This window comes from Actinoplanes solisilvae, from assembly GCF_003999975.1.
GTDB classification, from domain to species: domain Bacteria; phylum Actinomycetota; class Actinomycetes; order Mycobacteriales; family Micromonosporaceae; genus Actinoplanes; species Actinoplanes solisilvae.
In genome coordinates, this window is the sequence record NZ_RJAC01000008.1 from 172,067 (window position 1) to 229,619 (window position 57,553).

Consider the following 57,553-nt stretch of genomic DNA (forward strand, 5'->3'; position numbering starts at 1 on the left):
GTGGCCGACCGATGAGAACGGCCATTGGTCGACCGGAACGGAACGCGGCAGCGTACGGCCGATCGTCGGCACACCCAGCGCGCGAACGAGCCCGAAGACCAGATCGTCGGCCGTCACGTCAGCCATCAGAGCCGCCTCGATCGCCCGCGCGTCCCCGGGCAGCCCGGCCGCGCCGCACCAGTGGACCAGCTCGGCCACCACCTCGCCGAGCGGCCGGTTAGTCGGGCCAGGTCTGCGGGTCCGCTCGTGCTCGTCACAACATGGACTCTCGTAGTCGTTGACGATCGTCGGCCCTCCGACCTCATCCCCTGCAGCCGTGCCGAGCACCGCGTAGTCGCTGTCGTGGACGGCTGCCGCGAAGACCGGCCGTCCCGTCGACTTCGCGAGCCGGCGGCACGGCTCCCCCAGCTCTGGTGGTTCGCTCCAGCCGAGACCGATCTCCACCATCTGCCAGCCGTCCCCGAGCGGCCGAAGATATCGGTGCCGGGGCCCGAAATCGTTGATGCCGTCCTCGTGGGCGAGCAATCCCGCCGACCAGCCCACAACGACGAGCCCGGTGTATCCCAATTCACTGACCGGGCGTGAGCCGAACGGCGACCCAGGAAACCGGCGGCATCGTCAGGCGCACCGTGTTGCCGGTGAGGTCGAGGGATTCGATCGGGCGCGGGACCACGCGGTCGGGGTCGTCGAGAGTGTTGACGGCGTTCAGGTCGGGATCGGTGAGGAGCCAGGATTCGGCCACCCGGAATGGGGTGTCGAAGGCCGCCAGCGAGAAAGACAGCGGCATCGCGTCGGCCTGGTGGCGGTTCACGGCGAAGACGGTCAGGGAACCAGAGACGGGGTCATGGGTGGCTACGGCGTCGAGCGCCGGAACCTCGCCGAAGCGCTTGGTTTCGTACGTGGGGGCATTGACCTCGATGTTGAGGACGGAACCGCGGGCCAATCGGGCGGTGAGGGCGAACGGGTGGAATGTGGTCTGGCGCCAGGCGAGGCCGGACGGTTCGGCTCGGATGGGGGCGATGACGTTGACGAGTTGAGCCTGGCAGGCCGCCGTGACCCGGTCGCTGTGGCGGAGCAGGGAAATGAGGAGGCTGCCGACCACCACGGCGTCGGCGACGTTGTAGGTGTCCTCGATGAGGCGAGGCGCGGTCTCCCATTCGGCGGGGGTGGCGCGGTTCTGGAAACGGCTCAGGTACCAGACGTTCCATTCGTCGAAGGAGATGTTGATGCGTTTCGGGGATTTGAGGCGGGCGCCGATGCTGTCGGCGGTCGCGGTGACGCCGGCGACGAAGTGGTCCATGTCGACGGCGGAGGCCAGAAAGCTGCCGAGGTCGCCGTCCACCGGTTCGTAGTAGGCGTGGGCCGAGATGTAGTCGACCTGGTCGTAGGCGAGTTCGAGAACGGTGGCCTCCCACGCGCCGAAGGTCGGCATCGACGAGCTGGAACTGCCGCAGGCGACGAGTTCGAGTCCGGGTTCGGCGGAACGTAACGCCCGCGCGGTTTCGGCCGCGAGACGACCGTACTCGTGGGCTGTCTTGTGGCCGGTCTGCCACGGCCCGTCCATCTCGTTGCCGAGGCAGAACATCCGGATCCCGTACGGTTTCTCGACCCCGTTGGCGTGGCGCAGTGAAGCCAGGCGGGTGCGGTCGGGGTGGTTCAGGTATTCGTGGGCGTCGAGCGCTTCCTGCACGCCGCGGGTGCCGAGGTTGAGGGCGTACATGACCTCGACGTCGGCTTTCGCGGCCCAGCGCATGAATTCGTCGACGCCGACCTCGTTGGTCTCCAGGCTGTGCCAGGCCAGGTCGCGGCGAACGGGGCGTTCCTCGACGGGGCCGATCCCGTCCTCCCAGCGATACCCGGAGACGAAATTGCCGCCCGGATAACGCACGAGAGTCACCCCCATTTCCCGTACGAGGGCCAGCACGTCCTCGCGGAAGCCGTGCTCGTCGGCCGCGGGGTGCGACGGTTCGTAGAGGCCGCCGTAAACGCACCGTCCCATGTGCTCGACGAACGAGCCGAAGGTGCGCCGGGAAACCGGGGCGACGACGCGGGACGGGTCGAGGTGCAGCGAGGCGGTCACTTCAGGCTCCCAACCGCCAGCCCGCCCTGCCAGTATTTCTGCAAGGTCAGGAAGGCGACGATCAGCGGGACGATGGAGACGAGCAAGCCCACGATAATCAGGTTCCAGAGCGACTGCCCGCCGGCGTTGTTGGCGCTGGCGAGCTGGGTCCAGAGACCGATGCCGGGCGTCCGGGGCGATCCACACGCTGTTGACCCGGGGGCTGCGGGTGCCCGAGGACGTGGCGGTCATCGGCTACGACGACATCGAGGACGGGCGTTACGGCCGCCCGACGATCAGCACCATCTCCCCCGACAAGGGAATGATCGCCCGTACGGCGGTGGAACGCCTCGTCCTGCGCATGGCGACCCCTGACTCCGTCCCGGGCGTCGAGCTGCGCGCCGCCCACCGGCTCATCGCCCGGGAGAGCACCCTCGGGAGGACTTGGAAGCTCACGCGGGCCGGCGCTTCACCGCGCCCAGGAGCAGGGGCCACATCGAGCTGTGCTCGGGGTAGACGCGGGCGGCAGTGTCAATTTCGGACAGCCACGTGTCGCGTTGGGCCTCGGTGAGCAGGCCGCGGGCGATGGCCAGCGGGGCGATGCTGCGGAACGTGGCGGTCAGCATCGCGGCCGAGTCGGCCATCGTGCCCAGACGGCCGGTGACGTCGGTGCCGTCGGGGGCGCCGATGCCGGCCTCGGCGAACAGCGTGGGCAGGCGGAAGCCGAGCCGCACGTCGCGCCCGGCGGCCGCGTACGCGCCCAGGAAGACGCGTCGCCACTCGTCGACCACCGCCAGAGGCGGGTTGGAGTCGACCGCTCGCATGTCGTAGTCCTGCACGACGAGGACGCCGCCCGGCGCCACCCATCGCCACATGCGGCGCAGCACCGCGGCCGGGTCGGCGACGTGCAGCAGGATCAGGCGGCCGTAAACGAGGTCGAACCCGCCGGCCGGGACCGCGTCGTCGTCGCTCTCCACGTTGGCGGCCACGAACGTACCCCCGCATCCGGCGGCTGCCTTCTCCCCCAGGTCCTCGTCGAGGTCGATCCCGGTGGCCCGGCCGCCGCGGGTCACCATCAGGTCCATCACGGCTCCGGTCCCGCAGCCGACGTCGAGACACCGGTCGCCGGGCGACAGGCCGGCCCGATCGAGAAGGCGCGCGGTGTCGGGGGCCCACACCTCCGCCTGCCGCCGCAGCCGCTCGTACTCCTCCACGGTCCGTCCCATCACGTAGTCGCTCATGGCTTTCCCTCCGGTTCGCTGTGACATTCGGCCCGGCCGACCTGTGGATTCCTCATGTGTCGGGCATGTGTTTTGACACTGGTCCGAGGCGGTCGGCGGGAGCATCGTGGAGGCCATACCGAGATTTGCCTTGGAGGTGCCAGATGAACGAGCCCTGCGGACGCGAGGCCGAGCTGGCCCTCCTCGCCGGGGAGATCGCCGCGGCCGTGGGCGGCGCCGGTCGGTTGCTGGTGATCGAGGGAGAGGCCGGCGTCGGCAAGACCACGCTGGCCGACGCGGCCCTCAAGCAAGCAGGGTCGAGGGTGTTGCGAGCTCGCAGCAGCCCGCTCGATCAAGACTTCCCGTTCGGGGCGGCCCGCCAGGCGTTCGCCCCGCTGCAGGCCACGCCCGACTGGTCTGAGCTGTGCCGGGGGCCCGCCGCGCTGGCCGACCGCGTGCTGACCAGCGGCGACCCCCCGTCCGCGAGCCATCCCGACGCGATGTACGCCGCGACCCACGGGCTTTTCTGCCTGACCGTCGCGGTGGCGGCCCGCGCCCCGACCGTCCTGTTCGTCGACGACGTGCACTGGACCGATCTCGCCTCCCAGCGCTGGCTCGCCGGGGTGGCCCGGCGCGTCGACGAGCTGCCACTGGCCGTCGTCCTCACCGTCCGCAGCGGCGAGCACGTCCTCGACGAATTGTTCAGCGGCACCGTGGTGGCTCTCGGCCCACTCGACCGGTCGAGCTGCGCGGCTCTGGTCCATGAGCGGTTCCCGGCGGCGCATGCCGAGTTCGTCGCGGCCTGTCACCACGCCAGCGGCGGCAACCCGTTCCTGCTGCACGCACTGCTGACCCATGAAGCCGGCCGTTGCCCGCCTGACGCCCTTACGCCCGCCACCGCCCCATCGGACGGCGGTGCGGCTATCGGCCCCGACGAGGTGGCACGCTGGCTGGCGTCGCGGCTCCGGCGCATGCCGGACGGTTGCGGGGCGCTCGCCACCGGGCTCGCCGTTCTCGGCCCGACGGCCCGGTTGAGCGATGCCGCCGGGCTCGCCGGCGTCGGCTCGGAGCAGGCCGCCGCGTGCGCCGACGCGCTGCGTGGGGCTGCGTTGCTCGCTCCTGATCACTGGGCGCCGGCCAACCCGATGATCGCCACCGCGCTGCTGCAGAATCTGGGCGAGGCCGGGCGCGGCGTGTGGCACGCGCGGGCGGCCGCCCTGCTCGCGGCCCGGGGGGCCGATCCGGAACGCGCAGCGCTGCACCTGCTGCGAACGGAACCGGCCGACCAGCCGGCAGCGGTCACGGCACTGCGGGCGGCGGCCACCCGCGCGACCGGCCGCGGCGCGCCGGAGGTAGCGGTCACCTACCTGCAGCGGGCCATCGAAGAGCCACCGGCGGATCAGGCAACCGACGCCGCCCTTCGGCTCGATCTCGCCCTCGCGCTGGCCGCCGGGCGCCGGCGGGGTGCGACAGCGCTCGCCCACGAGGCCGTCGCCCGCATCGCCGACCCGGCGGCCCGCGCCGAGGCCGCCCTGCGCTGCGGCCGCGCCCTGGCCATCAGCGCCTTCGGGGCGGCGGCGATCGCCGTATGCCGGCTGGCGCTGAGCACGCCCGACGGTGTGCCGGCGACGACCAGGGCCCGGCTCGAGGCCGAGATCGCGGGGGCGGCGGGCATGGACAGCCGCACGATGCCGCTCGCGCGGGAACTGGTGGCCCGGTGCCGGGTGCAGCCGCCGCCGCTGCCGTTGTGGCGGGTCATGCAGGCGCTCAACGACACGTTCGACGGGCGCCCGGCGCGGGAGAACCTGGGCGTGCTGCGGCCGCTGATCGACGACGGGGTGCTGGCGGCCGAGCACGACTCGGTGCTGCCGACCGTTGCCGCGCTCGCCCAGATCGCCAACGGAGACCTGGCCGGTGCTCGGGCGATGAGCGAGGCCGTGGCCCGCGACGCCGAGCCGCGCGGGTGGCTGAGCACGGTCGCGCACGGCCGGTTCCTGCGCTCCCTGGCGGTGCTGCCAATGGGGCTGGTCACCCAGGCGGCCGAGGACGCGCGGGCCGCCGTCGACTTCAAGCTGAGCAGTGACACCCCGCCGGCCGGGCTGCTCTTCGCGCTGTGCCCGCTGCTCGACGCGCTGGTCGAGGGCGATCGTTTCGACGAGGCCGAGGCACTGCTGCGTACGTCTTTCCCCGGGGAGCCGCCGCCGCACGCGTTGAGCACGCCGATGCTGCTGCAGAGCCGGGGACGGCTCCACCAGGCCCGCGAGCGGCCCGCCGAGGCCATCGCCGATCTGCGAGCGGCCGGGCGGTGCTGGGACGAGTTCGGGGTCCGCCATCCAGGCTTCGCGACGTGGCGGGCCGACCTGGTGGCCCCGCTGCTCGCGAGCGGTGACCACGCCGGCGCCGAGGCGTTGGCGGCCGAACATCTCGCGCTGGCCCAGGCCGCCGAGGCGCCGGGGCCGTTGAGCGTCGCGCTGCGGGTGACCGCCCTGGTGTCGGCTCGCGGCGAGCGGGTGCCGCTGCTGGAGCGGGCGGTGAAGACCTGCGCGGGCACGGCCGAGCGGCTCGCCGAGGCGTACGCGATGGTCGCTCTGGGCAGCGCCCTGCGGCGGGCCGGGCATCGGGAGGCGGCTCGGGAGCCGCTGCGGGCGGCCCTGGAACAGGCCGGCACGGGTGGCGCGCGACGGCTGGCCGGACTGGCGACGGCCGAGTTGCACGCGGCCGGGGCGCGGCCGCGGCGGACGGCGACGCACGGGCCCGAGGCTTTGACCGTCGCCGAGCGGCAGGTGGCGGGGCTGGCCGCGGACGGGCTGACCAACCGGGAGATCGCCGTGCGGCTGGTGCTGAGCCGGCGGACCGTGGAGACCCACCTGGCCCACGCGTACGCGAAGCTGCGCATCTCCTCCCGCGGCGAGCTCGGAGCCGCCCTTGGCTGACCAGACGGAGAACGCGGGCTACAGCGGGGTGAGGAGGGCCTCGTTGGCCAGGAACAGCGGGATGGCGCGGGCGGGCTGGGGCACGGCGTAGTGGAAGGCCATGCCCTGCTGGTAGCCGAGTTCGTAGAGCATGGCGGCCTGCGGGGCGCTCTCCACGGCCTTGGCCACGGCGACGATGCCCAGATCGTCGGCGAGGGTGGCGATCGCCCTGGCCACGGCGGCCTGACGCGGGGAGGTGATGATCTGCTCGGTGAGGGAGCCGTGCAGCTTGACGACGCCGATCGGGGCCGACGCCAGGGCTGGGAGAGAGGCCAGCGCGGATCGGATGCGTTCGGCCAGCTCCTCCAGCTCGGGCACCGTATGCCGGGCGCGAGCACCGCGAACTGGTCGGCGCCGAGCCGTCCGACCACGTCACCTTCGGGGGCGACGTCGAGCAGCAGGCCCGCGACGGCGGACAGGATCCGATCGCCCACGGCGTAGCCGAGCACGTCGTTCACGGTCGTCGAAGTCGTCGAGGTCGACGACGAGCACTCCCGGCGGGTTGCCCCCATGGAACCAGGCGGCCGCCTCGTCGAGCCGGTCAACGGACACCGCCCGAGTCGCCACCCCGGTGAGCTGGTCGGTCTCGGTCACCCGAGTCCCCTCTCCACACGCGTGCATTGATCCCATCGGCACCGGCGCGAGGGTGCTGAGCCAACACCGGGGTCGCTCGGCGGCGGCCGGGCCGGCCCGGCATAGGGTGGTCGGTCATGAGGTTCGAAGCGGAGTTAGCCGAGGCCGCGTTCATGTGGGACTACGAGACCCGCATGCCCGATCCGGCCCGCGAAAGGCTCGGGGTCGCGGGCGCGCGCATCGGTGGCGGGGTCGCCCTGGCCATGGTGAACGACCTCACGTCGTACTGGAGCAAGGCTCTCGGTTTCGGGGTGGCCGAGCCGTTCACACCGGCGGTGCTCGACGAGGTGCTCGGTTTCTATCGCGAGCACGGGGTGCGGCAGGCGGTGCTCCAGGTCGTTCCCGAGCTGCTGCCCGACGGGTTCGCCGAGCTGGCCGCAACCCGGGGGCTCGAGCGCGGCAACCCGTGGATCAAGCTGGGCGGCGACCCGGCCGCGGTGACCGCGGGGCACTCCGGGTTGAAGATCGCCCCCGTCGGGGAACAGCAGGCCGAGCAGTGGGCGAACGTCGTCCTGGAAACGTTCGGCATGCCGGCCGGCGACCTGACCACGATGCTCGCCTCGACCGTGGGCCGGGAGGGCTGGCGGCCGTTCGCCGCGTGGGACGGAGACCGTGTCGTCGCGGGCGCGAACCTCTACATCAACGGCGAGACCGCGGCTCTGAACGCCGCCGCCACGCTGCCCACCCACCGCGGCCAGGGTGCGCAGTCGGGGCTGATCGCCGCGCGGGCCGCCGCCGCGGTCGAGGCAGGCTGCCGCCGCATCGTCGCCGAGACGTGGAAGCCCGCCGCCGACGGTCACAATCCGTCGCTGGAGAACCTGCGCCGAGCCGGGCTCGAGCCGCTCTACGAGCGCGACAACTGGGTCTGGAAAGCTTGAAACTCGCGCGCCAGGATCCCCATCTGGATCTCGTCGTGCCACCGGCCGTCACGGAACAGGCATTCGCGCGAGCGGCCCTCTTCGACGAAGCCCGCTTTCGCGTACGCCCGCACGGCGCGATCATTCCCGCCGATGACCCGAAGCTGGATGCGGTGCAGGCCGAGCTGCTCAAACCCGTACCGGAGCATGAGGGTGGTGGCCGCCGTGCCGTGGCCCTGTCCCTGGTGCGGCGGCCCGATGATGATGGCGTAGGTGGCCGTGCGGTTGTGCGCGTCGGCCCCGAACAGCGCGACGTGCCCGAGCAGCGTGCCCTCGGCCCGGTCGGTCACCACGAGCCCGGCGTCGGTTCCGAGGTTGCCGCTCCACAGGCGGAAGGTCTCGGCCACCGCGGCGGCGGGCCGGGGATGAAGCGGCATGGTGCTTTGCAGCGCGGCCACGGCCGGGTCCTGCCACCAGGCCACGAGCTGATCCAGGTCGCCGTCGCGCAGCTCGCGCAGGCGGATGCGGTCGTCCTCGAGCGGGTTCACCCGACCACCTTGCCAGGGTTGAAAAGGTTCAGCGGATCGAGGGTTTGCTTGACGGCGACCTGCATGGCCAGCACCTCGGGCGACAACTCCTGCCGCATGCCCTCCCGTTTGAGCAGCCCGACGCCGTGTTCGCCGGTCACCGTGCCGCCCATCGCGATCGCCGCGCCCAGCATGTCGTCGAACGCCGCCTGAGCCGCGCGTTTCGCGTCGTCGTCGCCGGCCGGGGCCAAAATCAGCGGATGCAGGTTGCCGTCGCCGGCGTGGGCGATGGTCGCGATGGTCACGCCGTGCCGCCCGGCGATCTCCTCGATGGATACGAGCATGTCGGGCACGCGCGAGCGCGGCACGCAGACATCTTCCGTGAGCACCGGCCCGAGCCGTTCGAGGGCCGGATAGGCGAGCCGCCGCGCCGAGAACAGCGCCTCCGCCTCGACCTCGTCGGTCGACTGCTCGGCCCACAGCGCCCCTGCCGCCCGGAACACCTCGGCCACCGCCGTCGCCTCCTCGTCGCCGGCCGCGCCCGGCATGTCGAGCTGCGCGAGCAGCAGCGCCGCCGCGTCGGCTTCCAAGCCCAGGTGCTTCCACTCCTCGACGGCGCGCAGGCAGGTACGGTCGAGCAGTTCCAGCGCGGCGGGCAACAGGCCGGCCTTCGTGATCGCGGCGACCGCCTCGCCGGCCGCGACCACGCTGGCAAAGGCCCCCACCACCGTACGGGGGGCCTCGCGCCGGGCCGGACGCAAACGCAGCGTGACCTCGGTGATCACGCCGAACGTGCCCTCCGACCCGGTGAACAGGCCGGCCAGGTCATAACCGCTGACCCCCTTGGTCGTACGCCGTCCGAGCCGGACGACCGTGCCGTACTCCCCGGCCGGCCCGCCGACCACGGCTTCCAGACCGAGCACGTAGTCGCGGGTGACGCCGTACTTCAGGCAGCACAGACCGCCGGCGTTGGTCGACACGTTGCCGCCGATGGTCGACCAGGGGGCGCTGGCCGGGTCGGGCGGATACCACAGCCCGTGCTCGGCGACCGCGGCCTTGAGGTCGTTGTTGATGACCCCCGGCTGCACGGTCACGGTCATGTTCTCGGCGTCGATCTCGACTACCCGGTTCATGCGCGACAGGTCGAGAATCATCGCGCCGTCGACCGCGTTGGCCCCGCCGGACAGCCCCGTTCCCGCGCCGCGCGGCACGATCGGAATGCCCTGTGCCGCGCAGGCCGCGACCGTTCGGCGTACATCATCGGTGCTTCTGGGACGCACGGCGGCGACGGCCTTGCCGTAGGGAGCCCACTCGGCGTCGTCGTGGCTCAGACTCTCGAGAACATCGGCGTCCTCGATCACGTCGAGGCCGCCGAGCAGGTCTTTCACCGGGGAAACGATCGACATTCCCCGACCCTACGCGCCACGATCGGCCAGCCACTGCTCGAGGCGTCGCCGGGCCACGGTGTCGCTGACGGTCAGCCCACGGTCACGCCAGGGCTGCACGACCTTGGCCGGGTCGGGCAGATAACCGACGATGTCGAGCACGACCCAGTAGCGGTCGGGTTCGCCGCACAGCCCGGCGAAACGAGCGGCGGTCTCGACACCGTGCAGCATGGCCAGGTACGTCGCCGCGTGCGCGACATCCAGCCCGGCCGGCCCCCACGACGTCTCGACCCAGTCGACGACCCCGCTGACCCGCCCCTGCGACCAGAGCACGTTCCCCAGGTGAAAATCCCGATGCAAAAACGTTCCCGCGTACGCCGGTGCAGGCCGGTCGAGCAGGCGGAACGCTCGCTCCCACAGCGCGGGGCGCGTCGACCACGCCGGCACGACGCGCTTGGCGGGGACGGCCCACGACTCGTACGCCCGGGGTCGGCCGGGCCCGGGATCGACGGCGTGAATGTCGGCCAGCAGCCGGGCCAGGGGCTCGACGATGCCTTTGTCGTCAAGACACAGGTCACCCGGTAGCCAGGTCATCAGATGAGCTGGTGTCCCAGTGAGGTCGACAGCGATGCTTCGGGGTGCGGGGATCGGCGTCGGTTCGAGCTGCTGCTGCACCTTCGCTTCCCTGGTCAGCAGACCAGTCGCGTGGCGGCGCCACGGCTCCTTCGTCATCAGCCGCAGCACCGCGCGTTCGCCGTCCTCGCCGGTCAGGCGCAGCATCGTCGACGTCCAGCCGCCGGTCAGAAGCCGTACCTCGGTTATCGGGCGCTGCCAGGCCCGCTCGGCCCAGCGGATCCGGTCTACCGTCATCAGCACAGGGTTCCGTTCGGGGCGGCCATGATCAACCCAGTGATCTACATTGGTCCCACATGACGATTTTCGGGTGTCGAACCTGCGGGGCCGCCTTGACGGTTCCGGTGTCGCGGGTGGCGCTTCCCGTCCACGCGCGTCAGCAGTACGGGAACGGGCCCGGTTCACTCGACCCGGTCCTCGAGCCCGGCACGTTCGCGGTGGATCCGCTTCCTGCCGGCAGGCCGTGGCGCCGATGGGACGAACTCGAAGACGGTGAGGCGCTCGGCTGGTACGCCCCGAGACCCAGCGTCTCCGAAGGACCGGCCGGCCGGGTGCTGCTCGCGCCGGGAGACGTCCGCGGCACCGTCATCGACCCGGCGCTGGTCGGCGAGTTCGGATGCTGCGGCCTGGACGGCGACGAACCCAACATGCGCTGTGTCGCCTGCGGCACGCCGGTGGCCACCCGGATCGACGATTGCGGCCTGTGGCAGGCGGTATGGCTGCACCCGCCGGCGACCCGCGTGCTCGATGACGGTCCCGGCCCGCACCCCGCGCTCGACTGGGCCGATCTGTTCGACCAGCGGCCCGGCATCCCGCCGACCGAGCCGTACGGTGTCTGGAATCCGGTGTGGGCGGCCGCCCTCGCCTCGACCGTGGCCCACTTGCTGGCCGCCTCGGGCGGCGCCGCGATCCTGATCCCGGACAACCGCGTCGCCGAAGTCCTCCAGCCCGTTCTCGACAGTCTCGCCGGCCCGGACGACGGACAGCTTCTCCTAACCCTGGCCGGCCCCGGCCTCCCGGCTGCCGACGGTGACCTCGCCTTCGTCCCGCAGCACCCGCAGACGGGCGAGATCTGGCCGGTGGCCGAATCGGTGAAGCCGATCCCGCTGGCCTGGGACGTCTGGCGACACCTCGCATTCCACCGCGACCCGAAACCGGCCGGACGCTCGGTCCCGCTGCTGCCGGACGCCCTGCCGGCGCTGCTCCCCGGCGGCCGGCTCCGGCCCGACGGCCGCGTCTTCCTCAACGTCCTGGCCCGTCTGCCCGAGGTCAGGCAGTCCTGGCTGCGAGCCGTCTACGACCGAGGCCGGCCCTACAACTACAGCTACTACGTCTTCTGACCGGTCGTCAATGACCTGCCGTGTGCCTGGTGATCGAGGCAGGATGTCCCGATGATCGGGAGACGTGGCCGCCGTGAGTCGCAGACCGTCGTGCACGAGGCGGCTGACCTGACCGGGGACATGGCCGCGGCGATCGAGGCGATCCGGCCCGGCGACGCGCGGCCGATCGACGAGGTGGCCGAAGTGCTGCTGCGGGCCGGCGACTCGCACGATCATGCGGCGGTTCTTCAGGTCTTACGCATGTTTGCCGCGCGGCCGCAGGTGGTGGTGCGATTGGACGAACGCCTCCGCCGGATGTGGTCCAGTGGGCCGTCGGCGGCTGCGGCCGGGCCGGCCGGAACGGTCCTGGCGAGCACGCACCGTGACGGGCACATCCGTGAGCAGGCGGTGGCGGCCGTGCTGGCGGCCCCCGACCCGGCGTGGATGCCGTTCCTTGTCCTGCGGACCGCGGACTGGGTCGCTCCGGTGCGCGAGCGTGCCCGCTACGGGCTCGCGGTGCTCCTCGGCGGCCAGGCGGAAACCTACCTGCCGGCGGTGCTGCCCACGGCGGCCGCCGTCGGCGAGTGGCGGCGGGAGACGACCATCAGCAGCGCGTCGCCAGTCTGGTGGCCGAGGCGGTCGTTGACACTCTTGAAATCGTCCATGTCGAGCAGCACCACGTGGAACCGGGCCCGGGTCGCGATGAGCTCCGCGACGGTCTCCTCGAACAGCGCGCGGTTGCCGACGCCGGTGAGCGGGTCATGGGTGGCCTGATAGGTGAGCTGGTCCTGATATTCGCGCAGCTGGCCGAGGTTCGCGTCGACGGTTCCCAGCAGTCGCCGGTTCTCCCTGAGGGCGTGCACCTGGCGGGTCATCACGAGGACCGTGAGCAGGACGGTGCTGATGCGCACGGCTGTGTCGTCGCCGCCGGCGGTCAGCAGCAGGGCGTCCATCGCGGCCACCGCCATGTACGGGACGACGCTGATGCGCCGGTTCGTGCGCGGCTCGGGCCGGCGTTCACCCCCGCGGAGCTGCTGGTTCGCGGCGAGGGTCATGGCGAGGGCGCCGATCGGGATCGCGACGAAGCTCGACGAGAGGGCCGGGTGGTCGGTGAGGAACGGGGACAGGCCGCCGGCCACCGCGCTGACCAGGCTGCCGGCCGACAGGATGTGCAGGGCCGCCGGTCGAGCGTGCCGGCCCCGGCGAAGGCGACCTTGACGAACACGACGACCGCGAGGAACCCGACCACCACCATCACTAGCAGCGCACCGGCCGAACCCGACTGCGCCATCCAGTCCTGGTGACCGCGAACCGAGAACTGCCAGACGAAAGCGGTGCCGGCGACAAGCACGACGCACGAGTCGAGCCCGAACCGGATCCAGTCGCCGCGACCGCGCTGCCACGACGGCAGCCGCAACAGCGACCACAGGTAGGTCAGTTTCAGCGGCTCCCGTTGAAATCGCCGGCTCAGAGGACCGCCATGATCATGTACCTCTTTCGAGGGACGCGCATTCTCGTCACGCCACTTGACGACTAAAGTTGTGTGTCAGCGACTCCAGGGAGTTCAGCCGTGGCCGACTCGCCCCGGAGAAACCGCACGGATGCCCATCTAGAACCCCGCAACCCTCGAACCTCCCAATTTTCCAGATAAACGCGTAATGCTGCGGCCCTCGCGTGGTCTTCGTTTCTCTCGCAATGACTCATTGAGTCTTGCGGAGACGGAAGGACGCGTCCTCGTGCCCGCATCATTCCTGGAACCGCTCGTCATCGCTGCGTTGATCACAACCCTTGGGTGGGTCATCGGATTCGGTTCCCTACTTGCAATGTTTGTATTAGCGGTGAGGCGAACTCCGGCTAAATTCCGCGCTGCCATTATTCGCGCACTGGCAGAACTCGCGAGAGCGATGTGCCTGTGGACAGCAGCCATGATCTGCATATCGGCGGCCATGGCCATCGGTAGCGTCCTCTTCACATGGCGGCAAGAGCTCGCCGGCGAATCAACGAACACATGGGTATGGATTGAGCGTGCGAGCTGGGTCTTCGGGATCGTCAGCGGCTTGTTGGCCTTGGTGACTTTGCGGCATTTCGCCAACCCGGGCACCGCCGCCGAAAACGTCGAAGACAAATCCGAGCAACCCTTGCTGCCGAGAGTAGCGCGACAAAGGCAAGTAACAGGTTTCGGAGTGCGCGCTCGCGGAGCCATCTCTGAATTGCCAGGGCGCGACGGCGCGGCCGGATCGTCCTCGCCGGAGTCACCTGCATCTCGCGATCGAGATCGATGATCGACCCCTGGGGAGTCCGGGGGCATGAACGAGGCCCGAGATCACGGATCTCGGGCCTCGCTCGAAGGATCTACCAGATGCGGGTGGTGGACTGGCCCGACGCCAGGGTGGTCAGCGGGCCGGCCGGGAAGTCGCCCGAAAGCTTCGGGGTGCCGACCAGGTCGGCCGCCATCACGGCCGGGGTGCCGTCGCGCTCCTCGAACTCGGCGTCGGCGAAACGGACCCGTTCGAGGTCTCGGCCCGAGACCGGGCCCAGGCGCACCGAGTCGAACTCGGCGGGCAGGTCGGTGACCAGGTGGACGGTGTCGCCCTCGTCAGTCACGGCGACCATCCCGGACGGCACGACCAGCGGGTCGACCTCGCCGTCGAACGGGCGGGCGCCCGCCGCGAAGACGTTCGCCCTCGTCCAGACGGCCTGCTCGACGGTCAGGTAGCGCTGGTGGTCGCCTGGGGGCTGCGCCTCGATGCGCGAACGATAGTCGTCGAACGAAACCGGGTAGCCGTCGTACGAAGACGTGCCGGTCAGCGCCGGAGCTTTGCCCTCCGCTTCAGGACCGTACGCGGAAACGGGGTCTCCGCCGACGAAAAGGTTGCCGATCCATCGGTCGTCGCCGGCGCGGATGTACGCGTAACCGGCGACCTGCGTGCTGTGCGGACGGTGGTAGGGCGTGGCCCGGTCCATCACGGCTTCGACGCGGACGGTACCGGCGATGAGGTTGTTGACGAACGCGCCGCCCTGGCTGAACAGCTCGATCGCCGCGGGGGAGGCGAAAACGTTGTGCTCGACCAGATAGGGGCCGTGGCTGACCTCGATGAAGATGTCGCGGCTGTTGTTGTAGAGCACGTTGCGGCTGATCCGCGTGCCCTGCGTCTCCCAGTCGAGCCAGACGCCGAGCGAGCAGTCGTGGATGCGGTTGTGGCGGATCTCGACGTCGATCGCCGCGTGGAGTTTGATGCCGCCGATCTCGTACCCGTAGAACTCGCGCTTCAACGCGATGTTGTAGATGTGGTTGTCCTCGATGGTCGAGAAGACGCAGCCGAGGTGACCCACGATGCCGTTCTGCCCGCAGTCGTAAATCGTGTTGCGGCGGATGACGTGGGAACCGATGTGCTCCTTGTCCCAGCCGATCTGCCGCGCCGAGAAAACAGATTCGAGCTGGTATTGGTAGCCGGGTTTGTCGCCGCGTTCGGTGGCGTAGTTGTGGCCGGTCGACGCCTCCTTGCCGATCGAGATCGCCGAGCACTTCGCGTCGTGGATGACGTTGTCCTCGATGATCCAGCCCTTGGACCAGTTCGGCCCGATGAGTCCGGGCTGGTCGGCGGTCGGCGGCGTCCACGGGCAGGCGGCCTGGGCGAGCTCGAATCCGCGCACGGTGATGTAGTCGAGATGCGGAACGACGGGGTAGAAGACCGACCGGCGTACGTTGATCTCGACCAGCGCGACGTTCGGGTCGGCGTCGTGGAAATTGGCCCAGATGGTCGTGGATTCCTCGCCGACTTCGGCGAACCAGACATAGCGCGTCTGCGACGAATTACGGATCGGCGTGACGGTTCTGGTCCAATTGTCGACGACCTCGGTGCGCAGCGGCGGCTCGTCGAGCTCGGCGCGCGACCCGGCCTCGTAGAAACTGACCCCGTCGAGGTAGACATCGCCCAGGTGTTTGCGCGGCGCGTCCTTGCCGTAGACCACCCAATCACCCCCAACCTCTTCCGCGTACGGGTTGAAGTCGCCGAAAACTACGTTGGGGATCGATGCCTTCCAGACTGTGCCGCCGTCGTTCTCCCAGCCGGTGACACGCTCGGAGCCCTTGATGACGACGTGCTCGCCCTCGGCGGCCTGATAGGTGATGCGGCGGGTGTCGCTGAGGCCGCCGCGGCGGGGCTTGACCCACTCGCGGTACTCCCCCGCGTGCACGACCACGGTGTCGCCGGCCGCGGCCTGGGCGGCGGCGCGATTGATCGTACGGAAGGGCTGGTCAGCGGAGCCGGGGGCGGCGTCGGAGCCGGTGGTCGCCACGTGGAACACAGACGTCATGGGGCGAAGCCTTTCTGTGTCGAGCTGGCGTCAACGTAAAATTACGAAAAGCCGCTGTCAAGAGCTCGAAATGTTTCGAGCCGGTGGGACGGGCGGCCGGGTCGCCGCCGACGCAGTGGACGGAGCTGCCGTGGACTTGCGGATGATCAAATCGGTGGCCAGCTCGATCCGCGGGGAACCGAGCGTCTCCCCCGCGACCAGTCGTAGCAGCCGGCGCACCGCGACGCGGCCCATCTCGGCGAACGGCTGACGAACAGTGGTCAGCGGCGGCGCCGACGACTGCGCGGCGTTGATGTCGTCGAACCCGACCACGCTGACGTCCTCGGGAACGCGCAGCCCCAGCGTGCGGGCCGCCTCGATCGCGCCGAGCGCCTGCGAGTCGTTCGAGGCGAAGAGGGCCGTCGGCCGGGGTTCGCGCCCGAGCAGTCGCAGCGCGGCCGTGAACCCGGTGTCGAACGAGAACGGGCCCGCCGTCATCAACGAAGGGTCGACGGTCAGGCCGGCCTGCGACAACGCCGCGTGATAACCGTGCAGGCGGGCGATCGCGACCATCGCCCCCGGCGGCCCCTCGATGAACCCGATGCGGCGATGCCCCAGCTCGAGCAGGTGCTGGGTGGCCGCCATGCCGCCGTTGAAATTGGTCGCCCCGACGCTGGGCACCTCGGGGTCGGGCAGGTTGATCGGATCGATCGTGACAAGAGGAATCTGCTGCTCAGCGAAGTGCCGCCACTGCTGCGGATTGATCGTCGACGTAACGAGGATCAGCCCTTCACGGCGCGCCGACGCCAGCCGCCGCGCCCAGGCCGCCCCGAGCGGGTCCCGAGGCACCGTGCCGACGACAACGTCAACGTCCTCGGCCGCCGCCGCTTCGAGCGCCCCGTGCAAGATGTCGAGGTTGTTGGGCGTCCGCATGGCATCAAAGACCAGGTCGACTGTGCGTGCCACAGGCTGCGCCCCGCCCAGCCCCCGAGCGACATACCCATGCCGATTGAGCAGCGTCTCGATGCGGGCCCGGGTGTCGGCGGCAACATCGGTACGCCCGTTGACGACCTTCGACACGGTCGGCACCGAAACGCCGGCCTCCCGGGCAACAGCAGCCAGCGTCGCCCGCTGCGACTCACGAACCATCCCTGCATGGTCGCCCCCGAAACCCCGGATCGCAAACTTTCGGCCAGAGCGAGAAGGCTGCTGGGAGCCGGAGCGCAAGGAAAGAGCGGGAGGACGCGGGGACGCAAGACCGACCTGCCGCCTGCAATGAGAACAGCAGGAGGCGCCGCGAACGATTAACTCAACAGGTCCACGGCCGCGGATGCGTGGCTTCCCCGCAAGTTCTCCAATCGGAGGCTTGCTCGTGCGGCAAGCTCCAACGGGCCGACGCCTTCGTCGAGGGCCACATCCACGATGCGATCGACGCCTGCCGCAACAAGAGGTGCGGCGCGAGCTAATGTTGACCGGAGCGCTACAGCGTCAGTGCCGCCTGCGTGAGCCAGCGCGTTGCGTTGGCGATAAAGGGCGCTGAAGGTCATCTCCAGGCATCGCGTCGCGCCTACCACGAACGCGTACGGATCTTCGGCCAGGCCACGCATCCGGCCCAGCCCGTTACGGTCCTCCACACGAGGAAGCGTTAGAGAGTCTCCGGCAGAGATGGCGGTGATAGCTATACGCGCACGCTCCTTATTGGTCCCCGCAGAACGAATATCAGTTGAAAGCTGGTCGGCTGCGGCTCGTTGATGCGCCCATGCCAGGCTTGTCATCTCTGCCCGCACCAGTGCACACCCGACAATAAGTGAGATGCGTTCCGCCGCTGTATGCTTTCCCTGATCTCCAGGGCTGCGGCGTAGATGTCCCGCGCCGTGACAGCGAGAACAAGAGCTCCGTGCTGACGCGTGGGAGAGGCGCCCGGAATATTTTCTGCACGCCAATGCCGCGCCTGGACGGCGGTAAGCCAGCCAGCCGGTATAGGCCGCGGCAGCACTACTTCAGCCGCGAGAGGTATCAGAATCTCGATGGGAGCCACAGGTTGCGACATGCGAGCGGCTAGAACCTCCAGAAGGTCAGCCAGTCGATATATTGTCGTGTCGTGTTTCACGTGGTAGGTCAACCAGCGATGCACAAACTTCTCGCTGCAACCTTCATCCAGCAGATAGGCAACTAATAGCCGAGCGGTTGCCTCTGCCGAAGGCATCGACTGCCCACCAGGCCCTCGAAGCTCATTCGCCCAATTGATCAGATAGCTTTCCCGTATCGCTTGGGTGTATTGATCAAGAAGGCACCAACTACGGCCTGGCCTGACAATCGAGGCCGACTTTGCGGGTAGAACCCTCCCCACTGCGGATCGCCGTGCGGGCGGCCCGCAGCCTGGATCGGTCATTGCACGGCTGCGCAATTGGGCAAGAAGCGTGTCGCGCGCATGATCACTAGCCGACATGGCAGGATCGCCGGCTTCAAGAAGCTCCTGCGCAATCAAAGCCGTCCCTGGTTGCCAGAGCCGCCGCCACCAGGGCGTGGCAGGATGACACATCTCGAGCATGCGCTGTACGACGTGTTCGTCGAACGCTCCGGTGATAGCCACCGTGCTACGGTAGTGACACAAACGGGAGTTCAGTCGGCTGGCCACAGGTCCAGACCCTCTGGCTCCCGTTGTCCTTTGGGGCTGGGCCCCGAGCAGCGGTGGCGGCTCTACCAGGAGCGTTGGCCCCGTCGGCGCGTGGCGAAGCCCAAACAGCCGGCCTTATGTCTCAGCTGGTCCGTCACGCCAAAGACAAAAGCCGACACAAAATCTGGTAAATAGCTTCGCTGTGCGGTTCAGGTCAACGGGCGAGAAATCAGCGTGCGGTGATGGCCAGGATCTCCGACACGACGCGGTCGGCGGCGTCGGGGCGGCCGTGGGCGGTGGCGGCTCGGGCCATGGTGGCTCGGCGGTTGGGGTCGGCCAGGAGCATGCCTACCGAGTCGCGCAGGGCTTCGGGGGTGGCTGACTCGTTGTCGAGCATCATGGCCGCGCCGGCCTCGGACAGGTGGCGGGCCGTGATGCGCTGCTCGCCGCCGGCCGAGTACGGGTAGGGGATCAGCACCATGGCCTTGCCCAGCGCCGTCAGCTCGGCGACCGTGCCCGCGCCGCTGCGGGCGACCACCACGTCGGCCGCCGCGAGCAGGTCGGGCATCTCGTCGTGGATGAAGTCGACGACCCGGAAGCGGTGCGCCAGCTGCGGGTGCAGGTTCGCCGCGACCTGGCTCATCTCGGCGTGGCCGTGGCTGCCGCACTGGTGCACGATCTGGCAGTACGGCAGCAGGTCGTTGAGGGCGCCCGTCACCATGCGGTTGATCTGCTGCGCGCCGGTCGCACCCCCGGTGACCAGCACCAACGGCAGGTTCGGGTCGAGACCGTACGCCGCCAGGCCCTTGGCGCGGTCGCCGGTGAGCACGGCCGGCCGGATCGGGTTGCCGGTGACCACGGCGCGAGAGCGCGCGCGGGCGGGCAGGTGGTTGAGCGACGCCTCGTGGCTGAGCAGGATGCGGGTCGCCACCCGGGCGAGGATCCGGTTGGCCAGGCCGATGCTGAGGGTCTGTTCGTGCAGCAGGTAGGGCACGCGGAAGAGCCACGCGGCCAGCCCGATCGGCACTGACACATAACCGCCCGTGCTCAGCGCCACCGCGGGCTTCGTGCGCGCGACGGTCAGCGCCGCCTGCAGCACCCCGAGCGGGATGCGGAACGCGTCGACCAGGTTGCGCAGCAGATCGCGAGGGTTCGTCGAGCGCCGCAGCTTGCCGGTGATCAGCGCCTTGAACGGAATGCCGTTGCGCACCGCGATCTGCGCTTCGAGACCGTCGGCCACGCCGACCCAGAGCAGCTCGGGTTCGGTGCCCGTCTCGCGCAGCCGCGCCTGCAGGGTGGTGACCGTGGTCAGGGCCGGGTAGGTGTGCCCGCCCGTGCCGCCGCCCGTGACGATCATGCGGAGCTTGTGCAGACGGTTCGCGCTATAGAGGGACATACCAGCCATTCCGAGGGGGGTCTATCGGTGCCCGGGAGTCTAATCAGTCGCCGACGGGTCGACGAGCCGACGGCGGGCCTGAAGGCTGAAGAGCAGCACGAACGACGGCGTGACGAGCACCACTGCCACGGCGCCGACGACCAGCAGCCCGACCAGCGTCGACTGCGGGGCGGCGGCCTCCGAAACGGTGATCGCGGCCGACGGGACCAGCAGCGGATGCTGCGCGACGCCCCACGCCCACACGACAGCGGCGACGCCCACCCAGGCGAGCGGCCGCGCCAACCGCGTACGCCCGGTGGCCAGCCGGACGAGAACCGCCGACCCGCACAGCGCGGCCAGCACGGTCAGCGGCAGGGCGGCCCCGAGCAGCCGTCCGGCCAGTCGCGCGTCCGTGCGGGAGAGCAGCACCAGGCAGACGACCGACACCGCACCGGTGACCGCCGCGGCCCAGACGGCCCGCCGGGCGAACCGCGCGGCCAGGGCGGGCAGGTCCCGGATCTCGGCCTCCCGCACCAGGTAGGTCGCCGCCAGGTAGGCGCCCGCCGCCACGAACAGCACGCCGAACGCCGGCGGCGACGCCCCCACCACGCCGCCGATCACCCAGCCCATGAAGAACGGCGTGAGGATCGACGACGCCGCGAACAGCCCCGAGAGCAGCGCCCGCTCCCCCACCACGGCCTGGAAGGCGAAGGCCACCCCGCGGGCCACGATGCCGAGCAGCGCGAGCCACAGGGCCGGCGCCTCGCTGGTCCAGACGTGCGCCGACGCGGCCGGGAATCCGGTGAAGAACAGGACGAGGCCGAAGACCAGCCACACGTGGTTCGACTCCCAGACCGGGGTGACCGACTCGTCGATCAGTTTGCGGGAGGCGGGGTCGCGGGCGCTGAGCAGGTTCCAGAAGCCCGCCCCGAAGTCAGCGCCGCCGAACGTGACGTAGAGGGTCGCGGTCACCAACAGGGCGCCGTAGACCAGGGTCACCGCCATCGGCGCGCCATCCTTCGCAACACCCAGATCGTCGCCGCGGCCAGCCCGGTGTAGCCGATGACGACGAAGGTCAGGATGCCGGTGACGTCGTCGGTGGTCGCCGCGTCGGAGGTCTTCAGGAGCCCGTAGACGACCCACGGCTGGCGGCCCACCTCGGTGACGATCCAGCCGCACTCCATCGCCACGACCGCGGCCGGTCCCGCCGCCACGGCCGCCCACCAGAACCATTTCGTACGGGGTAACCGGCGCAGCACGACCGCCCAGAGCGGGAGCAGCACGAGGGCCGTGCCGATCAGCACCATCAGGTCGAAGCTGAGGTGCAGCAGGGTCGGCGACGGTGGTCGCAGTTCCACGGGCACCGAGTCGAGGCCCTGCACGACGGTGTCCGGGCTGAAGCCGACCAGGATCGAGTCCAGGTCGGGGATGCGCAGGGCGCCGTAGACCTTGCCGTCCACGTAGACGCCGCCCAGGTACTCGGGCTGGTGCGGGCCGGTCGTGGTGACGTACTCCATGGCCGCGAACTTGACCGGCTGATCCTTCGCGATGGCCCGCGCGGCGACGTCGCCGACCAGGACCTGCACGGGCGCCAGCACGCCGGCGATCGCGAACGGGATGAGGAAGCCGAGCCGGTGGTAGCGGTCGCGGCGGCCGCGCAGCCAACCCGCGGCGTAGACGCTGGCCACGAGAAAGCCCGAGACCATGTACGCCGCCAGGATCATGTGCGGCACCTCGTAGCCGAACGCGCCGTTGAAGAACACGCGCCACGGATCGACCCTCGTCACCACCCCGTCGACCACGGTGAAGCCGCCGGGCTGGTTCATCCAGGCGTTCACGGCGACGACCGAGGCCGCGCCGGCGAGACCGCTGATGATCACCGGGACGCCGGTCCAGATGTGCACGCGCGGCGGGAGCCGGTTCCACCCGTACACGTAGATGGCGGTGAAGACGGCCTCGAGCAGGAAGAAGACGCCCTCGAGACCGAACGGGAGGCCGAGCACCGCGCCGTAGCGCTCCATCAGTCCCGGCCACAGCAGGCTCATCTCGAACGACAGCACGGTGCCGGTGACCGCCCCGACCGCGACCAGCACCGCGAGCACCTGCGACCAGCGGCGGGCCAGCAGCATGGCGGTCCCGTCCTGGCGGCGCAGGCCGATCGCCTCGGCCGCGACCACGATCGTGGGCAGCGCGATCCCGAGGCAGGCCAGGATGATGTGAAATCCCAGCGTGCCACCCATCAGCAGGCGCGCGGGTCCGGCGCCGCCCATGTCCACGCCGTCCAGCCTCACCAGCGGGAACGCGACCCGCAGGAGGAAGATCCGACACTTCGGAGCGGGAGAGAGTGGGTGGTGCTCACATCAGTCGGGCAGGACCCGGTGCAACTCGCCGCGCGAGCCGATGCCGAGCTTGGCGAAGACTCGGCTCAGGTGGTGCTGCACGGTGCGGGCGCTCAGATACAGGCGTACGGCGATCTCGGGGTTGGACAGCCCGTCGCGGGCCAGCCGCGCCACCTGCTCCTCCTGCGCGGTCAGCGGCCCGCTGACCGGCCCACCGGTGGCCAGCAGCTCGCGGCGCGCCCGTTCCGCGAACCCGCCCATCCCGATCTCAACCAGTTTCCCGTACGCGGTCCGAAGCTGTTCCCGTGCGTCGGCCCGCCGCCGTTCCCGCCGCAGCCACTCGCCGTAGAGCAGGTGCGCGCGAGCGAGCTCGACCCCCGTGAGCAGCGAGATCGCCCGCCCGTAGAGCTCCTCGGCCTCGTCGTCCGAAGCGAGCAGGGCCCGCGCCCGCGCCTCGATGCCCATCGCCCACGCCGTGCCCGCCGGCCCGGTGGTCCGCGCGAGCCGTTCGACAGCGCGAAGTCCCAGGTCAGGCTGCCCCGCGCGCACCGCTGCCTCGATCAGTTCGGGCAGCGCCAGATTCGCGAACCCCAGTTCCGGCGGGTACGCCGTGGCGAGCGCGGCGGCGGCGAGGGCGTCCTCGTATCGACCGAGCCCGTTCGCGAACACGGCCGCGGTGTAGTGCGCGAGGCTCAGCCCCATGCCGTACCCGCGGGCGGTGACGTCCCGCGCGACTGTCTCGATCAGCTCACCGGCCCGCTCGTCGCCGCGCCACGCGGCCAGCATCATCGGCCCGAACTCGGGCAGCGCGGCCGAGCTGATCTCGGCGACGGCCGCTTCCGCCGCGGCGAACTCGCCGGCGTGCAGCAGGTACCCCACCTGTTGCAGCAGCAGGATCGGCAGGGCGGACAGGGCGCCGGTGTCGCGGGCCAGCCCGGCCTGCCGCGCGGACTGGTCGCGCCAGGTCTCGTCGTCCCAGATGTCGACGGTGACCCGGGTGGCCGCGACCGCCCAGCGCAGCGTCTCGGCCGGTTCGCCGGTGCCCCACGCGGCGAGGGCGCGGCGCACTAGCGGGACCCCGGCCTCGTACCCGTCGGTGATCAGCGCGACGAGGCCGGCCAGCAGCAGATCGGGCGGGCGCGGGTCGTCGGGTGGCGCGGGCACGGCCCGGGCCACCTCGAGCAGCCCGGCCGGGGTGGCGAGGCGGGCGGCGTGGGTCGCGGCGGCGAGCGCCTCCAAGTAGGTGTCGCGGGCCGCTTCGGGGTCGATCGGGACGAACCGGCGGGCCGCGTCGAGCAGCCGGGCCGGGGCGCCCGCGCTGTTGCCGGAGGCGAGTTCGAGCTGGCCGCGCAGCACCATCATGCGGGCCTGGGTGAGCTCGTCGGCCGGTCCCGCCTCGGCCACGGCCAGCAGCTCGGCGGCCGCGTCCCGCTCGCCCGCCTGCTGTTTGGCCACGGCCGCCGCGAACGCCCGGCTCGCCTGGCGCCGCAGGTCGGGGGTGAGCATCGTGGCCCGTTCCAGCAGGTCGGCCGCGAGCGGTAGGTCGTGGGTCTGCCGGGCTGACGTCTCGAGTTCGGCGGCGAGGTGCTCGTCCGGCTCGGCGTCGGGCTCGGCGCGTGGCCGCGGCGCCGAGGGACGCGGCACGGGCGCGCGGAGAACGGCGGAGGCGCGGGCTTCCAGGGCCCGGTGGAGCTGGCCGCGCGACCGGATGCCGAGCTTCGCGAAGACCTTGGTCAGGTGGTATTGCACGGTGCGGCCGCTGAGGAACAGCCGGGCGCCGATCTCGGGGTTGGAGAGCCCGTCCCGCGCGAGGCCCGCGATCTGGGCCTCCTGCCTGGTCAGCACGCTCACGGGGGTGGGTGCGGGCCGGGTGCGGACGATCTCGCCGGCGGCCCGCAGCGCCCGCCGCGCCCGCCCGGCGAAGGCCTCGACCCCCATCTGTTCGAGCATCCCGCGGGCGGCGCGCAGCGGGACGCGGGCCTCGACCGGCCGTCCCCGCGCCACCAGCCACTCGCCGTGCAGCAGGTGGGTGCGGGCCAGTTCGAGGCGGATCCGGGTACGCCCGAACCGCTCGACGGCCTCCCGGTAGTGGTCCTCCGGCTTCTCCCCCATCAGCGCGTCGGCGCGGGCCGCCAGCCCCAGTGCCCAGTCGGTTCCGGCGGCTCGGGTCGTCTCGCTGAGCCGGCCGTACGCGACCTCGGCCTCTTCGGGCCGCCCGGCGCCGACCGCCGCTTCGATCACCTCGATCAGACCCCGGGCGGTGAAGCCCAGCTCGAAGGCGCCCTCGGTGGCGCGGCGGGCCGCGGCCAGTGCCTCGTCGTAGCGGCCCAGGCCGTTGTTGAGCACCGCGCTCGCGAACTCGGCGGCCGAGACGCCGTACCCTTCGCCGCGTTCACCGGCGGTGCGCAGGGCGTACTCGATGAGGGGTTGCGCCTCGGCCGGGCGCCCTCGCACGGCACTGAGGTGCAGCAGTCCGTACGGGACCAGGCGCGCGCCGGTCACCTCGGTCACGGTGCGCATCTCCTCGGCCAGCTCGGCGGCCGCCGTCAGCTCGCCGCCGAAGACCTTCAGCTGCAGGGCCGCGATCAGGGCCAGCGGCAGGTCGGACAGCGCCCCGGCGTGCCGGGCCAGCTCCAGGTAGCGGCCGGCCACGCGGGCGCAGCGCTCGTCGTCCCAGATGTGGTTGGCCATTCCCCACGCGTGCGAGAGCCAGCGCAGCTCGTGCCGGTCGGGCTCGTAGCCGTCGAGCGCGTCGAGGGCCTCGCGCATCAGCGGCACGGCCGGCGCGTACCCCTTGTTGTAGATCGAAGCCGCGGCGTCCAGCATCAGGTCGAGGACGGTCGGCGGGCCCTCGGGCCGGGGCGCGGCGCCCGCCGCCCGGGCCACCGCGCGCACGTCGCCCTCGGGTGTGGCCAGCCGACCGGCGAACCCGGCCGCGAGCAGCGCGTCCAGATAGGTGTCGCGGGCCGCCTCGGGGTCGACCGGTTCGAGGCCGCGGGCCGCGGCCAGCAGCAGCGGCGGGGTCTCGCTGCCCCGGTTCGTGGCGAAGGCGAGCTGGGCCCGAACCAGGTGCAGCCGGGCCGCGGCGGGGGCGTCCAGCGGGCCGGTCCCGGCCGCGGCCAGCAGGGCGCCGGCCTCGTCAGGCGCGCCGGCCAGCACCTTGTCGCGCGCGGCGGCGATCGAACGGGCCGCCCGGGTCCCGGGGTCGGGGGTGAGCCGCGCCGAGCGTTCCAGGAAGGCAGCCGCCGCGGCCACCCCACCGCGCGCCTCGGCCCGTCGCGCCGAGTGCTCGAGCTCGGCGGCCACCTCTTCGTCGGGGCCGTCGGTGGCCCGCGCCCGGTGCCAGACGCGCCGGTCGGGGTCGGCGACCGGGTCGGTGGCGCGGGCCAGAGCGTCGTGGGCCGCGCGGCGGTCGGCTGCGCTCGCCTCGCGGTAGGCCGCCGAGCGGGCCAGCGGATGCCGGAACCGGACGCGGTCGCCGAACTCGACCAGCCCGGCCGCGGCGGCGGGACGGGCCGCGGCCGCGCCCACGCCGAGCAGGGCGGCGGCCCGCCACACCAGCACCGGGTCGCCGGCCGGGTCGGCCGCGGCGAGCAGCGCGAGGGTGCGGGTGGCGGCGGGCAGGGCCGCGAACCGGCGACGGAAACCCTCCTCGACGCGCCCGGGGATCGCGCCCGGCAGCCCGAACCCGCCCGCTATCTCGGCGGAGCTCAGCGACCGGGGCAGTTCCAGCAGGGCGAGCGGGTTCCCGTGGGCCTCGGCGACGATCTGGTCCCGTACGGTCGGGTCGAGAGGGGCCGTCAGGGCACGGTCGAGCAGGTCGCGGGCGACGTCGTCGGGCAGGCCGGCGAGGGTCAGCCCGGGCGTCGGGTCGCCGGCGTCGCGGGTCGCCAGCACGAGGCCGACCGATTCGGCGTCGAGGCGCCCGGCGACGAAGGCGAGGGTGCGGGCCGAGGCGGCGTCGAGCCACTGCACGTCGTCGATCAGGCAGATCAGCGGCCGTTCGGCGGCGGTTTCGGCGAGCAGGCCCAGCACGGCCAGGCCGACCCGGAACCGGTCGGGCGCGGGCCCCTCGGCCAGGCCGAACGTCACTTCCAGGGCGGTCCGCTGGGCCGGGGGCAGCGCGGCGAGGCCGGGCAGCATCGGCAGGCAGAGCTGGTGCAGGCCACCGAGGACCGAGTCGCGCTCGGCCTCGACGCCGGCCACCTCGACCACCCTGCAGCCGGCCTCGGTCGCGCGGGCGGCGAGATCGGCGAGCAGGGCCGTCTTGCCCGAGCCGGCCTCGCCGCGCAGCATCAGCGTGCGGCTGCGACCCGCCCGCACCTCGGCGAGGAGGTCGGCCAGCGCCGCCAGCTCAGCGTCGCGGCCGAGCAAGGGCACGGTGCGGCCGTCCCGCGAGGCATCTCCGGCGACCGCCACCAGCCGACGCTAAACCGCCCATGACCGGCCACGCCAGGCGCGGAAGGGCACGTGTGCTGGCGACCTGGCCGATGCGGAACGACCTTGGGAAGCCGAGGATGGGGCGGTCCTCGTCGGGGAGGGAGGCCGCGGGGTGATCGCCGACCGCACGCGGGAGCTGGCCGAGCTGGACGCCTTCCTGGCCCGCGCCGCCACCGACGGGGCCGCGTTGTGCCTGGTCGGCGACCCAGGGGCGGGCAAGACGACGCTGCTGGACGCGACCGCCGACCGGGCTCGCGGCCTCGGGATGCGGGTCCATCGGGCGGCCGGCGCCCTGCTCGAGGCCGACCTGCCGGGCGCCGTACTGCACCAGTTGCTCTATCCGCACACCGGCGACCTCACCTCTTACCTGCGCCCGCCGGCCCTCGTCGTCGTCGACGACCTGCACTGGGCCGACGAACAGAGCCGCGAAGTTCTCGCCCGGCTCGACGAACGCGGGATCGGGCTGCTCGCGGCCGGCCTCGATCCGCCGCTCGGGGCGATGGAGGTGCTCGAGATCGAGAGTCTCGACCGGGCCGTCGCCGCGGCCATGGTCGGATCCCGGAGCCGTGGCGAGCTCGGCAACCGGGTGCTCGCCGCCACCCGGGGCAACCCCCTGGCGATCATCGAGCTGGGCACGGTGATCGAGGCCGACCGGCGGCTCGGACGGCTCGGACCGGCGATCCCCACGCTGCCGCTCGGGCGGCTCCAACGGTCGTACGTCTGGAAGCTGGACTCCCTGCCCGGCCCGGCCCGCCGCGCGCTGCTGATGGCCGCGCTCAACGACGGCCCCGATCTCGACCTGCCGGGCCTGGACGACGACCTCGACCCGGCCGTCCGCGCCCGCATCCTCGTCGCCGACCCCGCGACCGGCCGGCTCCGGTTCCGGCACGCGCTGCTGCGGGCGGCGGTGGTCGGTGCGTCGACCACTCAGGAACGCGCCCAGGCCCACCGCGACCTGGCCGCCCGGCACGCCGGTTCGCCGGGGCGCCGGGCCTGGCATCTCGCCGCGGTGTCGCTGCGGCCCGACGCGACCGTGGCCGGCCTGCTCGACGACGTGGCCCGTCAGGCGCTGGCCGAGGGGCAGGGGGTCACGGCCGTCACCGCGCTGCTGCGCGCGGCCGATCTGAGCACCGACGCGGCCGCACGCAGCCGCCGTCTGGCCCAGGCCGCCTCGGTCGGCGCGGGCGTCAACGGCGACCTGCGCGGCGCTCGCGAGCTGCTCGACGCGGCCCAGGCGGCGACCCCGGACGCGGGCCGGTCGCTGCCCGTCGCCGTCGCGGCCGCGCAGCTGCTGGTCGACACCGACGGCGATGTGGACACCGCGCACCGGCTGCTCTGCGCCAGCCTCGAGGACGCCGCCTTCACGCCGGGCGACCCGGCGCTGCTCGACGCGGTGTTCGAGCTCAGCGAGATCTGCCGGCTCGGCGCTCGGCCGGAGCTGTGGCCGCCGCTCGATCGCGCGCTGGCCCGGCTGCGCCCCGACGTGCCGGCCGTCCTGCGGCTGCGGGTCGACTCCGTACGCGGCCCGGCGGCGGTCACCGACGCCGACCTCGCGCTGATGGACGAGCTGATCGACGCGTTCGCGGCCGAGAGCGACCCGCACCGGATCAACTGGATCCTCGGCTCGGCGATGATGCTCGGCCGCGGACCCGAGCTGCACCCGGCCCTGCGCCGCGTGATCGAGCAGGGCCCGGTGCGCAGCTCGATCGCCGCGCTCACGGCCATCGCCCTCGACCTGTTCGCGGCCGGGGACTGGGACGGCGCGACCGCCGCCGGTGAGGAGGCTGGGCGTCTGTGCGAGGAACGGGGCTACGCGGCCATCGGGCGGTTGTCGCGGGTGGCCCCGCTGCACGTGGCGGCCGGGCGCGGCGACCACGCCGCGGTGCTGCGCGAGACCGGGGCGCTGATCGCCTGGGCGGCGCCGCGAGGGCTGGGCAGTCTGCTGTTCTGGTGCTATCACCTGCAGGCCACGGCGGCGCTCGGGCGCGGCGATCACGAGGAGGCGTACCGGCAGTTCTCGGCGATCTGCCCGCCCGGCACGCAACCGCCGACGGTGGTGACCGCGCGAGCCGCGTTCGACGTGGTCGAGGCGGCGTTGCGCACCGGTCGCACCGATCAGGCCGTCGTCCAGGTGCGGGCCCTGGAGCAGGCGCACACCGGCCGGGTCACGCCCTGGGTGGCCCTGCGGATGACGGCCGCCCGGGCGATGATCGCGCCCGACGACCGGGCCTTCGCGCTCTTCGACGAGGCCCTCGCGCTGCCCGCCGCCGGTCACTATCCGTGGGACAGCGCCCGGATCCGGCTGGCCTTCGGCGAGCGGCTGCGCCGGGCGCGGCAGAGCCTGCGCTCCCGCGAGCAGCTCGCGGCGGCCCTGGCGACGTTCGAGCGGCTGCGTGCGGCGCCGTGGGCCGAGCGGGCGGCGCGCGAGCTCGACGCGGCCGCCGCGCGCCGCAACGGCCCGGCCGCCCACCGGCTCACCCCGCGCGAGCAGGGCGTCGCTGACCTGGCCGCCGGTGGCCTGACCAACCGGCAGATCGCGGCCCGGCTGCAGGTCTCGATCGGCACGGTCGGCGCCCATCTGCGCCAGGCCTACCGCAAGCTGGGCGTCGCGTCGCGCGGCGGCCTGCGCGACGCGCTGGACCATCATGGGTGAGCTGCTGCCCGGCCGGGCCCAGGACCTCGCCGCGATCCGGGCCTTCGTCGACCAGGCGACCGTGCACGGCGGTGCCCGGCTGCTGATCGGCCAGCCCGGCGTGGGCAAGTCGGTGCTGCTCGACGCGGCCGCCCGGTACGCGGCCACGACCGGCGCCCGGATCCTGCGCACCGGCCCCGGGGCCATCCCGCTCGGTCAGAAACCCGTCCTCGGCGACGCTCCCGACCATGCCGCCCTCGACCGGCTGCTCGCACCGCTGCACGACGACCTCGCCGCACTCCCACCGGCCTCCCGCGACGCGCTGCGGGTCGCGCTGGGCCTGGCCGACGGACCGGCCCCGGACCGGCTGAGCGTCTCGGACGCGGCCCTGCGCCTGCTGCGTCACGTCGCCGAAGGCCGGCCGCTGCTGGTGCTCGTCGAGGACACCAACGACCTCGACCGGGCGAGCGCGCTGGTGTTCGCGTTCGTGGCCCGGCGGCTCGGCGGCAGCCGGGTAGCGATGCTGCTGGCCGCGCGGGACCCGTACGGATATGGGCTGCTCAACACGGCGGGCCTGCCCGAGCAGCCGGTGCAGCCGCTGGACGACGCGGCCGCCGCCGAGATGCTGCGGTCACGGCACCCCGACATGGACGCCCGGGTGCGCGACCGGGTGGTGGCCGAGGCCGCCGGCAACTCGCGGGCGCTGGTCGAGTTCCCGGCCGCGCTGACCGACCGGCAGCGCACCGGGGCCGACCCGCTGCCGGCGGTGCTGCCGTTGACCGACTTCGTCCACAACGCCCTGCAGATCTACCTGTCCGCGCTGCCGGCCGAGACCCGCCACGTGCTGCTGCTGGTCGCCCTCGAAGGGCACGGCGACCTGATCACGATCCAGGGTGCGGCGCCGCACCTGGACCTGCTGACCACGATCGCGCCGGCCGAGAGCCGGCACGTCGTCTACGTCGACGAGGCGTCGCGGCGCATCGCGTTCTCGCACGCCACCTTCCGGGCCGCCGCTCAGCTGCAGGCCACCGACCTCGAGCACCGCCGCGCCCACCGGGCCCTGGCCGCGGTGCTGGCCTACGACCCCGACCGGCACCTCGCGCACCTGGCCGCCGCGACCCGGGGCACCGACGAAGCCCTGGCCGAGCGGCTGCGGGCCGGGGCCGAGCGGTCGATCCGGCGGGGCGAGCCGGTCGCCGCGGCCGAGGCCCTCGCCCGCGCCGCCGAGCTCAGCCCGCGCCCGGCCGACCGGGCACGGCGGCTGCTGGAGGCCGCGTTCCTGCGCGCCGACGTGACCGGCGACCTGCGCGACGCGGCCCGGCTGCTCGACCGGGCCCGGGCGGCCGGCACCGACCTGGCCGGTTCGCTGCCGGTGGCGCTGGTGGTCGCGCACGTCGCGCTCAACGGCGGCCTCGACGTCGACGCGGTGCGGCGCGTGCTCACCCCGGCCGTGGAGGCGTACACGGCCAACGCCGACGCGTCGGACGAGATGCTCATCGAAGCCCTGAACCTGATGCTGATGAACGCGTGGTTCTCGGGCCGGCCCGAGGCGTGGGCGCCGTTCGAGCGGGCCGTCGCTCGTCTGCGGCCCCAGGCGCCGCCCGACCTCGAGCTCGCCGCGCAGGCCTTCGGCGACGCCACCCGGCTCACGCCCGAGCTGCTCAAGACGGTCGACGACGCGGTGGGGCGGCTGAGCGACGAGCTCAATCCGATCGCGGTCACCCGTACGGCGTTGGCCTGCGTCTACACCGACCGGCTGGCCGCCTGCCGGGAGCCGCTGGCCCGGGTCGTCCGCGACGCCCGGCGCGCGGGCGCGGCGGCGCTGGCCGTGCACGCCATCGTGTCGTCCTGCAACGACCTGTGGCAGTCAGGGCAGTGGACCGAACTGGACGCGCTGGCCCGCGAGGGGGCCGAACTGTGCGAGGCGCACGGCATCCGCGGCAGCCAGCTCATCCTGACCGGATATCACCGGGCGCTGGCCGCGGTGGCCCGGGGCGACACCGACGCCGGCCGCCTCGCCGCCCGGCGGATGGCCGACGACGGCGCGGCACACGGCGCGCTGCTCACCGCGCAGTTCGCCGCGCACGTGCACGCGCTGGCGGCGATCGGCGACGGCGACTTCGACGAGGCCTATCGGCAGGCCGCGTCCGTCGCCGCGCCCGGGACGCTGCCGGCCCACACGCCGCACGCCCTCTGGGTGCTGCCCGAGCTCGTCGAGGGGGCTGTCCGGTCGGGTCGCGAGGCCGAGGCCCGCGCGCACGTCGACGCCCTGCGCGCGGGCGGGATCGGGGCGATCTCGGCGCGGCTCGAGATGGTCGTGGACGGGTGCGCCGGGCTCGCGTTCGACGACGGGGAGGCGTACGAGATGGCCGTGGCCGTGCCGGACGCCGAGAGGTGGCCCTTCGATCTGGCCCGGGTGCGGCTCGCGTACGGCCGTCACCTGCGCCGCCACCGCCGGGGCGCGACGGCCCGGATCCAGCTCACCGCCGCGCTGGAGGTCTTCGAACGGCTCGGTGCGCGGGGCTGGATCCGCCACACGGCGGGCGAACTGCGCGCCGGGGGCCTGCCGATCGCCGGGCCTGGCCGGGGTGAGTGGCTCTCCCCGCAGGAACGGCGGATCGCCGAGCTGGCCGCGGCCGGGCTGAGCAACAAACAGATCGCCGAGCGGCTGCGTGTCTCGCACCGCACGGTCGGCGGCCACCTGCACCGCATCTTCCCCAAGCTCGGCGTCACGTCGCGGGCCGCGCTGCGCGACGCCCTCGACCGCGGATAGCGCATCCGTGCGATGCAGCGACCCGCGCCGTCCCCCAGACTGATCGTCTCTGTCCCATTCGGAGAGGCGCCACGATGTCCCGAGTCGCGGTCGGCCGAGACGACAACGGCGCCCAGGTGTTCCTCGCCTACCACGACCACGGCGACGGCCGCCCGGTGCTGCTCGTGCCGGGAATGCCGCTCGGGCGTGACTCGTGGGACCGGCAGGCGCGGGCGCTGCGCGCGGCGGGGCACCGGGTGATCACGTACGACCGGCGGGGGTTCGGCGCGTCGAGCCGGGCGGCCGGCGGCTACGACTTCGACACCTTCGCCGCCGACCTCAACAGCCTGCTCGAGCATCTCGACCTGCGCGACGTCGTGCTGGCCGGCTTCTCGACCGGCACCGGCGACGTGACCCGCTATCTCGGCACGTTCGGGTCGGCCCGGATCGGTCGCGCCGTGCTGGTGGCCGCTCTGCCTCCCGGCCTGGACCCAGCCGAGCTCAGCGTCGCCGAGGCGGCCCAGGCCGAAGCGGGCGAATACCGCCTGCGGACGTTCCTCGACGAGGCGCTCGACGCCCGGCGGCTCGGCCCGCAGCGGGTCGGGCCCTCCGACCTCGAGGCGGCGTTCGCGGGCGCCTCGGCCGCCTCCCCGCAGGCCATCGAGCGGGTCCTCGCCCTGTGCCTGACCGACTTCCGCCTCGACCTGCCCAAGATCGACGTGCCGACGCTGGTGCTGCACGGCGCCGAGGATCGGGTGCTGCCGTTCGCGGCGACCGCGGCCCGGCTGCCCGGCCTGATCCGCGACATGCGGCTGGTCGCGGTGGCCGGCGGGCCGCATCACCTCACGTGGACCTTTCCCGAGGTGGTCACGCCGGCCCTGCTCGACTTCGCCTATCCGGCCCGGTCGTAGGCGGCGTCCGGGCCCAGCGCCTCGGCGCCCAACGAGCGCAGGTGCAGCGCCAGCCTCAGCCGCAGGCCGTCGACGCCCTCCTGCCAGCCGTCGCCGAGCAGCCGCGCCACCCGCTCCAGCCGCTTGGTCATCGTGTTCGGGTGGATGAACAGCCGCCGCGCCGCCTGGCTGGCGTTGCCGCCGGTGGCGAGGAAGACGTGGACCGTACCGACCAGGTCGATGCGGTGCTCCCGTTCGTAGTCCAGCAGCGGCCGCAGCGCCGCGTCGAGCAGTTCGCGTACGTCGCCGGAGCGTTGCGGGTCGAACAGCGGGCGATAGAGGGCGAGGTCGCGGGTGGTCGCGCAGCGGTGCGCCGACCCCGCGGCCCGCAGCAGGGACAGACCGTGGCGGGCGGCCTCGAACGCCTCGGGCAGCGCCCCCTCCCCCGCGCCGGCCGGGTCGGACGCGCACATCCGCGGCGCCTCGCCGGTGACCCGGCGCGTCCGGGCGGCGAGCGTCTCGACCACCGCCTGCGGGTCGTCGCCGGGCAGCACCGCGACGGGCACCCCGTCGTACCGGCCGCCGACCCCGCCGAGCAGCCCGGCCGCGTCCGCGACGACCCGGCCGATCGCGGCGTCACCGTCGACCGCGACGACGACGCACTGACGGTCGAGCGGGAACCGGCGGGCCTCGGCCAGCACCCGCACCGGGCGGGCCAGCGGGCGGCGGCTGCTCAGCAATTCGGTGAGCAGGTCGGTGCGCAATTCCTCGTACGCCTGCAGCAGCGCGTTCTGCCGGACGCGCAGGGCGGCCAGCACGTGCGCGGCCCGGCGCAGCGCGGCCAGTTCGTCGTCGTCGAGCGGGGCACGCCGAACGACCAGGATCGTGCCCTCGGCGCGGGCCGCGGTGGTGATCGAGACGGCGTACAGGTGGGACGTGCCCGCCTCGTGGACCACCCCGCCCGGATCGGCGGCGGCCCGGCGGGCCAGCTCGGGCGAGGCGGCCACGAGCGGGACGGCCGGGTGGGCGGCGATCAGGCGGCCGCCGGGGTCGAGCAGCGCGGCGACCGCGTCGAGCCCGCCGGCCACAGCCGCAGCGACGTCAGTGGGCAGCGGCGGCTCGGTGGCCGTGGCCAGTTCGAGCAGCGCGTCCACCATGCTCGCCGTACGCTCGAGCGTCTCGAGGCGGAGGGTCAGCTCGCCGTGCGTACGCTCGAATTCGCGGCGGGCGGTGAGCACGGCGCGCTGGACGGCGGCCGCCCCCGCGAAGCGCTGGATGGCCGCCACCTCGTCGGGCGTGAAATCCCCGTCCGGGCCGGCAAAGGCGTCAGGCGTCATTGCCCCAATCTGGAACACCGGGCCGGGCCACGACATCGCTCGAACGCAGTATCGGCACCGCTGCGTGCCGCGCGTCACTGAGACCGGCGCTACGAAATCGCTGCCTCGCCTCGCCGCCGGGGCAACACTGGGCCATGTCCGTGCGTGAGCTGAGCAGCCGTGTCGACGAGATCGACGCGGTGGCCTGACACCATGGGACGGCCACCGAGAAGCACCTGGCTGGCGGTGCTGATCGTGGGCGGCGCGCTCTTCGAGGTGCTGCGCCAGGTGGTCTCCCACACCCAGAACCCGAATCTGTTCCCGGCCCTGCTGCTGCTCGGGGCGGCCCTCGTGCCCGCGGCGTTCGTGACCTTCATCAGCAGCCGCCGCCTGATCTACACGGTCGACGGCGGCACGGTCGCGGTGATCGCCTTCGTCGGCGGGGTCATCGGCATCTCGGCGGCCGGCATGCTCGAGTTCGACACCCTGCAACGCCTGGGCATGCTGCCGAAGGTGGCCGTCGGCCTGATCGAGGAGACGGCGAAACTCATCGCGCCGCTCGCGCTGGTCCTGTTCACCCGGCACCGCCGCCCGGCCGACGGCCTGCTGATCGGCGTGGCCTGCGGCGCCGGCTTCGCCGCCCTCGAGACCATGGGGTACGCCTTCGTCAGGCTCGTGAACACCGAAGGCGACCTGCGTTCCGTCGAGGGCCTGCTGCTGCTGCGCGGCGTGCTCAGCCCGGCGGCCCACATGGCCTGGACCGGCCTGACCGCCGCGGCCCTGTGGGTGGCGGCCGACCGCCGGTGGTCGCTCCCGGCGGTCGGGACCTTCCTGCTGACCTTCGCCATCGCGGTGGCCCTGCACTCGGCGTGGGACTTGTTCGCGATGATCCCCGCCTACATCGTCATCGGCGTGATCAGCCTCGGCCTGCTGACGTTGACCACCCACCTGCTCGCCGCCCGCGACCGCGTCGAGCAACCACTGACGACCGGCCTGGCCACTACCAGATTTCAGCGAGGATGAGCAGCGCGAAAACCGGCACGTAGACGCCGATGTTGTCGCCGCCGTCCGGTAGGAACGTCGCCCCGAACGCGGCGGCCACCGCCACCGCGAGGATCCCGGCAAAGCCGAGATACTGCCCGAACGTGATGTTCCGGGCCGTCCTGCGGTGGCCCGCCCCCTGCGCGAAGAACAACGACAGGATCAGGATGTCGTCGATGTTCGTGACGGCGAACAAGCCCACCGCTTGGGCGACGATCTCCACGCCGCAGACCCTATCGAGCAGGCTCTTCTTACCTGGCGGCCGGTTGCGGTGGTGGGTGGCCGCGCGCCGGATTCCCAGCCGACCACCGCAACCCGGCGCTCACGGCAGGGCGTCTCGCAACGCGGCCCTTGACGTGATGCCCAGCTTCGGGAAGACGCGGTAGAGGTGGTTGCCGACCGTACGGGCGGACAGGCCCAGGCGGGCGCCGATCTGTTTGTTGCTCAGGCCGGCCGCGGCCAGTTCGGCGACCCGGCGTTCCTGCGGGGACAACGTACGGTCGTCGTCCGGGGCGGCGGTCTGGCGGCCCTCGGCGCGCAGTTCGTCGGTGGCCTGGCGGGTCCACGGGCGGGCGCCGAGCCGCTGGAAGATCTCCAGAGCCGATGTCAGCTGGGCGCGGGCGGCGACCGGCTGGCGACGGCGGCGAAGGAGACGACCGTACGCGAGCTGGAGCCGGGCCAGGTCGAAGGGCCAGCGTTCCGCCTCGGGCACGGCCAGCGCCCGTTCGAAGCCGGCCGGGTCCTCGTCGACCATCGCCGCGCACCCGGCCGTGACCATCGCCAGGCGGGGCGAGATGGCGGCCAGGCCCGCTTTCGTCATCGCCTCGACGTGGGCGCGGGCGTCGGCGGGGCGACCGGCCCCCAGTGCGCCCTCGACCACCTCCAGCAGCACCCACAGGGCGTGCGGGGTGTAGTCCGCGAGCGTGCCGACCGGGCTGATCGACGCCGCTTCCCTGAGTGCCGCGGCGTGGTCGCCCTCCCCCAGAGCGGCCAGGGCGCGGACCTGGTGGGCGAAGTGATCGCCGAGCCCTGGCGGGGTGGCGGCCATCGCGTCAGCAGCGGTGCTGTCTCCGCGCGCGACCGCCACCAGCGCCGCGGGGTAACCGGCGAGGAGCGCCCGGCCCGCGGTCAGTTCCAGCAGCTCGGTCCACCGCCCCGACTGCCACAGATCCAGCCCGTACGACATCGTCGCGTGCAAGCCCGCCCGCATGCCGATCGCCCGGGCCAGCGGTTCGCGGCAGGCGGCCAGCCGGTCGGTGTAGACGCAGGCCAGCGCGGTGCGGGTGATGACGTCCGGGTTGTCCTCGCCGCCCAGCGCGGCCGCGGCAGCGTCGATCTCGCCGAGCAGCCGCCTCGTCAGCGCGACCGGGTTGCCCAGCCCGATCGCCACGAGCTGAAGGCCGGCCGATTCGGGCCGCAGCCGCTCGTACGCCTGCCACCGCGCCGGGACGGCCCCGAGCCAGCAGTTGACCATCAACGCGTACAGGGCGGCGATCAGCGCCGGGTCGTCCGGGTCGGTGTTGTTCTCGTACGCCTCGATCGCCGTGACCAGAAGCCGATGAGCCGGCCCGGTCGCGAGCTGGGGCGCGTCCGCCGTCGCTCGGCGCAGCCTCGCCGCGGCTGCGCTCTCCCGGGCCGGCCCGGTGAGCATCGCGTCGGCGTCCCCGCCCGCGGCCGCGAGGTGCCGTCCCTGGCGTTCGGGCTCGTACGCCCAGGCCGTGGCCAGCGCCCGGTGCGCCCGCCGGAGCTGCAGGCCGGCCGCGTGCCCGACGATCGCCGCGCGCAGCATCGGGTGGGCGAAGCTGATCAGCCGGGCCCGTTCGTCGACCGTGACGTAGCCGCGCCGGACGACCGGGGACAGCGCTGCGAGCACGTCGCCGCCGCCGGCCGCGGCCCGCACCGCGGTCAGGTCGCCGTCCTCGTCGAGGGCGGCCAGCAGCAGCACCTCGCGGGTCTCGGGCGGGAACGCGGCCAGGGCGACACCGGTCACCGCCCGCGCGCGGTCGCCGATCGGCAGCGGCACGGGCAGCGGGTCAGCGCCCGACCGGTGGTCGTCGGTGAGCGCGTCGGCGTATTCGATCAGGGCGCGCGGGTTGCCGGCCGCCTCGGTCACCAGCCGGTCGCGCACCCTCGGGTCGATTCCCGGGTGGCGCCGCTCGATGATGCGCCCGGCCGCCTCGTCGTCGATCGGGCCCAGCGCGAGCTCTCGCAGGCCACCGCGGATCAAGGACGTCCACGCGAGGATCATCGCGACGTGGCTGCCGGCCAGGCGGCGCGCGGCGAAGGTCAGCACCCGCGCGCTGTTGCCGTCGAGGTGCTGCCCGGCGTCGACGAGCACGAGCAGCGGCCGCCGTTCGCCGGTGCGGAGCAGCAGGTCGAGGGTCTCGTGCGACACCCGCAGCAGGCCCGGCTCGGGCCCGCCGGCCAGGCCCAGCGCGACCCGCAGCGCCGCGTCCGCCGCGAGCCCCTCGTGCAGCGGGGTCAGCAACTGGTCGAGGGCCTGGTAGTCGGCGTTGCCGCCGAACTCGTCGCCGGCCGTCCGCAGGATGCGGGCACCGGCCGCCGACCCGTAGCGGGCCGCGGCGTCCAGCAGCACGGTCTTGCCCATGCCGGGCTCGCCGGTGATCAGAAGCGCACCACCGTCGCGGGTCGCCGCGTCGACGAACCCGTGGATGGCCGCCAGGTCGCCGGCCCGCCCGGGCAGCAGATCGTTCATGGAGGCATCCGATCACGCACGGTCGGCAACCATTGTCCGCCAAATGACTTAATCGGTCGCTGCGCCGCAGCTCACACGCCCATCAGCGATTGGTGGGCCAGGCCACGCGGGCAAAGGTCGGGTGGGGGATGTCGCCGGGGATCAGCGGGCCCAGGCTGGCGTCAGGGGAAGGGGGTCACAGGACATGGAGGTCTTGGCATCACCGATGACCGGCGTCCGCGGCCGCGAATGTGAGATCGCGGTCGCCGACGACCATCTGTCGGCGGCACGGTCGGGCGTCGGCGGAGTGCTGCTGCTGGAGGGCCCGCCGGGCATCGGGAAGTCGGCGCTGGCGGGTGAGATCGTGGCCCGCGCCCGCCGCGCCGGGATGCGGGTGCTGCGCGCCGAGTCGGCCGGACCACTGGGGCCGCTGCTGGCCGCGGTGCTCGAGGCCGACCCGCCGATCGCCGACCCGCACGATTTCCGGGCCGAGATCGGCTTCTGGATGGTGCACGACCTGGGCGTGGCCCTGGCCGAGGCGGCGGCGCGCACCCCGCTCGTGATCGTGCTCGACGGTCTCGAGGCCGACCCCGAGACCTGCGAGGCCGTACGGGTCCTGGCCGCGCGACTGCGTGACCGGGGCATCCTCTGGCTGCTCGTGCGGCGCCCGGGCCTCGCCGCACCGGTGCCCGAGGCCGAGGTGCTGCGGCTGGGCCCGCTGCCGGCGGAGGCGCGCACCGTGCTGGTCGGCGACCTCGCGCGGGCCACCCCCGCCCCGGCCCTGCTCGCGCTGGCCGCCGCCGCGGGCGGGCATCCGTCGTGGATCGCCGACCTGGTGGGCGGCCTCGACGAGGAGGGCCGCCTGACCTTCGAGGACGGCACGGCCACCCCGATCGGCGATCGGCTCCCGCGCCGGGTCACAGCCGCGCTCGCCGAACGTCTGCGGGCCCTGTCCCCCGCCGCCCGCCAGGCCGTACGGGTCGCCGCCGCCCTGCCGGTCCGGTTCACCGCCGCGCACCTGGCCGGGCTGCTGCGGGTCGGGCCGACCGACCTGGTCGAGCCGCTCGACGAGGCCGTACGGGCCGGTCTGCTCACGGTGGACGGCGGTGACCTGCGCTTCCGCGTCGCCCTGCTGCGCCAGGCGGGCCGGGAGGCGTTGCCCGACTCGCTGCGGCGCGCGCTCGAACGGGAGGCGGCCGACGTGCTGCTGCGCTCCGGGGCCGAGCCGGCCGAGGTCGCCGCGCTGCTGGCCGACACCGCCGAGGTGGGCGACCACGCGGCGATCGAGACGCTGCGCGCGTCGGCGCGGGCCATCCACGACCCGGTCACCGCGGCCGGTCTGCTGGTGCGTGCGCTCGACCTGCTCGGGCCGGGCGACGCCGACCTGGGTGTGGTGACGCTGGAGGCGCTGAGCCATCTGCGGCGCGCGGGCCGCGAGGAACAGGCCCGCACGCTGGCCGCCCGGGCCCTGGCCGCGATGCTGCCGCCGCCCGAGGAGGCGGGCGTACGGCTGGCGCTGTCCACGATGATCGACCGGCCGGCCGGGGAGCGGGCCGCCGAGAACCGGTCGGCGCTGGCGTTGCGCGGCGTCGCGTCGCCGGTGCGGTCGTGCCATGCCGCGTGGCTGGCCTACAACCTGTTGGAGGGCGGCGAGCACGGTGAGGCCGAGCGGGTCGCGCGGGCCGCGGTGGCCACGCCGGACGCGGGCGACGTCGCGCGGCTGGTGCTCGCCGGCGTGCACGCCTCCCGGGGCGCGGGCAACCTCGCCTCGGCGGCGCTCGACCGGTTGGTCAGCACGGCCGATCCCGACGACCCGTACGCGGGCCCTCGTGATCTTCTGGTGGCCGTCCTGCTGCACCATCTCGGACGCACCGACGACGCCGTGCCGGCGCTGACCGAGTGCCTGCGCCGGGCGCGCCTCGACCGCGACACCCCGCTGCTCGCGCTGGGGACCCAGCTCTCGGCGATGGTGCACCTGGTCGGCGGGCGGCTCGCCGAGGCCCGCGGTCAGGTCTCCACGATCGACGAGCCCGCCGGTCTGGCCGGGGTGCTCCGCATGATCACGCTGGCCCGGCTGGCCCAGCATCTCGGCGACTCGGCGCTGAGCCGGGCCGCCACCACCGCCGCGCGCCGCCTGCGCACCGGCGACAGCGCCGCCGGGAGTCGCTGGGCCGAACGGGTGCTGGCGCTGACCGCGGCCGCGCGGGGCGACGCCCGGCACGCCGCCCGGCTGCTGCGCGACGATCCGCTGATCCCGGCCGCGCCGCCGTTGCCGGCCGACTTCACGTTCCTGGCCATGGCCGCCCGGGTCGCCCTGGCCGCCGGGGACAAGCCGCTGCGCGAACGGCTGCTCGACGCGGCGGCGACGCTGGAGAGCGGTGCGGCCGACGCACCCGCGTTCGCCGCGGCGGCCGTACACGTGCACGGTCTGTTGACCCGGGACACCGAGGAGTTGCTGACGGCGGCCAAGCTGCAGACCGCTGCCGGGCGGCCGTTGCTCGCCGCGGGGGCCTTCGAGGACGCCGCCGCCACGGAAGCGCACGACGACGCGGTGGGGTGGCTCGAGCAGGCGCTCGCCGGCTTCTCGGAGGCCGGAGCCACGGCCGACGTCCGGCGGGTGCGACGGTCGTTACGCGAACACGGCGCGGGCCGCTCAGGACCGGCGGGCCGCTCGGACGGCGGGTGGGAGAGCCTGACCGACGCCGAGCTCAAGGTCGTGCACCTGATCGCGGCCGGGGCGACCAACCGCAGCGCCGCCCAGCAGCTCTACCTCTCCCCGCACACCGTGAACACCCACGTCCGCAACGTCTTCACCAAGCTCGGCATCAGCTCTCGCGTGCAGCTCGCCCACGTTCTCCGCGACCACTGTTAGGAGTTTCCGTGACCCGTTACGACGACGCCCTCGACACGGCCGAGAAGATGCTCGGCTTCCGATTGGAGAGGTTCCTGGGTGAGGGCGAGGGTGAGCCCGCGAACGCGGCCGATTTCAAGCGCATCGCCACCGAGCATGCGTTCGGCGACGCGTGGCCGCGTACGGAGATCATCGACACGCGCACCCGGGCACTGATCTCGGTCACGATCACAGCGTCGCTGGGCATCCTCGAACCGTTGCGCGGGCAGTTGCGGATCGCGCTGAACAACGGCGTCACCCCCGAGGAGATCGTCGAGGCGTTCATCCAGATCGCCGTCTACGCCGGGGTGGCGAGGGCGTTCGACAGCTACGCGATCGCCGCCGAGGTGTTCGCCGAGCGGGCGGCACAGGCCGAGAAGGCTTAGCCTTGTCGGCAGTGTTGGACCTGGTAGGCCGGGATGCCGACCTGGCGCGGATCGACGCGTTCGTCCGCGAGCTCGGCGCGCTGCTCGTCACCGGTGAGCCCGGGGCGGGCAAGACGACCCTGCTCGACTTCGCCGCCTCGCGGGCCCACACCCTGGGTCACGTCGTCGTGCGGGCGACCGGCGTGGAGCTCGAGTCGGACCTGCCCTATTCGGCCCTGCACGAGCTGCTGCATCCGCTGCGCGACTCCTTCGCCCCGGTGCTCGAGGTGGCGCTGGGTATCAGAGAAGGCCCTGCCCCCGTACGACCTGAGGTAGCGGACGCCGTGGTCGAGCTGCTGCGCTCCGGGCCGCCGGTGCTGATGATCGCCGATGATCTGTCGTGGATCGACCGGGCCAGTGCGAGCGTGCTCGGGATGGTCGCGGCGCGGCTCGGCGGCGTACGGGCGGGGTTGCTGGGGGCGGTGCGCATCGGGCTCGGCAGCTTCCTCGGGTACGCCGCGATCCCCGTCCACGAACTCAAGCCTCTGGACGCCTGGTCGGCCGCGCGACTGCTGGGTCAGCGTTTCCCCGACCTGTCGGCCGACGCCCGCGAGCTGGTGCTGAGCCGGGCGCGGGGCAATCCGCTGGCCCTGCTGGAGTTGCCGGCCGGGCCGACGCGGCGGTTGCGGGAGCTCTTCGTGCCGCACGTGCGGTCGCTGACCCCGGCGGCGCGGCGGCTGCTGCTGCTAGCCGCGCTCGACGCCACCGGCGACCGGCGGGTCGCGGACTCCTTCGACGGCTCTTCGTCGGCCGAGCTGGAACGTGCGCACCTGCTGCACCTGGAGGGCGCGACACTCGTGTTCCGGCATCCACTGATCCGATCGACGACGCTCGAGATGGCCACCGGCGCGGAGCTGCGCGAGGCCCACCAGCGGCTGGCGGAACTCTTCGCCGACCGGCCCGACCGCTGCGCCTGGCACCTCGGCGAGGCGACCGTCTGGCCCGACGAGAGCGTGGCCGAACGGCTCGAGGAGTCCGCGGCTTCGGTGATGCGAAGAGGCGATTTCGTACGGGCCGTGGCCGCGCTGACCCGAGCGGCGTCGCTCTCGCCGGACAGCGCCGACCGCAGTCGCCGACTCGCGCGGGCGGCGTACGTCGGCTCGCACATGACCGGCGGCCTGCGGCAGGCCCGGCAGGTGCTGGCCGACCCGCACGGCTCGCTGCAGATGGCCATGACCGCCGCGCACGTGCTGCTCAACGGCGACGGCGACGTGGACACGGCCCACCGCCTGCTGGCCGGCGCGATCGCCGACGAAACGCTGGTCAAGGACGCGGACGACGCCACGGTCGAGGAGGCGCTCTACACGCTGATGATCGTCAGCTACTTCGGCGGGCGGGCGTCGCTGTGGGAGCCGTTGCGCGCTGCTCTCGGCTCGGACGGGCCTGCGATCGTACGGCTCAGTTGTGATCTTCTGGCTGACCCGGCGCGCACGGGGGTGGCCGCGCTCGACCGGCTTTCCTCGGCGGTCGCGGGGCTTCCGGCCGAGGCCGACCCGACGAGGATCATCCGGATCGCGCTGGCCGCGCAGATCGCCGACCGGCAGCGGGACTGCGCCGACGCGCTGTGGCGGGTGGCGCGCGGCAACGTGCTGGCGGCCGGGCTGAACGCACGGATGCTGCTGAGCCGGCAGGCCTTTCACGAGGGCCGGTGGGACGACGCGCGGGAACTGGCCGACGAAGCCGCCGACCGGTGCCGCGAACACGGCTACACGCTGCTGGCCTGGCCCGGGCGGCACGTGCAGGCCCAGGTGGCGGCGGTCCGCGGCGACGACACGACGGCCATGGCGATCGCCGGGGAGATGCTGCAATGGGCGGCGCCGCGCGGCGTGCGGGTGGTGCAGACGTACGCGTGGCAGGTGCGCATGATGGTGGCGCTCGGCCGCGGCGACTTCGAACAGGCCTACCTGGACGGAATTCGCATCAGCCCGGCCGGGAAGTTGGCCTCGCACGTGCCGTACGCCCTGCTGGTCTCGCTCGACCTGGTGGAGGCGGCCGTCCGCGCGGGCCGTTCCGCCGAGGCTTTGGACCATGTGGCCGCCATGCGTACGGTCTCGCGTCTCTCGCCGCGGCAGGCGCTGTTCGTGCGTGCGGCGTCGGCGCTCGTCACCCCTGACGCGTCGGCGTTCGACCTGTTCGAGCAAGCGTTGGCGGTGCCAGGGGCGTGGCCGTTCGACGTGGCCCGGGTGCATCTGCTCTACGGCGAACGGCTGCGGCGGCTGCGTGCGGTGACGGCTGCCCGAACCCATCTGCTGGCGGCGTCGTCGGCCTTCGACCGGCTGGGCGCCGAACCGTGGTCCCAGCGGGCCGCCGCCGAATTGCGCGCCACCTCCCATTCCCGCCACGGGGGGCCATCGCTGACTCCCCAGGAATCGGAGATAGCCCGGCTGGCCGCGGCCGGCCTGACGAACAAACAGATCGGGGCCCGCCTGTTCCTCTCCCCCCGAACGGTCCAGTTCCACCTGCACCACGTCTTCGCGAAGCTGGCCATCAGTTCCCGAGCAGCCCTCCGCGACGCCCTCGACCAGCCGTAGACCCATTCCGTGCGCGAGCGACGGATCGCGCCTCCGTGCGGTCCTTCGCGGCCACGCTGGCGTTCATCGGCTTGGCGGTCGAGGGAGCCGGACCACGTGAGGTCGTCCTCGGTCCCGAGCTGATCGCCGGGGCTCTGTTCGCCGCCGCGCACAGGCCGGCGGAACAGTCCGCGGTCCACCCACCGGACCGGTAACGGGCCTGCGGGCGGCGTGTGGACGACCGACCTGGCCCGCGCCCACCGCATCGCAGCCGACCTCGAGTCCGGCATCGTGTGCGGCGTGTCAGGGGTGGTCAGAGCCATGGAATTCCGCCACTTTCTCGATGAGGCCGACGATGTTCGCGTTGAGGTCGTCGAGTTGCTCGGCCGGGATCCAGTATTCGAGGATCGTGCGGCCGCCGACCTGGTGCACCTCGTAGCGGTCGAGGAAGGATCGTCGCACCTCGAAGCGGGTCACGTAGCCCACGCCCGACGCCGGGACGTTCCAGTCCCGGGCGATCATCGTGGCGTACTCCTCGTTGAGCACCGGGTAGAAGATCGGCTGATCCGGCAGGCGCGGCGGCCAGGCCGTCCACCCTGACGCCTCCACCAGCGCCAACTCTTCAGGCCCGGTCGGCCGCCACAACGTCACAGTGTCCCCGTCGATCTGCACGGCGCCACGTTAATCGGCGGCGCCGGCCGGGTGAGCGGCGGTAACGTGCGCCGGTGTCGACCTATCCCCCGCTGAACCTGGAAGTCCGCACGCCACGGCTGACGCTGGCCGCCGCCTCCGACGAGCTGCTCGAACGACTCGTACCCCTGGTCAGGGCGGGTGTCGTCGTCGAGGGCGAGCCGGCCCCGTTCGACGACCCGATGTCGCTCTACGACGAGAGCCCCGCGCGTGAATGGCGCTGGATGCGGGCCATCTGGTCGGGCCGCTCCCGGGTCAGCGACGATTTCTGGCGGCTCTACTTCGTGGTCTGCGACGGCGGCGAACCGGTCGGCATGCAAGACCTCGTCGCCCACGAGTTCCCCGCGCTCGGCACGGTCACGACCTTCTCGTGGCTGGCTCCCGGCGCGCGTGGCCGCGGACTGGGCCGGGAGGCCCGCGCCGCGATCCTGCACCTCGCGTTCGCGGGGTTCGGCGCCCGCGAGGCGTCCAGCGAGGCCTTCGTCGACAACCACGCGTCCAACCGGGTCTCCGAAGCCGTCGGCTACTCCCGCAACGGCACCAACTGGGCCACCCGCCACGGCGAGGCGACCGAACTGCTGCGCTGGCGCATGACCCGCGACGACTGGCTGTCCCGGCGCCGCGACGACATCGAGCTCTCCGGCGTCGAGGAGTGCAAACCGGTGTTGGGGATTCAGCGCGGCGGGCTCGTGTAAAGCGTTACGCGGCAGCCCAATTCGCCCGGTTCCAGCCAGATCCGATCGTACGAGATCTGTCTGGTCCTGCCGTCGGTCGTCTTGATCATCACGACGCAGTCGCGTTCGGCCGCGACCCCGACCGCCGCGACGAGGGTGCCCTCCGACGTGATCGTGTCGACGCCGATGCCCTCCTGCGGAAACGCCGCCCGCACCTTCGATCCGAGCGTTTCCGGCGTGGCGGAGAACAGCGCGGTCTCGAGTCGTTTCGCCGCGTCCGGCGGCAACTTCAACACCGCTGCAGCCGACGGTACGGGTGGTCGCCCGATCTTCGGACAGTCGATCTCCTCGTATTCGGTGTAGCGGTACAACTGAAGCGTGTAGCGGTAACAGATCGTCGCGTCGCCCTCGGTCGTGGCCGCGTCGCGATTGCCCACCGCGGCCACCACCCGTACGTCGATGGTGGCCTTCTCGTCCCCCGACGTGCGGCCTTTCCACGCGACGGGCGTAATCCGCACCTGTTCGTCGCTCTCCGGCATCTCGGTGGCCGCGATCGTCCCGGCGTCCCGAACCCGCTCGCGATGCCCGAGCTCCTTGTTCAGCCGCTCGGCCGCCTTCGCCGCCGCATCGCGCGCGACGCCGTTGCCGTCGGCCGGCCCGATACCGCAGCCCACCAGCAGGAACGCTCCCGCCGCGAGTACGCCGCCCAGCCTCAGAATCCGCACTCGCCGAACGCTACCGCCCTGGCATCCACCTGCGACACTCGGTTCACGAGCCAGCTCCTGGAGGAATCATGTGGCCGTGGTTCATTTCCATCGTCGCCCTGTTGCTGATCGCCGCCGGCGCCGCCCTGCTCGTGCGCAGCCACCGCCGCCAGGCCGCCACGCCGCCGTCCTCGAAAGACGCCACGATGCAGCGGGCCCGCGCGGCCATGACCGGCCTCGACCGCCAGCAGCGGCGTGCGACCAAGGGCTCCATCCGCCGTGGGGGCAGCGGCAACGCCGGGGTCGACGGCACCTCGGTCGGCGGTTCGTCCGGTTCCGACGGCGGTCTCTGACCTACCGTTCCGCCGCGGCGGCTCCGATCGCCCGTGCCACCTCCGGATGCCCCAGATAGCGTTCGATCGAGTGCGGCGCGTCCGAGTTCTCGACCTCGATCTCCCTCAGCGGCTCCCCCCACGACTTGCGCAGCGGATGCCCGATCGCCACCACGTCGTTGACGTCCCAGCACGTCACCCACGGCACGCCCGGGTTCACGGACCCCTTGGTCAGGAGATTTCGCTGTACGGCGTCCAGGCCGAGCGCCGCAAGCCCGGACGATATTCGTCCGTTAGAGACCAGCCGAGCCGCTACCGAACCGGGGCGTTCACAGCACGACCGTCCTTTCGGGACAGACCGAAACCCTCGCGCGCGGGTAGAGCGCCTACCTACTCTCGGCCCGAGTGCGGAGGACGGCGGACGGCGCCCCTCCCGGAGGGAGATCAGTGCGGCACGTGAAAACGCTCAGGTGGCTCGTCGGCCTGCTCACGGTGGTGACGGTGACTCTTGTCGCCCCAGGCCCGGCACAGGCCGCGGTCCGCTGCAAGACCGGCAGCACCACCGTGGGCAGCCCGACCGGCGGGCTCGGCGCCACCGCCAGTGCGAGAGTTTGCATCGACAACTACAAAGTCAGCCTGGACCCGAACCACTACAACTACGTCAAGGACCAGAAAGCCGACGGGTACGCCGCCCGCGCCTGGTTCGAATACCACGACCTGGACTACGGCTATTTCGTCGCGGTCGGGCCGCTGGCGACGGACGACACCTCCACCTCGACCGGCACTAGAATCCCGAACGGCGGCTGGCCCGAAGCGGGCACCGACGTAGCCGCGGTGTGGGTCTGCCTCGGTTTGACGCGCCCCGGGCCCGGATCGCTGGACCGGTGCTCGCAGATCGTGGTGGAGGAATACTGGGACTGACGACGGGTGGTCGCGCCCGGCATGCGGGCCGGCGTCGAGGTCCGGCACCGGCCCGCAGAAAGCTCGGATCAGCGCCAAGGCCCCGTGATCACGCAGGTCACGCCCGGGTACTGCAGGTTGATGAACAGGTGGCGGCCGTCGGCGGTGAAGGCGGCGCCGGCCAGTTCGCTCGCGCCGGTCGGGCCGGGCTCGGGGAAGTCTTCCGGGCTCCAGTAGTGCAGGTCGAGCGGCTCGATCACCCTGGCCAGATTGACGACACCGCCCGCGGGGGTGAGCACCCGCAGGTAGTTGTCGCCGCCGGCCTCGTCCTCGCCGTCGCCGTCCTCGGCCAGCAGCAGCAGGCCGTCCGGGGAGACGCCGACCGTGTCGGGCTGGTTGAGGGTCGCCGGGTTGGGGGATTCGAAGAGCAGGCGCAGCGTTCCGGTGTCGTGGCCGGCCGGCTCGTAGCGCCACACCTGCCCGTTCTCGTGGTCGCCGGCCTCGCTGGCCACGAACGTGACGCCGCCGTCGGTCCACGCCGAGCCTTCGAGGCTCAGGAAGCGGCAGCCGCCCTTCGCGCGGCCCTGCGAGTAGACCGCGCCCGGGTTCGCCTCGGCGTCCGACGGGTCGGGCTCGTCGATGTCGACCCAGTGGGTGTCGAGCACCTCGCCGACGCGCTGGCCCTTTGACGTGTCGTACTCCTTCGAACCCGTGACCGCCAGCATCTGCAGCCGTCCCCCGGCCGCGAGCCGGCCCGGGCGGCGCGGCACGAAACGGTAGAAGCCGTCGCCGGGGTCGCCGTTGTCCTCGGTCATGTAGACGATGCCCGTACGCGGGTCGACCGGGGCGGTCTCGTGCTCGAAGCGGCCCATCGCCTTCAGCGGCACCGGCTCGACCGGCCCGCGCGCGTCCGACGGCACCTCGAACACGTAGCCGTGCGGCTTCTCCAGACCGGCGTCGAGTCCCTCGGTGCTCTCCTCGCACGACAGCCAGGAACCCCACGGCGTGGCCGCGCCGCTGCAGTTGGACAGCGTGCCGTTGAGCACCAGGAAGCTCTCGAGCAGCCGCCCCTGCGACAGGTCGTAGAGCGAGGACGTCACGCCCGAGGGAGCCGCCCGGTCGTACGCGTTCTCGCGCCCGATCGCCTTCTTGGTCACGCCGGGCAGGTCGAGGTCGACCTCGTGGTTGCGGATCAGCCGCACCCGGCCGCGGCCCTCGGAGAAGACGGCCTGTCCGTCGTGCGCGGCCGGGGTGGGCAGCCCGTCACTCATCCTGCTGCCGGCTGCGCCGAACGTACGGTAGGAGAACCCCGCGGGCAGCGCCAGCTCCTTGCCGGCCTTCTTCAACGGCCCCCAGCCGTCGACCGGGCGGCGGCCGGCCTGAGAAGCCTGGGCCGGAACCACCGCGCCCGGGACCACCAGACCGCCGACCAGGCCGATCCCGGTCGCCGCCAACACATCGCGCCTGCTCATCGTCATGGCCGACACGCTGGCTCGGTTGCGTGAACAGAAAGCTGCGGCATCATGATGACTTCCCAACCATGGACTGATACGTCCACGTCTCGACAGCCGTGGAAACAGGCTATTCGAGCCGGGCGACCGCGGTGGTGACCTCGGGGAAGACATCGACGACAGCCGTGACGAATCGCGGGTCGAAGTCTTCGAGACGCCGTACGCCGCTCTGCAGGCACGCGATGAAACGGATGCCCGCACCCCCGGCCGCCACCGCGTCCCCGGGCGAATCACCGACGTAGACGCACTCGCCGGGCGTGAGACCGGTCTCGGTCAGCAGCTCGTCGAAGGCGCGCGGGTCGGGTTTGCGGAAACGGGTGTTGCCCTGGTGGTAGGCCGCGCTGATCCGTCCGTTGAGCACGTGGTCGGGGGCCAGCATGTGCGCGATCTCCGCCTCGGCGCGGGAGGTCAGCAACAGCACTTTCCGTCCGGCTGCGACCAACTCGTCCAGCGCCGCCAGGTTCTCCGGCGGGATCACGTCGAGCTTGCCGGCGGCCAGATATTCCTGGTGGGCGGGCGGGAACAGCTCGGCGAAGCGGGCGAGGTCCACGCCGGGCGACCGCGCCGGCATGGCGTCGAGCAGCACCTCGCCCCAGGTCGACCGATGCACCGTACGGTCCATGGGTGGGCGGCCCATTCGGGCGAGGACGTCGTTGACCAGGTCGAACGAGGCGGCCTCGGTCATGCACAGGGTGTCGTCGACGTCGATGATCACGGCTCGAACCACACCCGCACCCTAACGTGGAGGGAACCCGCGGCCCGGGCTCCCTGCAGACCCCTCCCTTTCCCCCGATATACCCTAAACTGCATGAAACAGACAATTCTCCGTACGGCATCGGCCGGCCTGGCGATGATCGCCATGATCGGCGGTCTTCCGGCGGCAGCCTCGGCGGAGCCCGCTTCCGTCGAGAGCGTGGTCGTCACCGGTTCGGGCGCGGCGTTCGGCACGCCCGACACGCTCGAGGCCAGTTTCGCGGTGGAGACCAACGCGAAGACGGTTGGCGACGCCCTGAACCGGGCCAACACGGCGACCACGAAGATGCGCGACGCGCTCGTCCGCGGCGGCGTCGCCAAGGCCGACCTGCAGACGTCGAACGTCACCGTCAGCTCGACCCGCAAGGAAGACGGGCCCATCACCGGCTACGTCGTCAACCAGGGCCTCACCGCGAAGATCCGGAACCTGCCGAAGGGCGGCGCGCTCATGTCCGCGGCCATCGCGGCCGGCGGCGACGCGTCCCGGCTCAACGGCGTCTCGTTCGCGATCGAGGACGACGCCGCGCTGCTCGTCGACGCCCGCAAGAAGGCGTTCGCCGACGCTCGCAAGAAGGCCGAACTGTTCGCCCGCGAGGCCGGCCGCCCGCTCGGCCGTGTGATCAAGGTGAGCGAGGCGGCTCCCGGCTACTCGCCGCAGACCGCCTACAAGCACGACTTCGCCGCCGACGCCCCGGTCCCGATGGAGCCCGGCGTACAACGCCTGACCGCGACCGTCACCGTGGAATGGGCCCTCGACACCCCGAAGCCCTAGTCGCCGAGAACCGGCCGCATCGCCCCCGAGATGCGGCCGGAAGGGTCCTGGTCGATCACGTACGGCGGGGGCATCCACGGCGGTTGTTCGAGAAGCATGGGGCGGCCGGGTGGCAGCACCGGGGCCAGTGCGCGGAACGGGCCCTCGGCGGCGGCCAGGTCGTAGTCCTGGAACGTGGGGGTGGCCAGCAGCGCCACGCCACCGCGGTCGAGGGCCCGGACCTCGGCGAACGCGCCGGTCGCAGCCAGCGCGGACGCGCCACCCAGCTTCGCGGCCAGTTCCTCGGGCACGATCGTCAGCCAGTCGTGGCCGCGCAGGATCTCGCGGGAGCGCCCGATCGTCTGGTCGGAGTCGCGGCGAGCGTTGACGAAACCGGGGACGTGCGGGTTCATGGTGTTCTCGATGGCGGTCTCGCCCATGCCCCGGTAGTAGGCGATCTGCCCGTACCCGGGATTGGCGAGATCGGCGACGGAGCAGAGAGCGGTCAGCCACTTCCTCTGGGTCGCGGGGTCGGTGAACGCCGACTCGCGCAGGTAGCCGCTGAGCCGGAGCCAGCCGGGCGACCGCTCGACCGGGCTGATCGCCAGGTACTGCGGGCCGCCCACGGGTCGCCCGCCTCCCGACACCCGAGCGAACGTCAGATGGACCTCGCGCGGCATGTCGGCCAGCTCCGCGCGCAGCCACGCGAGGCCCTTGTCCGACAGCACCCGCGTCGTGCGCCGCTCTCGCTCCACCCGGGCCGTGACGTACTCGTCCCCGGGCTTCAACCGCTTGAGGGCGGTTCCCTCGACGACCGGAAGTTTCGCCATGTCAGCGGCGGGAGCGAGCGCCCTCGTCAACTGGACCGCCCACTCGTAGGCGAGCTCGGCCAGTTCGGCGGCGTCGCCTTCGACGTTGAGCTGCACCTCCACGGTGTGGTCCGGCGGAGGCGCGGCCGCCCACAGCGCCTGCTGAATTCGCCGCTGCTCGGCGGTCACCTCATACACAGCCGAGAAGGCTACGACATGCGCGCTTTGAGCACGTCAACCTCACAGCCCGGGGCGTACGGGTCGAAGCCGTGCTCGGCCAGCCAACGGACGTTGAGAAGGCTGCGCAGCGACCACCACGCGCGGACAGCGGCCGGGTCGGCGCCGGAGCCGGAGCCGTAGCCGGCGAGCAGGTCGGCAAGGCGGTCCTCGTGGCCCAGCGTCAACGTAGCGAGGTCGAACATGGGGTCGCCCTGGCCGGCCTCGGACCAGTCGAGCACGCCGGTGACCCGATCGCCGTCGGTGAAGATGTGAGTGATCTGCAGGTCGCCGTGCGTGAACGCGGGCGTGAAGGAACGGAAGGCGGCCTCGGCGACCTCACGATTGCGGGCGACCAGGTCGGCGGGCAGCATCCCGTTCGCGACGAGCAGTTCGCACTCGGCCTCCAGCTCCGCCCGGACCGCCGAGTCGGCCCTGCGACCGGGCCGCGTGGGCAGGGGCGCGTCGTGCAGGGTGCGGACGGCCGCACCTGCGGCGGCCCACGCGGCGGCCGAAGCGGGCGACGGTTCACCGAGGCGGCCGAGGGCCTCGCCGGGAAGGGCGCCGAGCGCGATCACCGACGGTTGGCGCCACAGAATCGGGGCCGTCGGGATCGGCGCCGCCGCCATGGCCTCGGCCTCGGCGTCCAGCCGCGCCGGGTCCCCGTCCACCTTCAGAAAGACATCACCGACGCGCAGCGTCACCCGCTCGGAGTGAGCAACCACAACCTGAACCTCGTCCACACGGGTCAGTATCGCTGGCGATGTTCTCTCAGGACTCGTACGAGGCGCCGCGGTCATTTCTCTCGGCGAGGCGCTGAGCCTGACCGTTGTGCACTTCGACCACCCACTCCCACCCGGCCTTGGCCGCCGGGCCGATGCGTGGGTCGCTGGGCAGTCGACCGTCACGCAGATCGAGCACGTAACCGCGGTCCTGCTCGATGCGTGCGCGAATTTCGCCGCCGACTGAGCCGTGGCCGGGGATGAGGACGTCGACGTCGCCGGCGATGTTCTCCAGCCGGTGCAGTGCTGCCAGATAGTCGTCGATCGGGTCGGACGCCGCGTCCAGGTCGAGCATCGGGATCAGGACGTCGGAGAGCATGTCGCCGGCCACGAGGACGCCGAGTTCCTCGATGAACAGCGCCGCGTGACCCGGTGCGTGCGCCCGATGCTCGATGATCCGGACCGCCGGGCCGTCCCACGGAATCCGGTGCGTCCCGCTGGGCAGGGCGGTGATCTGGCCGAGCAGGTCGAGCGGGACCTGCCCGGCGATCTCGGTCTCGGCCAGGTGGTCGGCGATGCGGGCCTTCGCGCCGGGGTCGGACAGCTCCTTCTGGACAGCGGCCGCGCAGCGGGCTGTGCCGTAGCGCGGGACCGTGCCGAACCGGGGGTGCCAGAGCAGATGGTCCCAGTCCGGGTGCGTGGAGAACCCGGCCACAACGGTTTGGCCGGAGAGGTCGTTCGCGAGGCAGGCCAGCTCGTGTTCCTGCAAACCCGGGTCGATGAGCAGCACGCCGTCGCGGCCCGGCACGACGGTCGTGTTGGTTTGCAGGAACTCGCTCTCGTGGACGAGCACACCCTTCGCGACCTGCGTCAGCATGCCCCTACCCTATTCAGGAGCGCAGGACCGCGCGGCCTTCGACGTTGCCGGAGCGCATGCGGTCGAGGGCCTCGGCGGCTTCCGAGGCGGCAACCGATTGGTGAAGGTGGCGCGGGCGGTCGACGCACACGACCGCGAGCCACCCTGAGAGCGGCCGTCTCAGGGTGCGCGCGTTCGCCGGGATGGGGTGGGCGGTACTGCGACTTCAAAGCGGTCGGCTAAGGCACGACGGTGACCGGCCAGCGGCCGCAGCGTACGAGCTTCGAGGCGATCGAGCCGGCCAGACGGTGCACGATCTTGGCTGAGCGGCCCACGATCACCGCGTCGGCCCGCACCTCGTGGGCGACGTCGGAGATCTCGGTGAACGGCTCGCCCGCGCGGATCATCAGGCGCGCGTCGACGGAGAAGGGCCCCATGCGGTCGAGCAGCAGGGCCCGGAGCTCCTGTTCGACCTCGTCCTGAGTCTCGATCACCGTGGCGACCGCACCGCCGCCGTCGGCCAGCGGCAGCAGGCCCGAGGGCGGCGTGCGCACATAGACGGCGACGAGGCGGCTGCCCTGACGACGGGCCAGACCCATCGCGTATGCCGCCGCGCGCAGGGACGACGTGGAACCGTCGACGCCCACCAGGATCGTGCCCGGCCCGTCCCGCATGACTCCTCCACGCCCCGAATTACTGAACGCTCGGTGTTCCGATATCTAGAGTGTATCTTTACGGTTACCGTTCAGCAATGTGGGGGGCAGATGACGCAAACGTCGCCCGGACGGCCCCGCGATCCCGACGTCGACCGCCGCATCGCGCGGGCCGCTCTCGACCTGTTCGGCGACGCCGGGTGGGCCGGGTTCGCGATGGAGTCCGTGGCGCGCCGTGCCGGGGTCGGCAAGGCCTCGCTCTACCTGCGCTGGAGCAGCAAGGAGGCGCTGCTGACCGACGCGCTGACGGCGAGCCTGCCGCACGTCAGCGACGTCGACACCGGCACGCTGCGCGGCGACCTGGCCGAGCTGGCGACCCAGATCCTCGGGCTCTACGCCGGCCCGTTCAGCCGGGCCGCGCTGCGCCTGACCCTCGACGCGGCGACCATCCCCGGCATCGCCGAGCACTACCAGGCCACCCGCGACGCCCAGATCCAGGCGGCCCGCGCGATCGTGCGCCGTGGCATCGCCCGCGGCGAACTACCCGCGGCCACGAGCGTCACGATGCTCATCAACACGGTGATCGGCGGCGCGATGATGCACGCGATGACCACCCCGCCCGGCAAGCGCGCCGCCCTGGCCGCCGACACCCCCCGCCAGGCCCGCCGCCTGGTCGACTTCGTGCTGCAATCGGTGAGCGGTTAGGGCTTCAGGACCGCCTTGATGCAGCCGTCCTCCTTGTTCTTGAAGATCTCGTAGGCGTGCGGCGCGTCCTCCAGCGGGAGGCGGTGGGTCGTCAGGTCGTCGACGCCGAGCGGGTCGTCGTCGCCGGTCAGCAGGGGCATGATCTCGTCGACCCACTGCTTGACGTGGGCCTGGCCCATCCGCATCGTGACGCCCTTGTCGAACAGGTCCATCATCGGGAACGGGTCGGCCTGGCCGCCGTAGACGCCGATGATCGAGATCGTGCCCGAACGGCGTACGGAAGAGAACGCCGTACGCAGCGCGCCCATCCGGTCGACGCCGATCGTCTCGGTCGCCTTGCGGGCCAGCGCGTCGGGCAGCATCCCCGCCGCCTTCATCGCGCCCGCCTGGAACGGCGTGCCGTGCGCCTCCATGCCGACCGCCTCGATCACCGAGTCGGCGCCGCGGCCACCGGTCAGTTCGCGCACGGCGGCCGGCACGTCGTCGATCTCGTCGAAGTTGAGCACCTCGATGCCGTGCCGCGCGGCCATCGCGAGTCGCTCGGGCACGTTGTCGACGGCGAGCACGCGTTCCGCGCCGAGGTGCCGGGCGATCCGCGCCGACATCTGGCCGATCGGTCCGAGGCCGGTGACCAGCACCGTGGCGCCGGGCTCGATGTCGGCCCACTTCGCGGCCTGCCACGACGTGGTCAGTACGTCGGACAGGAACAGGTAGCGCTCGTCGGGGTGGCCGTCCGGCACCTTGATCGGCCCGAACTGGGCCTGCGGCACCCGCAGGTATTCGGCCTGGGCGCCGGGCACCTGGCCGTAGAGCTTGGTGTAGCCGAACAGCGAGGCACCCTTGTTCTGCGACACGACCTGGGTGGTCTCGCACTGGGCGAAGTAGCCCTTGCGGCAGAACCAGCAGTGCCCGCACGAGATGTTGAACGGGATGACCACGCGATCGCCCGGCTTGATGTGGGTGACCTCGGCGCCGACCTCCTCGACGATGCCCATCGGCTCGTGCCCGAGGATGTCGCCGGCGTCGATGTACATGCCGAGGACGTCGTACAGATGCAGGTCGGACCCGCAGATGGCGGTCGAGGTCATCCGCACGACCGCGTCGGTCGGTTCCTGGATGACCGGGTCGGGCACGGTCTCGACGGATACCTTGCCGGTTCCTTGCCAGGTGAGTGCCCGCATGCGAAACGCCTCCAGTAATTAGATGCACGAGTGCAAGCAGGCGGATACCCGCGTTCTGACCGGGTATGCGGACGCTCATGACTTCGCGCGTGGTGGTGCTGACCGGAGCTTCGAGCGGTATCGGACGGGCGGCGGCCGTGGCTTTCGCCCGCCGGGGCGACCGGGTGGTGCTGGCCGCCCGCAGCGCCGACGACCTGACGGAAACGGCTCTGGCCTGCGGGAACGACGCTCTCGTGGTGCCCGCCGACGTCACCATTCGGGAAGATCTGGAGGGCCTCGTCGGAAAAGCCGTCGAGCGGTACGGCCGGATCGATGTCTGGGTCGACACCGCCGCCGTCATGGCGTACGGGAAATTCGAGGACCTGCCGCCCGAGGTGTTCGACCGGGTGGTCACGACCGACCTGCTCGGCCCCGCGAACGTGGCCCGCGCCGCGCTGCGCCGGTTCCGCACCCAGGGCCACGGCACGCTGGTCCTGGTCGGGTCGCTGCTGGCCCACGTCACGGTGCCGTACATGTCGGCCTACGTGACGTCGAAGTGGGGACTGCGGGGACTGACCCGCACGCTGCGCCAGGAGACCCGGGACGCGCCGGACATCCACGTCTGCTCGCTGGTACCGGGCAGCGTCGACACCCCCATCTACACCAGCGCGGCGAACTACGCCGGCTTCGTCGGCCGCCCGCCGCCCCCGGTCGACTCCGCCGAGCGCATGGCCGCGCGCATCGTGCGGCTGGCCGCCAAACCGCGCCGTGAGGCCTCGGTCGGCGCCACCAACCGCGTCATCGAGCTCGGCTTCGGCCTGTTTCCCCCGCTGTACGACGCCCTGGTCACCACCCTGATACGCAAGGGCGGCCTGTCGCGCCAGGAGATCGGCCCGCACGACGGCAACGTCTTCGCGGCCCGCCCGCGGGTCGACGGCGGTCCCGGCCGGTGGAGCCGTACGCAGGTGGGCGCCGCGGTCGGAGCGCTCACGCTCGCCGCCGGCGTCTCGGCCCGACGCTTGCTGTCAGGAAAGTAACGTCCCGCATACCCGCCCCGGTTCCGGGGTACTCCGTGACCGTGCCCATGATCGATTCTCCGGACCTTCCGCTGCCCGGCAAGGGCGCCACCTCGGAACGCCTCCGGAAACTGGCCGAACTCGGCCGACGCGACCTGGTCGCCGCCCGGCTGGGCGAGGGACACGCCGACGCCGTGGCGATCCGTGCCGAGCTCGGCGACGACGGCCCGGCCGACAACCGCGAGCGCTGGGGTGTCTGGGCCGCGAACCCGAAATCCGTACGCGCCTCGTTCTCGGCCGGCGGCTGGCAGCTCACCGGTGATCGTCCGTGGTGCTCGGGGGCTGCCTGGTGCACGCACGCGCTGGTCACCGCCGAGGCCGACGACGGCATCCGCCTCTTCGCGGTGACCAACCGGCCGCCGTACGCCGTGCCCGTCGACGGCACCTGGCCCGCGGTCGGCATGGCGGCCAGCGACAGCCGCACGATCCGCTTCACTCAGGCGCCCGCCCGTCCCGTCGGAGAGCCCGGCGAGTACGTCGACCGGCCCGGCTTCTGGCACGGCGGCATCGGCGTCGCCGCGTGCTGGTACGGCGGCGCCCTCGGCGTGGCCGACACCCTGCGCGCCTCGACCAGACGTGACCCGCACACGCTGGCCCACCTGGGCGCGGTCGACGTGGCCCTGGGCGCGGCCCGCGCCGTGCTGGCCGAGGCCGCGGCGACGATCGACGCCGACCCGACCGCGAACCAGCACCGGCTGGCCCTCCGCGTACGGGCCACCGTCGAGGCCGCCGCCACCGAAGTGCTCGACCGGGTGGGCCGCGCGCTCGGCGCCGGACCGCTGTGCCGCGACGAGGCCCACGCCCACCGGGTCGCCGACCTGACCGTCTACCTGCGGCAGAGCCACGCCGAGGCCGACCTCGAACAGCTCGGCCGCCTGATCGCTGAGGGTGAGCCGTCGTGGTGAGGCCGATCTCCGGTCTCGGCACACCGGAACAGCAGTGGGAGGCCTGGCCCGCGATTCAAGGGTGGCCGGCGCTGCCCCTCGGCGACGCGGGCACTCCCCTGGTCGTCGCGCCGCACCCGGACGACGAGATCCTCGGGGTGGCCGGTCTGCTCGCCCTGCTCGGCACGGCCGAACTGGTCGCGGTCACCGACGGCGAGGCCTCCCACCCCGGCTCGACCGTCCACTCCCAGGACGAGCTGGCCGCGATCCGGCGCGACGAGACGACCGAGGCGCTGCGCCGGCTGGGTCTGCAGGGCGCGGTCGAGCATCGTCT

The 57,553-nt window shown here is 72.4% G+C and carries 49 protein-coding genes and 1 pseudogene (2 of these 50 cut by a window edge); 21 read left to right on the plus strand and 29 right to left on the minus strand.

The genetic code is table 11. The features are described from left to right. Both EER30_RS21910 and arfA read right to left on the minus strand, forming a co-directional pair. Positions 1–567 carry the 5' portion of a hypothetical protein gene (locus EER30_RS21910; RefSeq protein WP_127502377.1) on the minus strand. Its footprint begins 318 nt before the window's first position, so only the first 567 of its 885 coding nucleotides appear in the window; it begins with the start codon at positions 565–567; its stop codon lies beyond the left edge, outside the window. A gap of 1 nt (position 568) precedes the next feature. Then, positions 569–2,080: an arabinosylfuranosidase ArfA gene (gene arfA / locus EER30_RS21915; protein ID WP_240670221.1), complete on the minus strand. Its 1,512-nt coding sequence runs from the start codon at positions 2,078–2,080 to the stop codon at positions 569–571. Between the two features lie 220 nt (positions 2,081–2,300). On the opposite strand from arfA, the gene EER30_RS21925 reads away from it, so the two are divergent. Then, on the plus strand, positions 2,301–2,630 hold the full coding sequence (locus EER30_RS21925) for a substrate-binding domain-containing protein (RefSeq protein WP_240670239.1): 330 nt from the start codon (positions 2,301–2,303) through the stop codon (positions 2,628–2,630). Here EER30_RS21925 and EER30_RS21930 read toward each other — a convergent pair. Then, positions 2,512–3,300 (minus strand): class I SAM-dependent methyltransferase, encoded by a 789-nt coding sequence (locus EER30_RS21930; protein WP_164842438.1) that lies wholly within the window; start codon positions 3,298–3,300, stop codon positions 2,512–2,514. The genes EER30_RS21925 and EER30_RS21930 overlap by 119 nt on opposite strands. 143 nt (positions 3,301–3,443) lie before the next feature. Between EER30_RS21930 and EER30_RS21935 the strand changes: the two genes are divergently transcribed. After that, on the plus strand, positions 3,444–6,212 hold the full coding sequence (locus EER30_RS21935; RefSeq protein WP_164842439.1) for an ATP-binding protein: 2,769 nt from the start codon (positions 3,444–3,446) through the stop codon (positions 6,210–6,212). An 18-nt stretch (positions 6,213–6,230) separates the two neighbouring features. Here EER30_RS21935 and EER30_RS21940 read toward each other — a convergent pair whose 3' ends face one another. Together EER30_RS21940 and EER30_RS21945 are read right to left on the minus strand one after the other, a co-directional pair. Further along, positions 6,231–6,569, minus strand: a complete 339-nt coding sequence (locus tag EER30_RS21940) for an EAL domain-containing protein (protein ID WP_127502380.1) — start codon at positions 6,567–6,569, stop codon at positions 6,231–6,233. A gap of 59 nt (positions 6,570–6,628) precedes the next feature. Continuing rightward, positions 6,629–6,763: pseudogene (locus EER30_RS21945) on the minus strand (hypothetical protein); the annotation flags it as partial. Positions 6,764–6,961: 198 nt separating this feature from the next. Between EER30_RS21945 and EER30_RS21950 the strand changes: the two are divergent. After that, positions 6,962–7,762 carry a GNAT family N-acetyltransferase gene (locus EER30_RS21950; protein ID WP_127502381.1) on the plus strand — a complete coding sequence of 267 codons (801 nt, stop codon included), beginning with the start codon at positions 6,962–6,964 and terminating at the stop codon, positions 7,760–7,762. Here EER30_RS21950 and EER30_RS21955 read toward each other — a convergent pair. The 3 genes from EER30_RS21955 to EER30_RS21965 are packed head-to-tail and all read right to left on the minus strand — an operon-like array spanning position 7,729 to position 10,523. Then, the gene (locus EER30_RS21955) at positions 7,729–8,289 is read right to left on the minus strand and encodes a GNAT family N-acetyltransferase (RefSeq protein ID WP_127502382.1); all 561 of its coding nucleotides are present in this window, start codon (positions 8,287–8,289) and stop codon (positions 7,729–7,731) included. The genes EER30_RS21950 and EER30_RS21955 overlap by 34 nt on opposite strands. Then, positions 8,286–9,674 (minus strand): FAD-binding oxidoreductase, encoded by a 1,389-nt coding sequence (locus EER30_RS21960; protein ID WP_127502383.1) that lies wholly within the window; start codon positions 9,672–9,674, stop codon positions 8,286–8,288. The genes EER30_RS21955 and EER30_RS21960 overlap by 4 nt, the downstream gene beginning before the upstream one ends. A 9-nt stretch (positions 9,675–9,683) precedes the next feature. After that, positions 9,684–10,523 carry a phosphotransferase family protein gene (locus EER30_RS21965; protein WP_127502384.1) on the minus strand — a complete coding sequence of 280 codons (840 nt, stop codon included), beginning with the start codon at positions 10,521–10,523 and terminating at the stop codon, positions 9,684–9,686. A gap of 59 nt (positions 10,524–10,582) precedes the next feature. On the opposite strand from EER30_RS21965, the gene EER30_RS21970 reads away from it, so the two are divergent. After that, positions 10,583–11,626: a hypothetical protein gene (locus EER30_RS21970; protein WP_127502385.1), complete on the plus strand. Its 1,044-nt coding sequence runs from the start codon at positions 10,583–10,585 to the stop codon at positions 11,624–11,626. A 521-nt stretch (positions 11,627–12,147) separates the two neighbouring features. Here EER30_RS21970 and EER30_RS21975 read toward each other — a convergent pair. Next, positions 12,148–12,744 carry a GGDEF domain-containing protein gene (locus tag EER30_RS21975; protein ID WP_127502386.1) on the minus strand — a complete coding sequence of 199 codons (597 nt, stop codon included), beginning with the start codon at positions 12,742–12,744 and terminating at the stop codon, positions 12,148–12,150. 597 nt (positions 12,745–13,341) lie between these two features. On the opposite strand from EER30_RS21975, the gene EER30_RS21980 reads away from it, so the two are divergent. Continuing rightward, positions 13,342–13,887 (plus strand): hypothetical protein, encoded by a 546-nt coding sequence (locus tag EER30_RS21980; protein ID WP_127502387.1) that lies wholly within the window; start codon positions 13,342–13,344, stop codon positions 13,885–13,887. A gap of 70 nt (positions 13,888–13,957) precedes the next feature. On the opposite strand, the gene EER30_RS21985 is transcribed toward EER30_RS21980, so the two are convergent. The 7 genes from EER30_RS21985 to EER30_RS49750 all read right to left on the minus strand — a co-directional run bounded on the left by EER30_RS21985 (position 13,958) and on the right by EER30_RS49750 (position 26,651). After that, entirely contained in the window at positions 13,958–15,922 is a 1,965-nt protein-coding gene (locus EER30_RS21985; protein WP_127502388.1) for a right-handed parallel beta-helix repeat-containing protein, read from the minus strand. 57 nt (positions 15,923–15,979) lie between these two features. Further along, positions 15,980–17,050, minus strand: coding sequence for a LacI family DNA-binding transcriptional regulator (locus tag EER30_RS21990; RefSeq protein ID WP_127502389.1), 1,071 nt, complete (start codon positions 17,048–17,050; stop codon positions 15,980–15,982). Between the two features lie 622 nt (positions 17,051–17,672). Then, positions 17,673–18,494 carry a hypothetical protein gene (locus tag EER30_RS21995; protein ID WP_127502390.1) on the minus strand — a complete coding sequence of 274 codons (822 nt, stop codon included), beginning with the start codon at positions 18,492–18,494 and terminating at the stop codon, positions 17,673–17,675. A gap of 253 nt (positions 18,495–18,747) precedes the next feature. Further along, positions 18,748–19,914 (minus strand): UDP-N-acetylglucosamine--N-acetylmuramyl-(pentapeptide) pyrophosphoryl-undecaprenol N-acetylglucosamine transferase, encoded by a 1,167-nt coding sequence (locus tag EER30_RS22000; protein ID WP_127502391.1) that lies wholly within the window; start codon positions 19,912–19,914, stop codon positions 18,748–18,750. A 39-nt stretch (positions 19,915–19,953) separates the two neighbouring features. After that, positions 19,954–20,898, minus strand: coding sequence for a cytochrome d ubiquinol oxidase subunit II (locus tag EER30_RS22005; protein ID WP_127502392.1), 945 nt, complete (start codon positions 20,896–20,898; stop codon positions 19,954–19,956). Continuing rightward, positions 20,889–22,184: a cytochrome ubiquinol oxidase subunit I gene (locus EER30_RS22010; protein WP_127502393.1), complete on the minus strand. Its 1,296-nt coding sequence runs from the start codon at positions 22,182–22,184 to the stop codon at positions 20,889–20,891. The genes EER30_RS22005 and EER30_RS22010 overlap by 10 nt, the downstream gene beginning before the upstream one ends. A 69-nt stretch (positions 22,185–22,253) precedes the next feature. Beyond that, entirely contained in the window at positions 22,254–26,651 is a 4,398-nt protein-coding gene (locus EER30_RS49750) for a LuxR C-terminal-related transcriptional regulator (RefSeq protein ID WP_127502394.1), read from the minus strand. Positions 26,652–26,784: 133 nt separating this feature from the next. Here EER30_RS49750 and EER30_RS22020 point away from each other — a divergent pair, with 133 nt between their 5' ends. From EER30_RS22020 to EER30_RS22030, 3 genes are all read left to right on the plus strand, one after another. Beyond that, the gene (locus tag EER30_RS22020; protein ID WP_127502395.1) at positions 26,785–29,325 is read left to right on the plus strand and encodes a LuxR C-terminal-related transcriptional regulator; all 2,541 of its coding nucleotides are present in this window, start codon (positions 26,785–26,787) and stop codon (positions 29,323–29,325) included. Continuing rightward, on the plus strand, positions 29,318–32,077 hold the full coding sequence (locus EER30_RS22025; protein ID WP_127502396.1) for a helix-turn-helix transcriptional regulator: 2,760 nt from the start codon (positions 29,318–29,320) through the stop codon (positions 32,075–32,077). The genes EER30_RS22020 and EER30_RS22025 overlap by 8 nt, the downstream gene beginning before the upstream one ends. 74 nt (positions 32,078–32,151) lie before the next feature. Then, a complete protein-coding gene (locus EER30_RS22030; RefSeq protein ID WP_127502397.1) occupies positions 32,152–32,967 on the plus strand; it encodes an alpha/beta fold hydrolase in 816 nt (271 codons plus the stop codon). On the opposite strand, the gene EER30_RS22035 is transcribed toward EER30_RS22030, so the two are convergent. Beyond that, positions 32,949–34,283, minus strand: a complete 1,335-nt coding sequence (locus EER30_RS22035; RefSeq protein WP_127502398.1) for a PucR family transcriptional regulator — start codon at positions 34,281–34,283, stop codon at positions 32,949–32,951. The two genes, EER30_RS22030 and EER30_RS22035, sit on opposite strands and share 19 nt — an antisense overlap. 192 nt (positions 34,284–34,475) lie before the next feature. Between EER30_RS22035 and EER30_RS22040 the strand changes: the two genes are divergently transcribed. Next, positions 34,476–35,285 (plus strand): PrsW family intramembrane metalloprotease, encoded by an 810-nt coding sequence (locus EER30_RS22040; RefSeq protein ID WP_127502399.1) that lies wholly within the window; start codon positions 34,476–34,478, stop codon positions 35,283–35,285. Here the strand turns inward: EER30_RS22040 and EER30_RS49990 are convergent. After that, the gene (locus EER30_RS49990; RefSeq protein ID WP_240670222.1) at positions 35,263–35,526 is read right to left on the minus strand and encodes a cadmium resistance transporter; all 264 of its coding nucleotides are present in this window, start codon (positions 35,524–35,526) and stop codon (positions 35,263–35,265) included. The two genes, EER30_RS22040 and EER30_RS49990, sit on opposite strands and share 23 nt — an antisense overlap. A 99-nt stretch (positions 35,527–35,625) precedes the next feature. Then, positions 35,626–38,019, minus strand: a complete 2,394-nt coding sequence (locus EER30_RS22050) for a LuxR C-terminal-related transcriptional regulator (RefSeq protein WP_127502400.1) — start codon at positions 38,017–38,019, stop codon at positions 35,626–35,628. A gap of 184 nt (positions 38,020–38,203) precedes the next feature. Here EER30_RS22050 and EER30_RS22055 point away from each other — a divergent pair, with 184 nt between their 5' ends. The 4 genes from EER30_RS22055 to EER30_RS47225 are packed head-to-tail and all read left to right on the plus strand — an operon-like array spanning position 38,204 to position 44,038. Continuing rightward, entirely contained in the window at positions 38,204–40,870 is a 2,667-nt protein-coding gene (locus tag EER30_RS22055; RefSeq protein WP_127502401.1) for a helix-turn-helix transcriptional regulator, read from the plus strand. A gap of 8 nt (positions 40,871–40,878) precedes the next feature. After that, a complete protein-coding gene (locus EER30_RS22060; RefSeq protein WP_240670223.1) occupies positions 40,879–41,274 on the plus strand; it encodes a carboxymuconolactone decarboxylase family protein in 396 nt (131 codons plus the stop codon). An 11-nt stretch (positions 41,275–41,285) separates the two neighbouring features. Then, positions 41,286–43,844: a helix-turn-helix transcriptional regulator gene (locus tag EER30_RS22065; protein WP_205650349.1), complete on the plus strand. Its 2,559-nt coding sequence runs from the start codon at positions 41,286–41,288 to the stop codon at positions 43,842–43,844. Between the two features lie 35 nt (positions 43,845–43,879). Further along, complete coding sequence (locus tag EER30_RS47225) at positions 43,880–44,038, plus strand: hypothetical protein (RefSeq protein WP_164842440.1); 159 nt, start codon at positions 43,880–43,882, stop codon at positions 44,036–44,038. An 88-nt stretch (positions 44,039–44,126) separates the two neighbouring features. Here EER30_RS47225 and EER30_RS22070 read toward each other — a convergent pair whose 3' ends face one another. Beyond that, positions 44,127–44,489: an ADP-ribosylation/crystallin J1 gene (locus EER30_RS22070; protein ID WP_205650360.1), complete on the minus strand. Its 363-nt coding sequence runs from the start codon at positions 44,487–44,489 to the stop codon at positions 44,127–44,129. A gap of 59 nt (positions 44,490–44,548) precedes the next feature. On the opposite strand from EER30_RS22070, the gene EER30_RS22075 reads away from it, so the two are divergent. Then, on the plus strand, positions 44,549–45,208 hold the full coding sequence (locus EER30_RS22075; RefSeq protein ID WP_127502403.1) for a GNAT family N-acetyltransferase: 660 nt from the start codon (positions 44,549–44,551) through the stop codon (positions 45,206–45,208). On the opposite strand, the gene EER30_RS22080 is transcribed toward EER30_RS22075, so the two are convergent. Next, a complete protein-coding gene (locus EER30_RS22080) occupies positions 45,187–45,912 on the minus strand; it encodes a hypothetical protein (RefSeq protein WP_240670224.1) in 726 nt (241 codons plus the stop codon). The two genes, EER30_RS22075 and EER30_RS22080, sit on opposite strands and share 22 nt — an antisense overlap. A 68-nt stretch (positions 45,913–45,980) precedes the next feature. Between EER30_RS22080 and EER30_RS22085 the strand changes: the two genes are divergently transcribed. Beyond that, complete coding sequence (locus EER30_RS22085) at positions 45,981–46,244, plus strand: hypothetical protein (protein WP_127502404.1); 264 nt, start codon at positions 45,981–45,983, stop codon at positions 46,242–46,244. A gap of 1 nt (position 46,245) precedes the next feature. Here the strand turns inward: EER30_RS22085 and EER30_RS22090 are convergent, their stop codons facing one another. Then, positions 46,246–46,443, minus strand: a complete 198-nt coding sequence (locus tag EER30_RS22090) for a hypothetical protein (RefSeq protein ID WP_127502405.1) — start codon at positions 46,441–46,443, stop codon at positions 46,246–46,248. 236 nt (positions 46,444–46,679) lie between these two features. Between EER30_RS22090 and EER30_RS22095 the strand changes: the two genes are divergently transcribed. Next, entirely contained in the window at positions 46,680–47,144 is a 465-nt protein-coding gene (locus EER30_RS22095) for a hypothetical protein (protein WP_127502406.1), read from the plus strand. A 68-nt stretch (positions 47,145–47,212) separates the two neighbouring features. On the opposite strand, the gene EER30_RS22100 is transcribed toward EER30_RS22095, so the two are convergent. After that, positions 47,213–48,601, minus strand: coding sequence for an alkaline phosphatase PhoX (locus tag EER30_RS22100; protein ID WP_127502407.1), 1,389 nt, complete (start codon positions 48,599–48,601; stop codon positions 47,213–47,215). Positions 48,602–48,704: 103 nt separating this feature from the next. Next, on the minus strand, positions 48,705–49,361 hold the full coding sequence (locus tag EER30_RS22105; protein WP_240670225.1) for an HAD family hydrolase: 657 nt from the start codon (positions 49,359–49,361) through the stop codon (positions 48,705–48,707). An 81-nt stretch (positions 49,362–49,442) separates the two neighbouring features. On the opposite strand from EER30_RS22105, the gene EER30_RS22110 reads away from it, so the two are divergent. Continuing rightward, a complete protein-coding gene (locus tag EER30_RS22110; protein WP_127502408.1) occupies positions 49,443–50,159 on the plus strand; it encodes an SIMPL domain-containing protein in 717 nt (238 codons plus the stop codon). On the opposite strand, the gene EER30_RS22115 is transcribed toward EER30_RS22110, so the two are convergent. The 4 genes from EER30_RS22115 to EER30_RS22130 form a co-directional block, all read right to left on the minus strand. Further along, positions 50,156–51,145: a hypothetical protein gene (locus EER30_RS22115; RefSeq protein ID WP_127502409.1), complete on the minus strand. Its 990-nt coding sequence runs from the start codon at positions 51,143–51,145 to the stop codon at positions 50,156–50,158. The genes EER30_RS22110 and EER30_RS22115 overlap by 4 nt on opposite strands. 11 nt (positions 51,146–51,156) lie before the next feature. Next, positions 51,157–51,906, minus strand: a complete 750-nt coding sequence (locus EER30_RS22120; protein WP_127502410.1) for a phosphotransferase — start codon at positions 51,904–51,906, stop codon at positions 51,157–51,159. 28 nt (positions 51,907–51,934) lie between these two features. Next, positions 51,935–52,762, minus strand: coding sequence for an MBL fold metallo-hydrolase (locus tag EER30_RS22125; protein WP_127502411.1), 828 nt, complete (start codon positions 52,760–52,762; stop codon positions 51,935–51,937). A gap of 218 nt (positions 52,763–52,980) precedes the next feature. Continuing rightward, positions 52,981–53,415: a universal stress protein gene (locus EER30_RS22130; protein WP_127502412.1), complete on the minus strand. Its 435-nt coding sequence runs from the start codon at positions 53,413–53,415 to the stop codon at positions 52,981–52,983. A 90-nt stretch (positions 53,416–53,505) separates the two neighbouring features. Here EER30_RS22130 and EER30_RS22135 point away from each other — a divergent pair, with 90 nt between their 5' ends. Further along, positions 53,506–54,099, plus strand: coding sequence for a TetR/AcrR family transcriptional regulator (locus tag EER30_RS22135; RefSeq protein WP_127502413.1), 594 nt, complete (start codon positions 53,506–53,508; stop codon positions 54,097–54,099). Here the strand turns inward: EER30_RS22135 and EER30_RS22140 are convergent. Continuing rightward, complete coding sequence (locus EER30_RS22140) at positions 54,096–55,280, minus strand: zinc-dependent alcohol dehydrogenase (RefSeq protein ID WP_127502414.1); 1,185 nt, start codon at positions 55,278–55,280, stop codon at positions 54,096–54,098. The genes EER30_RS22135 and EER30_RS22140 overlap by 4 nt on opposite strands. Before the next feature lie 77 nt (positions 55,281–55,357). Here EER30_RS22140 and EER30_RS22145 point away from each other — a divergent pair, with 77 nt between their 5' ends. The 3 genes in view from EER30_RS22145 to EER30_RS22155 are tightly spaced (at most 47 nt apart) and all read left to right on the plus strand, a layout consistent with a single transcriptional unit that may run on beyond the window. Continuing rightward, positions 55,358–56,296 (plus strand): SDR family NAD(P)-dependent oxidoreductase, encoded by a 939-nt coding sequence (locus tag EER30_RS22145; RefSeq protein ID WP_164842441.1) that lies wholly within the window; start codon positions 55,358–55,360, stop codon positions 56,294–56,296. A 47-nt stretch (positions 56,297–56,343) separates the two neighbouring features. After that, positions 56,344–57,240, plus strand: coding sequence for an acyl-CoA dehydrogenase (locus tag EER30_RS22150; RefSeq protein WP_127502415.1), 897 nt, complete (start codon positions 56,344–56,346; stop codon positions 57,238–57,240). Beyond that, positions 57,234–57,553: the beginning of a PIG-L deacetylase family protein gene (locus EER30_RS22155; protein ID WP_127502416.1), read on the plus strand. Its footprint extends 403 nt past the window's final position; the window shows 320 of its 723 coding nt (coding positions 1–320); the start codon lies at positions 57,234–57,236; its stop codon lies beyond the right edge, outside the window. Before EER30_RS22150 ends, EER30_RS22155 begins: the two co-directional genes overlap by 7 nt.

What these genes read in the sequence shown, in the direction of transcription:
- EER30_RS22050 (WP_127502400.1), bottom strand. Translation starts at nt 38,019, where the DNA reads ATGAACGATCTGCTGCCCGGGCGGGCCGGCGACCTGGCGGCCATCCAC.
- EER30_RS22005 (WP_127502392.1), bottom strand. Translation starts at nt 20,898, where the DNA reads ATGGCGGTGACCCTGGTCTACGGCGCCCTGTTGGTGACCGCGACCCTC.
- EER30_RS22150 (WP_127502415.1), top strand. Translation starts at nt 56,344, where the DNA reads ATGATCGATTCTCCGGACCTTCCGCTGCCCGGCAAGGGCGCCACCTCG.
- EER30_RS22110 (WP_127502408.1), top strand. Translation starts at nt 49,443, where the DNA reads ATGAAACAGACAATTCTCCGTACGGCATCGGCCGGCCTGGCGATGATC.
- EER30_RS21990 (WP_127502389.1), bottom strand. Translation starts at nt 17,050, where the DNA reads ATGGTTCGTGAGTCGCAGCGGGCGACGCTGGCTGCTGTTGCCCGGGAG.
- EER30_RS22145 (WP_164842441.1), top strand. Translation starts at nt 55,358, where the DNA reads ATGACTTCGCGCGTGGTGGTGCTGACCGGAGCTTCGAGCGGTATCGGA.
- EER30_RS22130 (WP_127502412.1), bottom strand. Translation starts at nt 53,415, where the DNA reads ATGCGGGACGGGCCGGGCACGATCCTGGTGGGCGTCGACGGTTCCACG.
- EER30_RS22025 (WP_127502396.1), top strand. Translation starts at nt 29,318, where the DNA reads ATGGGTGAGCTGCTGCCCGGCCGGGCCCAGGACCTCGCCGCGATCCGG.
- EER30_RS21930 (WP_164842438.1), bottom strand. Translation starts at nt 3,300, where the DNA reads ATGAGCGACTACGTGATGGGACGGACCGTGGAGGAGTACGAGCGGCTG.
- EER30_RS22085 (WP_127502404.1), top strand. Translation starts at nt 45,981, where the DNA reads ATGTGGCCGTGGTTCATTTCCATCGTCGCCCTGTTGCTGATCGCCGCC.
- EER30_RS22035 (WP_127502398.1), bottom strand. Translation starts at nt 34,283, where the DNA reads ATGACGCCTGACGCCTTTGCCGGCCCGGACGGGGATTTCACGCCCGAC.
- EER30_RS22135 (WP_127502413.1), top strand. Translation starts at nt 53,506, where the DNA reads ATGACGCAAACGTCGCCCGGACGGCCCCGCGATCCCGACGTCGACCGC.
- EER30_RS22055 (WP_127502401.1), top strand. Translation starts at nt 38,204, where the DNA reads ATGGAGGTCTTGGCATCACCGATGACCGGCGTCCGCGGCCGCGAATGT.
- EER30_RS21935 (WP_164842439.1), top strand. Translation starts at nt 3,444, where the DNA reads ATGAACGAGCCCTGCGGACGCGAGGCCGAGCTGGCCCTCCTCGCCGGG.
- EER30_RS22030 (WP_127502397.1), top strand. Translation starts at nt 32,152, where the DNA reads ATGTCCCGAGTCGCGGTCGGCCGAGACGACAACGGCGCCCAGGTGTTC.
- EER30_RS22125 (WP_127502411.1), bottom strand. Translation starts at nt 52,762, where the DNA reads ATGCTGACGCAGGTCGCGAAGGGTGTGCTCGTCCACGAGAGCGAGTTC.
- EER30_RS22040 (WP_127502399.1), top strand. Translation starts at nt 34,476, where the DNA reads ATGGGACGGCCACCGAGAAGCACCTGGCTGGCGGTGCTGATCGTGGGC.
- EER30_RS22100 (WP_127502407.1), bottom strand. Translation starts at nt 48,601, where the DNA reads ATGACGATGAGCAGGCGCGATGTGTTGGCGGCGACCGGGATCGGCCTG.
- EER30_RS21960 (WP_127502383.1), bottom strand. Translation starts at nt 9,674, where the DNA reads ATGTCGATCGTTTCCCCGGTGAAAGACCTGCTCGGCGGCCTCGACGTG.
- EER30_RS21970 (WP_127502385.1), top strand. Translation starts at nt 10,583, where the DNA reads ATGACGATTTTCGGGTGTCGAACCTGCGGGGCCGCCTTGACGGTTCCG.
- EER30_RS21950 (WP_127502381.1), top strand. Translation starts at nt 6,962, where the DNA reads ATGAGGTTCGAAGCGGAGTTAGCCGAGGCCGCGTTCATGTGGGACTAC.
- EER30_RS21965 (WP_127502384.1), bottom strand. Translation starts at nt 10,523, where the DNA reads ATGACGGTAGACCGGATCCGCTGGGCCGAGCGGGCCTGGCAGCGCCCG.
- EER30_RS21985 (WP_127502388.1), bottom strand. Translation starts at nt 15,922, where the DNA reads ATGACGTCTGTGTTCCACGTGGCGACCACCGGCTCCGACGCCGCCCCC.
- EER30_RS22000 (WP_127502391.1), bottom strand. Translation starts at nt 19,914, where the DNA reads ATGTCCCTCTATAGCGCGAACCGTCTGCACAAGCTCCGCATGATCGTC.
- EER30_RS22140 (WP_127502414.1), bottom strand. Translation starts at nt 55,280, where the DNA reads ATGCGGGCACTCACCTGGCAAGGAACCGGCAAGGTATCCGTCGAGACC.